Here is a 56,570-nt window from a genome sequence, read left to right on the forward strand (position 1 = left end):
TCCTGAGCCAGGATCAAACTCTCCGTGAATGTTTTCCCGTAATCGGGACAACACAACACGAGAGCGGAACGACCAGCCGGAATAAGACCGGTCGTCCACAGCGTCCTCGCTGTGTAATTTGCCTGCCGGATCAGAGATCCCGCAGGACTTTCAAAGGAACCTCCAACCTGCCGAAGCAGGCCGGGGTATCAACATATCTGGCGTTGACTTTTGGCACGCTGTTGAGTTCTCAAGGAACGGACGCTTCCTTTGTACTCACCCTCTCGGGCTTTCCTCCGGGCTTTTCCCTTCGGTCTTGCGTTTCCGACTCTATCAGACTCTTTCGTGTCCGATTCCCGGTCGAAGCGGGTCAATCATTTTCCGCCTTCCGGTTCCTCGCTTTCGCGATTTCCCTTTCGGCGGCTCCAACCTTACCAGATTCTTTCCGTCCCGTTTCCGGTCCGAATTTGAATTCTGATGGCCGCTGGAGTGGCCAAGTCTTTTCGACTGATTCGACTTTACCAGAAGCATTCAGTCGAACTGATCGACTGCGTGATTCGAAGGTTTAAGAGAATCAACGGCTCTGCGGAAATTATGTTTTCCGTTGAGAGCGAGCAAGATGCTAGCGGTTGGGATCGAACCTGTCCAGTTCGACTCAACCGTTAGAATCTACCTCCCCACGCCGACCGTGTCAACGGTCTTTGGGGCGAAGAGGAGACTAGCAGGTCAGCGGGGGTGCACGCACATCAGGCCGCGACCGGAGCCTCGGCGCTGCGTCCCTCGGGGTCGATGTCGCCCCGTTCCCCTGTTCGTGTTGCTCGCCCGCCCAGGACGTAGACGTACACGAGGAAGGCCAGCTCGGCCGCGAGGCCGATGGCAATGCGTCCCCAGGTCGGGAGACCGGAGGGCGTGACGAAGCCTTCGATGACACCCGATACGAACAGGACCAGGGCGAGACCGATGGCCATGCCGAGCGCGGCCCGGCCCTGTTGGGCGAGCGCTGCTCGACGGGTGCTCGGGCCCGGGTCGATGACCGTCCAGCCGAGGCGCAGGCCGGTGCCCGCTGCGATGAAGACGGCGGTGAGTTCGAGGAGACCGTGGGGCAGGACCAGCCCCAGGAAGGTGTCGAGCCGGCCGGCAGAGGACATCAGTCCGATTCCTACGCCGAGGTTGAGCACGTTGAGGAAGAGGATCCAGATCACCGGGATTCCGAGAAAGGCTCCCAGGACCAGGCACATCGCTGCGGCCTGGGCGTTGTTCGTCCACACCTGGGCAGCGAACGATGCCGCCGGGTGACTGGAGTAGTACGTCTCGTACTCCCCGCCCGGGCTGGTCAGTCGGCGGAGGTCGTCCGGGGCCCCGATGGCCGACTGGACTTCCGGATGCGTACCGATCCACCAGCCGATGACAGCGGCCAGGAGCGTGGAGAGGACGGCCGTGGGTATCCACCAGTACCGGGAACGGTAGACCGCTGCGGGAAATCCGGCGGCCAGGAAGCGGGTCGCGTCGCGCCAGGAGGCTCGGCGGGTGCCGGTGACCGTGGAGCGGGCACGGGCCACGAGCTGGGTGATACGCGCGGTGAGCATCGGGTCCGGGGCGCTGGACTGGAGAAGCGAGAGGTGGGTGGCGGTGCGCTGGTACAGGTCGACGAGTTCGTCGGCCTCCGGGCCGGTCAGTTTGCGCCCACGGTGCACGAGGTGGTCCAGGCGGTCCCACTCATTGCGGTGAAGGCTCACGAAGACGTCGAGATCCACGGTCGGCTGCTGCTCCTGGCATGGGTGCGTACGGGTTCGTACTACGGCGGCGCGCTGCGGGGTCAGCTTGGCAGACTTGGGTGCCGAGAGGGTGGGGAAGAGCGGCGAAGGATGGGGCGGCGATGAGTGAGCTCGTGACCGGGGACGCGGTCGTACTGGGACTTCGGCCGGCGAAACTGCCGAGCCGGGCGCTGGCGCTGGCCATTGATCTGGCCGTGGTGGGGGCGGCGTTGGTTCTGCTGTCGATCGGGCTGGCCATCGCAACTGCGTCGCTGGACGAAGCGGCGCTGGCGGCGATATCCGTCGCGACCTTCCTGCTGGTGCTGGTGGGCGGGCCCGTCGCGGTGGAGACACTCAGCCGGGGACGGTCCCTGGGAAAGCTGGCGTGCGGGCTGCGGGTGGTCCGGGACGACGGGGGGCCGATCCGCTTCCGGCATGCGCTGGTGCGTGGAGCCCTGGGGGTCGTCGAGATTCTGATGACGCTCGGAGTGGTCGCCCTCATCGCCTCGCTGGTGTCGGCTCGGGGACGGCGGCTCGGGGACGTGTTCGCGGGGACGCTCGTCGTACGGGAACGGGTACCGGCCGGACGAGCGGTTGCGGTGCCGCCTCCGCCGCCCTGGCTGGTCGGACGGTTCGCGCGGCTGGACCTGTCGGCGGTGCCGGACGGTCTGTGGCTGGCGATACGGCAGTACCTGACACGCATGCATCAGCTCGACGTCGAGGTCAGTCGGTCGATGGCGGTTCGGTTGGCCGGTGAACTGGCGACGCGGACCGGGGTTCCGGTGCCCGAGGGGGTGCCGGCCGGGGCGTATCTGGCGGCGGTGGTCAACGAGCGGCAGGCGCGGGATGCGAGCCGGGTGTTCGTCGCTGCTCGGAGTGGCGCGGTGCAGGCGGGTGGGGTCGTCGCCTCCGTGCCGGTGGGGCTCGCGGCGTCCGTGGCGGGTGCGGGAGCGGACGTTGCTCAGGTCCCTGCGGCGCATGTGCCCGTGGTCCCACCGGTGGAGGAGGGCGGGGCGGCGTCTGCGACGGGATTCGTGCCGCCCGCCTGACCAATCAGGGTGTTGCCTCCCGGCAGGCCCTCAGCGCGGCGAGGGCGGGGACTCCAGGTCCTCGAGCTCGATCCCGGGCGCCGAGAGGACCACGTCCCCGGCGATGTGAAGGGTGTGCTGCTCCCCGGTGTCCAGGGCTCTGACCTGGTACTCGTCCACGATCAGGGGGCCGTTGTCAGTGGCGTGCGCTTCACTGTTCACCAGGGCCCAGGACTGGTCGACGGTGCGGGGGGCCAGGACCGGGTCCGTGAAGGCGACCAGGCGGACGCGGGTCTCGGGGGAATCGGGGGTGAGGCCCAGCAGTCGTGTGGTCGCGACGAGGAATGCGGGGGACGTGCCGGTGAAGGCGTGGGCGCGCACATTGCCTTCGGTGGCCTGCATGCCGGTCGGGTCCGTGCGGACCCAGGTGACGCCTTCGAGGGCGGCGCCGCGGACCTGCCAACCGGCGGCGTGGAGTTCGAGGCGTATGGGGCGGCCCGGTTCGTCGAGGGTGAGGTCGACGGAGCCGAGATGGTCTCCGGAAGGGGCGGTGATCGTGGAGACGTAGCGCCAGCCGGAGGGGCCCGGGGCGCACTGGAAGTGTTCTTCGCCGAGGAGGGTGTGATCGTGAAGGTCATGGAGCGAATAACGGCCGCGGGGCATGGGGTCCTTCGAGGTTCCTCGGGCTGAGCGGGTGCGGTGCGGCGCAGGCCCCCGACACGGGGGTGCGGGGGCCTGCGTTCGTCGCTGCTGCTGAACCGGTCCGTCCGTCAGCGGCCGGTCGTCACTGACCGGTGGTGGCGTACGCGGTCGCCGACGGGTGGGATCAGTAGCGGTAGTGGTCGGACTTGTACGGGCCCTCGACCTCGACACCGATGTAGGCCGCCTGCTCGGGGCGGAGGGTCGTCAGCTTGACGCCGAGTGCGTCGAGGTGGAGGCGGGCGACCTTCTCGTCCAGGTGCTTGGGCAGCACGTAGACGTCGGTCGGGTACTCCTCGGGCTTGGTGTACAGCTCGATTTGGGCCAGGGTCTGGTCCGCGAACGAGTTGGACATCACGAACGAGGGGTGGCCGGTGGCGTTGCCCAGGTTCAGCAGACGGCCCTCGGACAGCACGATGAGGACCTTGCCGTCGGGGAACGTCCAGGTGTGGACCTGCGGCTTGACCTCGTCCTTGACGATGCCGTCGATCTTCGCCAGGCCGGCCATGTCGATCTCGTTGTCGAAGTGGCCGATGTTCCCGACGATCGCCTGGTGCTTCATCCTGGCCATGTCCGAGGCCATGATGATGTCCTTGTTGCCCGTGGTGGTGACGAAGATGTCGGCCTTGTCGACGACCTCGTCGAGCGTGGTCACCTGGTAGCCGTCCATCGCCGCCTGCAGGGCGCAGATCGGGTCGATCTCGGTGATGATCACGCGGGCACCCTGGCCCCGCAGCGACTCCGCGCAGCCCTTGCCGACGTCACCGTAGCCGCAGACGACCGCGGTCTTGCCGCCGATGAGGGTGTCGGTGGCGCGGTTGATGCCGTCGATCAGGGAGTGGCGGCAGCCGTACTTGTTGTCGAACTTGGACTTGGTGACGGCGTCATTGACGTTGATCGCCGGGAAGAGGAGGGTGCCGTCGCGGTGCATCTCGTACAGCCGGTGCACACCGGTCGTGGTCTCTTCCGTGACACCACGGATCTCGGACGCCAGCTGGGTCCACTTCTGCGGGGACTCGCTGAGTGTGCGGTTCAGCAGGGTGAGGATGTGGCCGTACTCCTCGCTGTCCGCGGTCGACGGGTCCGGGGCCGCGCCGGCCTTCTCGAACTCGACGCCCTTGTGGACGAGGAGGGTCGCGTCACCGCCGTCGTCGAGGATCATGTTCGGGCCACCCGTGGGGGTGTTCGGCCAGGTCAGAGCCTGCTCCGTGCACCACCAGTACTCTTCGAGCGTCTCGCCCTTCCAGGCGAAGACCGGGACGCCGGCCGGGGCGTCCGGGGTGCCGTTCGGACCGACGGCGATGGCCGCGGCGGCGTGGTCCTGGGTGGAGAAGATGTTGCAGGAGGCCCAGCGGACCTCGGCTCCGAGTGCGACCAGGGTCTCGATCAGCACCGCCGTCTGCACCGTCATGTGCAGCGAACCGGTGATGCGAGCGCCGGCCAGCGGCTGCGCGGCGGCGTACTCCTTGCGGATCGACATCAGGCCGGGCATCTCGTGCTCGGCGAGGGTGATCTCCTTGCGGCCGAACGCCGCGAGGGAGAGGTCGGCGACCTTGAAGTCCTGTCGATTGGCGACCGTTGTCATAACGGGGCTCCTCGTGATGGGTGTCGAGGTGGGCACGGCTGGCTCTGCGGCGGCGGGCACACGAATGCCCGGGCGCTCGCAGCACAGTCCGTCGGAGGCCCTCTCTCCCTCGGCCGGTCCGCGTGGAGGGACCGATCGACCGCCATCAGCAGCGACGTCTGACACTGCCGTCGAATCTACACCGACCGGCCCAGCCGCTCCCAGTCCGCCGGGGATGGGGAGTGGCCGGAAGACCGGGGGCGGAGCGGACGGGGCGGTGGGGTGGCCAGAGGCGGTGGAGGGGCGCCCGGGGTGGGTCAGTGGTCCGGATCCGTCGGGTCGTCCAAGGCCTTGCCGGAGGTCGTGCCGGGGGTGGGGTTGCCGCCCGGGGCCTTGGCGGGGTTGGCGCCGGCCGCGGCGGCGGCCTCGCTGTAGATGTCCGGTTCCAGGTAGATGACCCGGGCGATCGGGACGGCTGCGCGGATGCGGGTCTCGGCGGCGTTGATGGCGTTGGCGACTTCGGTGGCCGTGTCGTCGTGCTGCACCGCGATCTTGGCGGCGACGAGCAGTTCTTCCGGGCCAAGGTGAAGGGTGCGCATGTGGATGATCCTGGTGACGGTGTCGCCGTCGACGACCGCGGCCTTGATCTTCTCCACCTGGTCGGCCCCGGCGGCCTCGCCGAGCAGCAGCGACTTCGTCTCTGCCGCGAGCACGATCGCGATGGCAATCAGCAGGACACCGATGCACAGGGTGCCGATTCCGTCCCAGACGCCGTTGCCGGTCCCGAGGGCCAGGCCGACACCGGCAAGGGCGAGGACCAGACCGATCAGTGCGCCGAAGTCCTCCAGGAGCACGACGGGAAGTTCGGGGGCCTTGGCCCGGCGGATGAACTCCTTCCAGGAGAGCGATCCGCGGGTCTCGTTGGACTCCTTGATGGCCGTACGGAAGGAGAAGCCCTCGGCGATGATCGCGAAGAGGAGCACCCCCACCGGCCAGTACCAGGCTTCGATCTCGTGCGGGTGCTTGATCTTCTCGTAGCCCTCGTACACGGCGAACATGCCACCGACCGAGAACAACACGATGGAAACGAGGAAGGCGTAGATGTAGCGCTCGCGACCGTAGCCGAACGGGTGCTGGGGGGTGGCCTGGCGCTGGGCCTTCTTGCCGCCGAGCAGCAGCAGGCCCTGGTTGCCCGAATCAGCGAGCGAGTGGACGCTCTCCGCGAGCATCGAGGACGAGCCACTGAACAGGAACGCCACGAATTTGGACACGGCGATCGCGAGGTTGGCGCCGAGCGCCGCCACGATCGCTTTGCTTCCGCCTGACGCACTCATGGGTGGCTGGTGTCCCTTCTCCGGTTCTGCGGCCCTGGCGCCGCGGTACGGCCGGATTGTCGCAGCTGTTGACATGGACGGTACGTCAGGTCACCGATGTGGCGCGGAACAGGGTGCCCGCACCGGATACTTCGACTTTCTCACCCGAGGGCACGAAGACCGAGGCGCCGGGTGTGAGGCCGAGGGTGCCCGCCTCCGGGGCGCCTGCGGTGCAGAGCAGGATCTGCGGGGTGTCCCGGGTCAGGTCCACGGGGTCGGCGCCGGGTGCCAGGACGAAGCGCGAGAGCCGGAATTCGTCCACGGGCGTCTCGTACAGCTCCTCGCCGGACCCGGCCGCCTCGGGGCGCAGGACCCCGGGGGCGGTCGCCTCGAACCGTACGACGCGCAGGAGTTCGGGTACGTCGATGTGCTTGGGCGTGAGGCCGCAGCGCAGGACGTTGTCCGAGCTGGCCATGACCTCGACGCCGAGGCCGTCGAGGTAGGCGTGCGGCACGCCCGCGCCGAGGAACACGGCTTCGCCGGGCTGGAGTTCCACATGGTTCAGCAGCATCGCCGCGATGACGCCCGGGTCGCCGGGGAAGTGGCGGGCGATCCGGGCGTAGGGGGCATGGGCACCGCCGAGACGTGCGCAGGCGGCTGCGGCCAGGTTCACCGTTTCGGCCATCGTGGAGGGGTCGGCACCGAGGATCGCGGTGAGGACCTCGCGGAGGGCCGCCTCCTCGGGGTGGGTGCCGAGGAGGTCGACGTAGGGCTTGAGCGCGTCGACGCCGAGTGCCGCCATCGCCTCGGCCGCCTCGCCGGGCCTGCGGAAGCCGCACAGGCCGGTGAAGGGGGTGAGTGCGCAGATCAGCTCGGGCTTGTGGTGGGCGTCCTTGTACATGCGGTGGGGTGCGTCGATCGGGACGGCGCGGCGCTCCTCGTCGGCGTAGCCCTGCTGCGCCTGTGCGAGGTCGGGGTGGACCTGGAGGGAGAGCGGGGCGCCTGCGGCGAGCAGCTTCAGGAGGAAGGGCAGGCGGGGGCCGAACTTCTCGACGGTGGCCCGGCCCAGTTCGCGCTCCGGGTCGGCGGCGATGACCTCGGTGAGGGTCCGTTCGCGGCCGGCTTCTCCGGTGCGGGTGGAGCCGGTGCGGGTGAGGCGGGAGGGGGCTCCGGGATGGGCTCCCATCCACATCTCGGCCTGGGGCTCGCCGGTGGGGACGGTGCCGAGGAGTGCGGGGATGGCGGTGGTGGATCCCCAGGCGTACGGGCGCACGGTGTTGGAGAGCCGGTCCATGGAATCGTCCTTGTGAGATACGTGGATCGGGGGTGTACCGCGCAGGGGCGGGCGGTGGTGCGGGTCGGCTCGGGTGGTCAGACGCGGGCTGCCGAGGCGAGCGCCAGATAGACGGCGGCGAAGTCGGTGACGGCGATGAGCTCGGCGAGCGATTCGAGTGCGGTGCCCTCGTCCGGTTCGAGTTCGCTGATGGCCGTGTCGTGGCCGAGGGCCAGTTCACGGGCGGCCGGTGCGGCGCTCAGGCCTCCCGTGGGGCTGTCGCGGAGCAGTACGACGCGGGCGTGCAGGGGCTCGGGCTCGGCGACCCGGTCGCGGAAGAAGTCGTCGGGGTCGGCCCCGGCGGCGAAGGTGCCGGCGAGCAGTGCACCGTGAGCGGGCAGCGCCTCGGGTAGCTCGGCGGCGAGGGCCGGCAGGCCGGACAGTTCGGCCAGGACCGCGGCGAACCTCCGGCCCACCGGGGCGGCGACGTCGCCCTCCGTCCAGATGAGGGGCAGGCTGTCGGCGAGTTCGGCAGCGAGGGTCTTGGCCGGGTTGCTGTACGTGGCGATGGCCGGACCGCAGCGTTCCGCAGTGCGGTCCAGGCGGTCGGCGACCCCCTGCAGCACCTCGGGGGGTGCGGTGACCAGGCCCACCCGGTCGAGCAGGGCGAGCAGCGGGGTGAGCAGGGCCCAGAGCGTGCCGGGTCCGGCGGCCGAGGTCTCGGCGTCGTACTCGCCGTGCGGGGCGGAGGCCATCGGTACGACGAGTCCGCGTGCCGCGTCGATCGCCTCGCGCAGGGGTGACCGGTGGGGGGCGACGGCGACGACGTTGCAGCCGCGCCGGTAGGCCTGTTCGGCGAGGAGGGAGAGACCCGGCTCGGAGCCGTCGGCCGTGACGACGAGCAGCAGGTCCAGCGAGCCGGCCCAGCCGGGCAGCGCCCAGCGCATCGCGCCTGCGGCGGGGGCGACCCCGGTGGGGTGGATGTGGGTGACCGGGGTGAAGGCGCCTGCCAGGGCGGCGATCAGGTCGGCGACGCCGGACGCGGCGGTGCCGGAGCCCGCGACGAGTACGGCGCGGGGGCGGCCTTCCGGGTTCAGTGCGGCGATCCCGGCCTCCGCCGCGTGCCGGGCGGCGGTCCGGACCCGGGCCCCGGCCTCGGCGGCACCACGGAGCAGGCCGCGGCGGTCGGCTCGGGCCAGCGCGTCCGGGGCGTCGAGCAGCTGCTCGTCGAGCATGGGAACGGTCCTCCGATCACGTGCTGGTCACCGCGCGGGGTGCGGCACGGATGCCGTCACGCCGGGTGGCGGGCCTCGTCGACGAGAAGAACGGGGATCCCGTCCCGTACCGGGTAGGCCAGGCCGCAGTCCTTGCCGGTGCAGACCAGCTCGGGGCTGTCGGCCGCCGACCTGTCGTCGAGCGGGGAGTGACAGGCCGGGCAGGCGAGGATCTCCAGAAGGCCGGCTTCGAGCGGCATGGGTGAGTCCCTTCGAGGGGTTCGGGGTCGCACGGATCGGGCGACGTCAGCCTACCGCCGGGGTCCAGGGTCCGGGGGACGCGGCCCGGGCCGGGGTGGGCGGAACGCGGGGCGGGCTCCGGGCCGAGTGGGGGTGGCTGCGGGGTCGCCCGCCCTCGGTGCTCCGCCCCGGACGCGACGGCCCTCGGGCACGGGGCCGGTCCGGGACGGTGGGGGCAGGGGCCGGCCGCCGCGGCACGCCCCGGACCAGGCGGGTCCGGCCCAGGGCGTGTTTCGAAAGTGGCGTCGTCTGCCCGAAGGGCAGCCTCGGCGGCGTCTGGTGCGTGCGATCGCAAGGCGGAGGGTCGCCCCGATACCGGGTGTATCGGGGCGAGCCCGACAACGCAGCGCGCGAGCGTGCCAGGCGTCGCCGAGCAGTCGGGACTTTCGAAAAATGCCCTAGGAGGCCCGGACCAGGGACAGCACCTCGTCCCTCAGCACGGTCATCGTCTGCGCGTCACGGGCCTCGACGTTCAGACGCAGCAGCGGTTCCGTGTTGGAGGCCCGGAGGTTGAACCACCAGTCCGGGCCGGTGACCGTCAGGCCGTCCAGGTCGTCGGTGGTGACGCCGTCGCGGAGGGCGAAGGACTCCCGTACCGCTGCCGTGCGGCCCGGCTGGTCGGCGACGGTGGAGTTGATCTCGCCGGATCCGGTGTAGCGGTCGTACTGGGCGACCAGTTCCGACAGGGGGCCCGTCCCGCTGCCCAGCGCGGCCAGGACGTGGAGCGCGGCGAGCATGCCCGTGTCGGCGTTCCAGAAGTCGCGGAAGTAGTAGTGCGCGGAGTGTTCTCCGCCGAAGATCGCACCGTGCTCGGCCATCTCCGCCTTGATGAAGGAGTGGCCCACGCGGGTACGGACCGGGATGCCGCCGTTCTCGCGGATGACCTCGGGGACCGAGAGGGACGTGATCAGGTTGTGGATGACCGTGCCCTTGCCGCCGTTGCGGGCGAGTTCCCGGGCCGCGACCAGGGCGGTGATCGCGGACGGCGAGACGCCCGCGCCCCGCTCGTCGACGACGAAGCAGCGGTCGGCGTCACCGTCGAAGGCGAGGCCCAGGTCGGCGCCCTCGGCCACGACGCGGGCCTGGAGGTCGACGAGGTTCTTCGGGTCGAGGGGGTTGGCCTCGTGGTGGGGGAACGTGCCGTCGAGCTCGAAGTACATCGGCACCAGGTCGACGGGGAGGCCGGCGAAGACGGTGGGGACGGTGTGGCCGCCCATGCCGTTGCCCGCGTCGACGACGACCTTCAGCGGGCGGATCGATCCCAGGTCGACCAGGGACAGCAGGTGCGCGGCGTAGTCGGGGAGCGTCTCGTGCCGGGTGACGGTGCCGGGGGTGGCGGCCGGTTCCGGGGTGCCGGTCCCGGCCCACTTCTCGACCAGGGCGCGGATCTCCCGGAGGCCGGTGTCCTGGCCCACGGGTGCGGCGCCCGCCCGGCAGAGCTTGATGCCGTTGTACTGCGCCGGGTTGTGCGAGGCGGTGAACATCGCGCCGGGGAGGCCGAGGCTGCCGGAGGCGAAGTACAGCTGGTCGGTCGAGCACAGGCCGATCAGAGTGACGTCCGCACCGCGCATCGTGGCACCGTGCGCGAAGGCTCCCGAGAGGCCGGGGGACGAGGGGCGCATGTCGTGGCCGACCACGATCGCGTCCGCGCCCGTCACTTCGACGAACGCCGCTCCGAACTGCTCGGCCAGTGTTTCGTCCCACTGATCGGGCACCACTCCGCGCACGTCGTACGCCTTGACGATCTGCGACAGATCAGCAGCCACGGGCCGGTCCTCCTGAGATTCCTGCGGACCGTCCAAACTACCCGGCGGCCGTACGGGCGGGCCGTGGGGCCTCCGCCTTGTGCGGATACCGGGTCGTGGCCGCCTCCGGGGAGCCGGCTGCCGCGGTCATGAGTCCGGTGAGCGCAGCACCCTCAGATGGCCTCGGCGCGCGACTTCCATCGGGTCCACGGCCTGCGGACCGCCTCCGGCCCGGCCGTCCGCACCACGCTCGTGCGGCCGCGCAGCCTCGCGTACCGCGTTGGCGAGCGCTTCGAGGTCGTCGCCGCTGGGGCGGGTGGGGGCGGAGGGATCCGAGAGCCTGACGACCTCCCAGCCACGCGGCGCGGTCAGCCGTTCGCTGTGCTCGGCGCACAGGTCGTAGCAGTGGGGTTCGGCATAGGTGGCGAGCGGGCCGAGGACCGCGGTCGAATCGGCATAGACGTACGTCAGTGTCGCGACGGCGGGGCGGCCGCACGCGGTGCGCGAACAGCGACGTACAGGGCTCACGATGTTGGACGGTACCGCACTCTTGAGCGGGCTGCGACGACTCTCCCTCAGGTCACCCCACCGTGTCGCCCTGCGGCCTCCGGTGCAACCGCCCTCCCGACCGCTCCCCTGACCTGCGGAGGAGCCCGGAACAGCAGGGCTTTCCGGTAACGATTTCTGTCACCACCTGGTGCGGAATCTGTCATTCGGCAAGAGATCGGCGATCGGGAGCCGGGCCCGAAACGGGCTCCTGTTCTGCCGGACTGTTCAGGCTTGGACATGCCGACGCCCGGTCAAGGAGCAGCGATCCACCCGGTCCGCGGAGAGTTACGCTGCGTCAGTGATGGACAGTCCCGAGCCTTCCCACCCGTCCGAGCCGCGCCCACGCCACCGTGACCGCCATGGCCGCGGCATGCGCGGGCCCGTCGCGCCGCCCCAGGTGCCACTCTCCGTCAGCAGGGCGGAGAGCTTCCGCGATCTCGTGCAGGACTCGGTGGAACGGCTGGAGCGTCGCTGGCCGCAACTGGCCGATGTCGACTTCATGGTGCTCGACGTGCCGGGGCCCCAGGAGCAGACCGTACCGCTGGGGCGCGCGGTCTCGGCGGAGAAGGGCCGGCCCGCACAGGTCGTCGTCTACCGGCGGCCCGTCGAGATCCGCGCCAAGAACCGCGACGAGCGCGCGCTGCTGGTGCACGAGGTCGTGGTGGAGCAGGTCGCGGACCTGCTCGGGCTGTCGCCGGAGTCGGTCGATCCGCGGTACGGGCAGGAGTAGGCCCTGCTGCGGGACGGCCCCCGCCCGTACCGACGACCGCTCAGTCGTCCAGGACCGACAGGTCCTGCTCGGCCGTGGGCACCTCGACCGTCCCGCCGTCGTACGGCAGCGTCTGCACGGTGAACATCTGGACGCCGTTCGTCGGCAGGGCGAGGGTACGTGCGGCGTGGACCGGGCCGCCCGACTCCGTCTCCACCGTCAGCGCGTAGGCGCCCTTGAGCCCGGACGGTACGGGCGGGGTGACCGCGAGCGTCGTACCGCCCTTGACGGTGTACGTCTTGACGGTCTGTTCACCGCCCTCGCTGCCCGCGGAGGCGGTGACCTTCACGGTGGCGGTGGCGTCCGGCGCGGTGAGCGAGAGGGTGGAGCCCTTGGCCCGGTTGTCGGCCACGGTCGCCTGTGCGCCCACCGGTCCGGTCGCCGGGATGTAGCCGACCTCCTGCCCGTCGCCCTCGCCGCGGACCACCTGCAGGGCGACCACCACCGGGGTGCCCGTGCCGCCGTCGGCCGGGGTGAGCAGCAGGGAGCCGGCCTCTCCCCTGGTGATGTCCTTGAGATCGACGCCCGTGGTCATCCGCGACTTGACGTGCAGGTCCTCGTGCCCGGCCGGCGAGATCGCACCGTTCTTGCCGAGCAGTTTCACCTTCAGATCGGCGTCGTCGTCACCGGGTGCGAAGGCGACCAACCGGACGGAGGTGGCATCCGCCGGGATGCCGGGGAGCACCACGGTGCCCGCCGGGCCGGCCGAGGCGGCCAGCCAGTCGGTGCCGGTCTCTTCGTCCGCGGTCCTGACGACCGCGCCGACGCGTCCGGTGCGGGTGGTGACATGGGCGGTCACGTCCTCCACCGCCTCGCTGGTCAGGGTGGAGATCAGCACACGGACGCCGGACCGGGCGGGCACGGTGATGCCTTCCCCCACATCGGACTTGAGGCTGCCGTCCGGACCGTACAGCTCGATGTCGGCGACGGCCGCGGTGTCGTCCGGGTTGGTGAGGTGGACGTAGTCCTGGCGGGACTTGGCGGTGCTCGTCGCCGGGAACCAGAAGTCCGTGTCGGGTGCGGTGCAGTTGACGCCGAGCAGACCACGGGCGCTGCCCGCCTCGACCGTGGTGGTCTGCTGGGTGGTCCAGCCCGGGGCCAGGCGGCCGGTCGCGGTGCCCACCAGCGCGGGGGCGTCACCGCCGGACACGTCGGCCGTGACCGGTTGGCCCGGCTCCTTGAGGGAGAGGACCGGCTTCGAGGAGCCTTCCTTCTTCTTGCTGTCCTTGTCCTTCTCGTCCTTGTCCTTCGTCTCGTCCTCGGCCGCGGCGTCGCCGGTGACCGTGTCCGTGGACTGCCTCAGTTCGGCCGTGCCGGCCTCGCCGCCGCTGCTGCTCGCCGGGGTGAAGGACGTGTAGGTCGTCTCCGCGATCTCCGAGAGACCGGGCGACGGGCAGAGCAGGCTGGACTGTTCCACCGGAAGCCGGGGGGCGGCCTTCGCTTCCGTGCCCGCGGCGCCGGGCTCGGTGAGCGCGGCGAATCCGGTGACGGCGACGAGGGCGACGGTGCCCGCGATGAGGGACAGGCTGGTGGACTTCACTCGGACTCGCCTCGCGATGCGTTACCGGTCGGCCACGGGTTCTGACCCGGGGCGGGGTTCTCGTCGGGGTTCTGCGCGTCATACCGGCCCTGCGGGTCCCCCTGCACGCCGTAGTGGGCCTGAGGGCCGTACGAGGCGTACTGGGTCTGCGGGTCGTACTGCTGCTGCGTGTAGCCGTACGGGTCGTAGGCGTTCTGCTGGTACGGGCCGGCGGTCGCCCCGGGCTCCTGCTGCGTCGCGTACGGGCCGTCCTGGAACTGGCCTTCCTGATACTGGCCTTCCTGATACTGCGGGTAGTCGGCGCCCTGGTACTGCTGCCCGTCCCAGTCGCCGTACTGCTGCTGCGGCACGTACGGACCGCTGCCGGACTGCGGGTCGAACACGTCCTGCTCATCGGTGGGATGCGGCTCGGCCGTCTGCTGGGCGGGGATGTACTCCCCCGCCGCCTCGTCGTCGCCCCCGGCCGGAACCGATTCGGCCTCCGCTTCCGCCTCCGCCTGGGCGGCCGCGCGGAGCCTGCGTGCCCGGCGCCCCTCGCCGGCCACCGGCTCCACGGGGACCGGCAGGTCCTCCTCGGGCAGGTCGTCGTCGATCTCCCGGCGACGGCCCGGCAGGGCGAGAACCACCAGGACCACGGCCAGCGCGCACTGGGTCCAGATCCAGACGGTGTGGGTGAGCGGGGCGCTGTACGTCAGGTCCAGCGTGCCGCCCTCGGCGGGGAGCTCGAAGCCCTGGGCCCAGCCGTCGACGGTCTTCGGGGTCAGGGCGTGCCCGTCGAGGGTGGCCTTCCAGCCCGGGTCGGCGGTATCGGCGATCCGCAGCACCCGGCCGGAATCGCCTTCCGGGATCTTGGTGTGCGCCTCGACGGGGAGCGATCCCACGGGCAGCGGTTCGCCGTCGGCGCCGGACGGGATGATCATGATGCGGGCGACCTGCCGGTCGACCCGCCACAGCGCGCTGCCGTCCAGCTGGCTCAGCCGGCTGAGCCCCGGGGTCGCGTCGAGGATCCGGCTCATCTCCTTCGGAGCGCCGTCCCGTACCAGTACGTAACGGATCGCGAATCCACTGAGCTGGCTGCCCTGGTCGGCTCCGGAACCCGCGACCAGATGGGCGACGACCTTGTCGAGGTGGCTGTTGGTGCCGCCGGCCTCGGTCAGTTCCGCGTCACCGAGCCGTCCGCCGGAGCCACGTACCAGGGCGTAGGAGACGGTGGCGGGCGAGGTGCCGCCGAGGATCAGGGTGCGCGGCTGGTCGCGGGTGCTGCTCTCCTCCGCGACGAACGCGGGCACCTGCACCGGGTCGCGGCGCTCCAGCGGGCCCGCGGCGCCGCCGGTCATCCATCCGGCGGCGGCCAGTACCGGGGCGAGGCCCGCGGCAAGGGCGATCAGCGCGGCGACCGGCTGGCGCCAGCCGAAGCTGAGCTCCGCGACGCGGATCCGGGCGCCGTCCGCGCCGACCAGCGCGGCGACGATCAGCGCCATGCCGTAGACGAGAGTGGCGGGGCCCGCCCAGCCCGAGCCATTGGCGAGGGCGGCGAAGAACAGCGCCACGAGCGCGACCGCCCACGCGGCGCGTACCGCGAACTGCCGCTCCCCGCGCAGCAGCGCCGCCAGCGCGGCGAGCACGATGCCGAGCAGGAGCACACCGCCCGCGGCCTTCGGGCCGCCGGGGCTGATGCCGAGCAGGTCGAGTGCGGAGGCCGTGCCCGATCCGTACTCCAGACCCGCTTCCCTCAGGAAGCCCGACGGGCCGGTGAGGAGCGACAGCGACCAGGGCGCGAGGACCAGCAGCGGCGTGCCGATCGCGACGAGGAACCGGAGTCCGTACGCCACGAGGTCGTTGCGGCGCAGTACCAGCACGCCGATGCCGAGGACCACGGCGAGCGGCCAGACGATGGGGGTGAAGGCCATCGCGAAGGTGAGGACCAGGGTGTACGCCCAGGTGGCGCGCCAACTGCCGCGGGTGTCGCCGCCGGCGCGCAGGCCGTGTGCGGCGACGGCCGCGCGGGCGATCAGCGGAAGGAGGACCGCCAGCACGGCGGTGCCGAGGCGGCCCGTCGCCAGCGCTCCGGTGGCGGCGGGCAGGAAGGCGTACGCGACGCTCGCCCAGGCCCGCAGGAGCCTTGATTCGAGCAACGGCCGGGAGACGAAGTACGCGGTGAGTCCGGCGAGCGGGATCGAGCAGACGAGCAGCACGGTGAGCGCGAGGCCGGTCGAGCCGAGGAACAGCGCGGACAGGGCCGCGATGACGGCCAGGTAGGGCGGTGCGCTCTGGGTGCCGCCGGTGCCGACCGCGTGCCAGCCGTCCGCGTACCTGCCCCACAGGTCGGCGACATCGGCAGGCGCTGGCAGCAGTGCGCCACCCGCCAGGGCTCCGCCGGCCAGCAGGCCGCGACAGGCGACGAGCGAGACGAGCAGCAGGACGGCGAAGAGCACCGGCCCCGGCTTGCGCCCGATCCGCTTGAGCCGCGCGAACTGCTCGATCTCCAGGAAGTCGGCGTCGTCGCCACCGGGCCCTGACTCCACGGCGCCGTGCCGTGAGCCGCCCGACTCGTCGGAGCCGCTGCCGAGGTTCCCCACGACCTGTTCCACGGTGGCCCGGACGGTGGCACCGGGCGGCGGGAAGAGACCGCGCAGCTCGGCCTGGTCGACGGCGCCCTTGCCGCGGCTGCGCCGGGCCGCGAAGATCCGTCCGGGGCGCAGCAGGGTACCGAAGAGTCCCGCGACCTCGTCGAGGGCCTGGCCGGGCACCTTGCCGACGAGATAGGCGAGGGTGCGCAGCAGGGTGCCGACGACGAGCCGGAGCATCACCCAGGGCAGGGCCTTGCCCCGTGTGTTGACCAGCATCGTGTAGACGGCGCCGGCCTTGTCGACGCGGTGCGGGGAGGCGACCGAGCGCCCCGCGCAGTCGACGGCGCGGCGCTCGCGGGCGGAGGCCTCGGCGTGCCTGAGCACGGCGCCGGGCGCGACGAGCACCCGGTGCCCGGCGACGTGCGCACGCCAGCACAGGTCGACGTCGTCGCGCATCAGCGGAAGCCTGCGGTCGAACCCGCCGAGCTCCTCCCAGACATCACGGCGGATCAGCATGCCCGCGGTGGAGACGGAGAGCACGGTACGGACCTGGTCGTGCTGGCCCTGGTCCTGCTCGCGCCGGTCCAGTCCGGTCCAACGGCGGCCGCTGTTGGCGATGGAGACGCCGGCTTCGAGCAACTGCCTGCGGTCGTACCAGCCGCGGAGCTTCGGGCCGACGATCGCGGCATGCGGGTCGGTGTCGACGACGCGCAGCAGCTCGGCGAGCGCGTCGGGTTCAGGTGCGCAGTCGTCGTGGAGCAGCCAGAGCCACTGCACGGGTTCGCCGTGCGGAAGTTCGGGCATCTCGTACGCGTCGTCGCGCCAGGTCCTGCTGACGGGGTCCCAGCCACTGGGGCGCTTCAGGTACGGCAGGTCGTCGGGAGTGAGAACGCCGGCCGTGCGGACCGCCTCGTCGACGGCGGTGCCGAAGCCCGTACGGCGCGCGAGGTGCAGGACATGATCGGCGCCGAGCGCCTCGGTGACCAGCCGTGCGGAGTCGTCGGCGCTGCCGGTGTCGGCGGCGACGATGTTCTGTACGGGGCGTTCCTGCCCGAGCAGTCCGGCGAGCGCGTCGGGCAGCCAGCGTGCGCCGTCGTGGGAGACGAGCACGGCGGTGACGACATGCCGCGGGAACTCTGGGGTGGTGGCGGCCGCGTACGGCGCCGTCGATTGGCTGTGCACGGACATCGAGGTACGGGCCCTCCGGCCGGGTCCGGGGGGCGTCCCCCCGGGGGCTGCATCGGTGTACACGCGCGCTCTGTCGGGGCGTTGGCGCGTCTCGGACGGAGCCCCACACTAACGGTACGGAGAACCACGATGCCGCCGAGCGCTGGAACGCGGGCGAAGGAACGAGGGCGGTGACGGGCTGCGGGCACAGCGATGACCCGTCTCCTGCGGGGCAGGTGACGGGTCACGGTCGAGCGTGCCCCGGTGGTCGGCCGGGGTGCGCTCGTACGCGGTGTGCCGGGGTCCCCAGCACGGGTGCGGTCAGACGGCGGCCTTCTTCAGGCGGCGCCGTTCACGTTCTGAGAGACCGCCCCAGATCCCGAACCGTTCGTCGTTGGAGAGCGCGTATTCAAGGCACTCGGACCGCACTTCACAGGCGAGACAGACCTTCTTGGCCTCGCGGGTGGACCCACCCTTCTCAGGGAAGAAGGACTCGGGATCGGTCTGGGCGCACAGTGCGCGCTCCTGCCAGCCGAGCTCCTCGTCCGCGTCCTCGACCAGCAGTTGCTGGAACAGCTCGGTCATGTGCGCCCCTCGTCTGTCTCTTGCGTCCCCGTGATGCAGCCGTTACTGATCGCGGCCGAACGACACGAGTGAAATTACAAATGTGTAGCTCCAGGCCAGTCAAGCGAAGATCTGCTATCGGCCCCTGTATTCACCCTGCGGAACCAAGGATATGCGGAAAGTGTGCAAATCAGCAAAAAACCTGACATATGTCACACATCTCACTGCGCCACCCTTCCCACCGGGTGGGACGAGCGAGCCCCTCGCCGTGTTTCGATTCGATCACCGAAGCGACCAAGATCACAGTCGGGTCACGGGACCTCAACAACGTTTACGAACACGGTTGATGCGCCACATCTCCGTCACGACGGCCGCATAAACCTCTCCCCACCCGGGGCAACCGGATGAGGTGAAACATTACCCCCAAATCGGGCATTGGGTTGACAGTGGACCCAGGGAGCCGGTCTCCTTGACTGCATGCCAGCGACCGCAGCGACGTACACCACCCACATCCGTGGGTTCCGTACGGCTGTCCAGGCCCGCTGTTGCTGTTCCAGCTGTCACAGCTGTTGATGCCATAAGGCTCCGGCTGCCGGCTACGCCCCGGCTTCTTCTTGCAGAGCTCCTCGCAGAGCGCCTCCGCGGCGTTTCCTCTCTGCGCTTCCACGGCTCTCCGGTCTCCGAGACACCCCGCACAAGCCCCCCACGCCGAGGAACAACCGCTTCCATGAACAGCGACAGCGACCTCCAGATCGCCGGCGATCTCCTTGAGGTCCAGCACCTCCTCCAGCCCGCCCGCGAGCACCCCTCCACCGTGGCCGAGTTCGCCGGACTCGCCCGCAGGATCGCCACCGACCGTGCGCAGTGGGCGCCGCTCGTCCGGTACGACGCCACCACCCGCTGGTACCACCGGCTGCGCACAGGCCCCGGTTACGAGGTCTGGCTGCTCAGCTGGGTGCCCGGCCAGGGCACGGGTCGCCACGACCACGGCCTGTCCTCCGGCGTACTGACCGTCCTGGACGGCCGGTTGACCGAGCGCACCGAGCGTGCCACGAGGGCGCTGGACTCCGGCGCGCAGCGCGTCTTCGCACCCGGTTATGCGCACGAAGTGGTCAACGACTCCCTCGAACCCGCCGTGAGTCTGCACATCTACTACCCGGGCCTGACCGAGATGCCGATGCACGCGGCGCAGTGCGCCCCGGCGGCCGTGGATGCCGTACGCACCTGAGCCCACCCGTCGCCCACCACCACCCCACCAACGATCAGGCTTCGCCTGACAGCCCACCCGTCGCCCACCACCACCCCACCAACGATCAGGCTTCGCCCGACAGCCCACCCGTCGCCCACCACCACCCCACCAACGATCAGGCTTCGCCTGACAGACTGTTGGGCATGCGCATTGTGGTTCTGGCCGGCGGCATCGGCGGTGCTCGTTTCCTGCGTGGCCTCAAGCAGGCCGCTCCCGAGGCGGACATCACGGTGATCGGCAACACCGGTGACGACATCCATCTCTTCGGCCTGAAGGTCTGCCCCGACCTCGACACCGTGATGTACACCCTCGGAGGTGGCATCGACGAGAAACAGGGCTGGGGGCGTACGGACGAGAGCTTCCAGGTCAAGGAGGAGTTCGCCGCGTACGGAGTGGGGCCCGACTGGTTCGGGCTCGGTGACCGCGACGTCGCGACGCACATCGTCCGGACCCAGATGCTGGGCGCGGGCTATCCACTGAGCGCCGTCACCGAGGCGCTCTGTGCGCGCTGGAAGCCGGGAGTCCGGCTGCTGCCGATGTCCGACGACCGGGTCGAGACGCATGTCGCGGTCGACGTGGACGGCGAGCGCAAGGCGATCCACTTCCAGGAGTACTGGGTGAAGCTGCGCGCCTCCGTCGAGGCGCAGGCGGTCGTGCCGGTCGGCGCCGAACAGGCCACGCCGGCACCCGGCGTGCTGGAGGCCATCGCCGAGGCCGACGTCATCCTCTTCCCGCCGTCCAACCCCGTCGTGTCGGTGGGGACGATCCTCGCCGTACCCGGGATCCGGGAGGCTATCGCCGAGGCCGGGGTGCCGGTCGTCGGCCTCTCCCCCATCGTCGGGGGCGCGCCGGTGCGCGGCATGGCGGACAAGGTGCTCGCCGCGGTGGGCGTGGAGCCGACGGCTTCGGCCGTGGCCACGCACTACGGCTCCGGGCTGCTCGACGGATGGCTCGTCGACACGGTGGACGCGGGGGCGGTCGACGAGGTGGAGGGGGCCGGCATCCGCTGCCGTGCCGTGCCGCTGATGATGACGGATGTCGACGCGACGGCGGAGATGGCGCGGCAGGCGCTGAGGCTGGCCGAGGAGGTACGGGCGTGAACGCCATGTCACCGGAGGCCTCCGCTTCCTCCCCGCTGCCGTCCTACCGGGTCTGGGCCCTGCCCGGGATGCCCGAGGTGCAGGCCGGGGACGACCTGGCGAAGCTGATCGCCGCCGCCGAGCCGGGGCTGGTCGACGGTGACGTCCTGCTCGTCACCTCGAAGATCGTCTCCAAGGCGGAGGGCCGGATCGTCGAGGCCACCGACCGGGAAGCCGCGATCGACGCCGAGACGGTACGGGTGGTGGCGCGACGCGGCACGCTGCGGATCGTCGAGAACCGGCAGGGTCTCGTCATGGCCGCGGCCGGGGTCGATGCCTCGAACACCCCCGCCGGGACGGTGCTGCTGCTGCCCGAGGACCCGGACACCTCGGCGCGTGCCATCCGGGACGGGCTGCGCGACACCCTCGGCGTCGAGGTCGGCGTCGTCGTCACGGACACCTTCGGACGGCCGTGGCGCAACGGGCTGACCGATGTCGCGATCGGGGCGGCCGGGGTCCTGGTCCTGGACGACCTGCGCGGCGGGACGGACGCGTACGGCAATCCGCTGAGCGCGACGGTGGTCGCCACAGCCGACGAACTGGCCTCGGCCGGGGATCTGGTCAAGGGCAAGGCTTCGGGGCTGCCGGTCGCGGTGGTGCGGGGGCTCGGCCATCTCGTGGACCCGGCGGATTCCGCGGGCGGGGCCAGGGCGATGGTGCGGGTCGCGGCCGACGACATGTTCCGCCTCGGCACTTCGGAGGCGGTACGGGAGGCGGTGACCCAACGGCGCACGGTGCGCGAGTTCACCGACGACCCGGTGGACCCCGGTGCGGTACGGCGGGCCGTGGCCGCGGCGGTGACGGCGCCGGCACCGCACCACACGACGCCGTGGCGGTTCGTCCTGCTGGAGTCCGAGGAGTCGCGGACCCGGCTGCTCGATGCGATGCGGGAGGCCTGGATCGCGGATCTGCGCCGGGACGGCCGGAGCGAGGAGTCGATCGCGAAGCGGGTGCGGCGGGGCGATGTACTGCGCCGGGCGCCGTATCTGGTGGTGCCGTGCCTGGTGATGGACGGTTCCCACACCTATGGGGACGAGCGACGCGACACCGCGGAGCGGGAGATGTTCGTGGTCGCCGCGGGGGCGGGCATCCAGAACTTCCTGGTGGCGCTGGCGGGAGAACGGCTCGGCTCGGCGTGGGTGTCCTCGACGATGTTCTGCCGTGATGTGGTGCGTGAGGTTCTGGACCTGCCGCAGACCTGGGATCCGCTGGGGGCGGTCGCGGTGGGGCGGCCGGCTGCCCTGCCCGCGGCACGCACGGGGCGGGACGCCGAGGAGTTCGTCACGGTGCGGTGAGGTGAGGACAGGGGACGCGCCGGTCCTTCGGCCCGGGACGGGGGCGCCCGCCTCGTCACAGGCGGGCGATGTCGCCGCGGTACATCCGAGGGGCCCTGCGGGGCGGGGTGCGGCCCGACAGCAGGATGAGGCGGGTCGCCCGGTGGCGCTGGCCCTCGTAGGGGGCGAGAAGAGCCAGCATCTCCTCGTCGTCGGCGTTCCTGTTGCCGGCCAGGGCGTGGCCGACGATGCCCGGGAGGTGGAGATCGCCGACCGTGACCGCGTCCGCGGCGCCGTTCGACCGCTGCAGGGTCTCGGCCGAGGTCCAGGGGCCGATGCCGGGGACCAGTTCCAGGCGGGCCATGGCCTCGGGGAGTTCCATGGCGGCCGCTTCCTCCAGCCGGCGGGCCACGCGTACCGCGCGCAGGATCGTGGCCGAGCGCTTGGCGTCGACGCCCGCCCGGTGCCATTCCCAGGAGGGGATCAGCGACCAGGTGCGGGCGTCCGGCATGACGTGCAGGCCGAGGGCGGTGAACGCGGCGTGGTCCGCGGGACCGGGCGCCGGGGTGCCGTGCCCGCGGACCAGGTGGCGCCAGGCGCGGTAGGCCTCGTCCGTGGTGACCTTCTGTTCCAGGACCGACGGGATCAGGGACTCCATGACCAGGCCGGTGCGCAGCAGGCGCAGGCCGGGGCGGCTGTGCCGGGTCAGGGCGAGCAGCCGGTGGCGCGGGCGGAAGGCGTCCGGATCGTCCGTCGCACCGAGCATCGTCGGAAGCTGGTCGAGCAGCCAGCAGGCACCCGGTCCCCAGGCCGTCGCCTCGATCCGGCCGCCTCGGGCCGTGACGTGGAGGGTGCCGGGGCCGGCGGGGGTGCGGCAGGCCCGCCAGAACGCGCCGTCCGGGGTCATCCGGAAGGTCGGGTCGGCGGGGCCCCGGCGCAGCGGGCCGAGGACCAGGCGCAGGTCGAGGGGGCCGGGCGGAGTCCAGTGGCGGGTCTGCGCGTCCGTCGCCGGGGCCGCCTGGTGCGGGACGGCCGCGCCAGGGGCGCTGCGGGGGGCGAATCGTCCTGCCACGGTGAGGTCCTCGGTCGTCGGGGGTGCCTGTCGAGGGTAAGCGCGCCGGCGGGCGTCCGGTCACTCGTCGGACGAGAAGCGCACGGCCCCGTCCGGCAGGACCGCCCCGCACCAGACGCGGATGCCGTCGCGCAGTTCGTTGTCGGCTCCGACCTGTGCCCCGTCCCCGATGACGGCGCCGGTCAGCACCGTGCGGCTGCCTATCCGGGCACCGGCTCCGACCAGCGAGTCCGTGATCACGGCGCCCGGCTCGACGACCGCACCGGCCAGCACCACGGAGCCGTGGACCCGGGCCCCGTCACCGATGCGGGCACCCTCACCCACGACCGTACCGCCGGAGAGCTTCGCGTCGGGTGAGACCGAGGCCGTCGGCAGGACGAGCCGGTCGCCGATGCGGCCGGGGACGGCCGGGGACGGGGCGCGGCCCAGGACGAGGTCGGCGGAGCCGCGTACGAATGCCTGCGGGGTGCCGAGGTCCAGCCAGTAGGTGGAGTCCACCATGCCCTGGAGGTGTGCGCCGGAGGCGAGGAGTCCGGGGAAGGTCTCGCGCTCGACGGAGACCGGCCGGCCGGCCGGGATGGTGTCGATGACCGATCTGCGGAAGATGTATGCCCCCGCGTTGATCTGGTCGGTGACGATCTCCTCGGGCGTCTGGGGCTTCTCCAGGAACGCGGTGACCCTGCCGGTCTCGTCCGTCGGCACGAGGCCGAAGGCGCGCGGGTCCTCGACCCGGGTGAGATGGAGGGAGACGTCCGCGCCGGACGTGGTGTGCGAGGAGACGAGTCCCCGGATGTCGAGCCCGGTGAGGATGTCGCCGTTGAAGATGAGCACCGGTTCGTCGGGGCCGGCAGTGAGCCGGGACGCGACGTTGCGTATCGCTCCGCCGGTGCCGAGCGGTTCGCGTTCGGTGACGTACTCGATGTGGAGACCGAGCGACGAACCGTCCCCGAAGTACGGTTCGAAGACCTCTGCCAGATACGACGTGGCGAGGACGATGTGCTCGACGCCCGCGGCCCTGGCACGCGCCAGCTGGTGCGTGAGGAAGGGAACGCCCGCTGCCGGGACCATGGGCTTGGGCGTGTGCACCGTGAGGGGGCGGAGTCTCGTTCCCTTGCCCCCGACCAGGAGGATCGCTTCTCTTGCCTCTGTCACAGCGCTGACTCTGCTTCCTGGTGGGCCTGGCCTGGGTTCGACTGGCCAGTGTATGCAGAGCGTTCGGGTGTTCCCGGCCGACCGCCCCCGGCGGCCGCGGCAGCCTTCGCGGTGTGCTGTTCAGCGGCCCTGGAGACGGGCCGAGCTGGTCCGGGCCGACCCGAGCTTCTCGTAGAGACGCGCTCCGGGGCATTCCGTCATAAAGCCGTCCCGATGGCCTGAAATGACGTTGAGGGTGACTTTCTTGCCCTTCTTGTACTTGTTTCCGCCGGCCGAGACGAGCGTGGTCCGGCCGCTGGGGTCGACCCCGAACAGGCCGAGTTTCCAGGCGGTGAGCTTCGCGACGGCGTTCACCGCCGCGGCGGGCGGGTTCGACCGGCTGAAGGTTCCGATCACCGCGATGCCCATGCTGTTGCTGTTGAAGCCGCGCGTGTGCGCTCCCAGGACGGCCTTCGTCACGCCTCCGGCGCGTCCTTCGTAGATGTTTCCGCACTTGTCGACGGCGAAGTTGTACCCGAGGTCCCGCCAGCCGTTGCTCTTGACGTGGTAGCGGTAGATGCCGCGCAGGACCGACGCCGCCTGGGAGCAGGTGTAGCTGTTGCCCGTGGCGCTGTGGTGGATGAACGCGGCCTTGACGGTCTTGGTGTAGGCGAAGGCGCGTTCCCTGAGCTTCTCGTCGGCGCCCCAGCCCTTGCGGGTGATGATGCGCGGGCGGGGCCCGATGAACGGCTGGGCGCCTGGCACGAGTCCGGCCTCCTTCTCGCCGCGCGCTTCGCTCTCCGCCCTGCCCAGGGCGTCGAGCACCCGCACGTCGGGCGGTGCGGTGCGGGCGTCCCCGCCTGACTCGGTGTCCGCTGCGGGGAACTGCTGCGGGTCCTCGCCGGGGTCGACGAGTTCCAGGCGCAGACCGGTGGGCAGCGGCTCGACGGGTGCGGTCCGGTCCTGCGGGCCGGTGGTGTCCGGGCGTACCCGGGCCGCGACGCCGTCCGATGCGCCGACCCAGAGCGGGGCGGTGGAGCCGCGCACGGTGCCGGCCTCCCGCTCGTCGGTCCCCGGGTCGGCGCCGTGTTCGGCGTCGTGCGTCTCCAGGTCCTGCCAGTCCGACCACCTGGTGGTGCCGATGGTGCGGGTGCGGACCTGGACGGTGCCGTGGAGTTCGACGTCCACGTCGTCCCAGACGACGCCGACCAGGGAGAAGGGGTGGACCTCACGTTCTGTCAGCCCCTGTTCGCCGGTCCGGGTGGCTTCGCCGCCGTCCCGGTCGGACGGCGTGGGCAGCGGCGACATCGGCAGGGACTGGGTCGAGCCCGCGATGCCGGCAGGCTCGGCGGCGACGGCCGGTACGGCCGGCGGCAGGGCGAGAACGGCCGCGCAGGCGACGCCGATCGAGGAGGCGAGGAAGGCACGCATACGCATGATCCTGGGCACAGTCCGGCTGCTCCGGCTACCGCGATGATTCCGCGCCCGTGACGGACCGTCTGCCGAACCGGTGTACCGGGCATCCGCGACTCCCGCCCGCCCCGGCGTCGGCGCGTACCCTTGCGCGGATGAACGCCAGCGACCGTACCCCTGCCGACCTGCTGCGTTCCGCGCTCGCCGCGGACCCGGCCCGCCCCTTGGTCACTTTCTACGACGACGCCACCGGAGAACGCGTGGAACTGTCGGTGGCCACCTTCGCCAATTGGGTGGCCAAGACAGCCAACCTCCTGCAGGGCGACCTCGCCGCGGAACCCGGCGACCGGCTCGCCCTTCTGCTGCCCGCGCACTGGCAGTCCGCGGTCTGGCTGCTGGCCTGCTCCTCGGTGGGTGTGATCGCCGATGTGCAGGGCGACCCGGCCGGCGCCGACCTGGTCGTCACCGGCCCGGACACGCTGGAGGCGGCGCGTGCCTGCCGTGGCGAGCGGGTCGCCCTGGCCCTGCGCCCGCTGGGCGGCAGGTTCCCGCAGACACCCGACGGCTTCCTGGACTACGCGGTCGAGGTGCCGGGCCAGGGCGACCGATTCGCCCCGTTCGCGGCCGTGGACCCGGACGCCCCCGCACTGGCGGTGGGCGGCGTCGAGCTGACGGCGACGCAGCTGGTGGCGCGGGCCCGCGAGGATGCGGCCGGTCTCGGCCTGACCGCGGGAGCGCGGCTGCTGACCGGCCGCACGTACGGCACCTGGGAAGGCCTGAGTGCGGGGCTGTTCGCCCCGCTGGCCGCCGGGGCGTCCGTGGTGCTGTGCCGGCACCTGGGGCAGCTGGGCGAGGACGGGCTGGCGGCACGTGTCACGAGCGAACGGGTCACCAGCACCGCGGTATGACAAGCGCCCTGAACATCGCTCTTCCAGCCCAGACCGGTCGAGTCCTCAGGACTGTGCGTCAACTCCGGTACATGATCGGCGGTACGGACCACTCGGAACACAACCAAGCGTGAGGCTGAGCCGTCTACTTCTGCGACCGGCGACCCGACACGCCGTGAGACGTGAAGGATGGACGCGACGTGAGCGAAAGGGCCGGCTCGTCGGACGGATCCGACGACTCCGCTGCGGGCGAGGGCGCGTCGCGGCCGGGGGACGGTTCCGGCGACGCCGCCGGGCCTCCTCCCGGCCCGAGGCGCCACTGGTTGCGCTGGACGGCGCTCGGCGTCTCGCTCGTGGTCCTGGCCTCCGCGGGCCTCGGCTGGTGGCTGTACAGGAAGCTCGACGGGAACATCAGGGCCGACACCTCGGCGGCCGCCGAACTCAGGGCCTACGAGCGGGAGCGACCCGCATCCGTGGTGCGCCGGGCGCAGAACATCCTGCTCATCGGTTCGGACAGCCGGGCCGGTGACAACCGCGAGTACGGCCGGGACGACGGTGGCAGCCAGCGCTCGGACACCACGATCCTGCTGCACCTCGCCGCGGACCGCAAAAGCGTCACCGCGATCTCCCTGCCGCGGGATCTGATGGTGGAGATCCCGGTCTGCCACCGGGCGGACGGCACCACCACGAAGAAGCAGTTCGCCCAGTTCAACTGGGCCTTCAGCTTCGGTGGCACCGCCTGCACGACCCGTACGGTCGAGAAGCTGACCGGCATTCGGATCGACCACCAGATGGTCATCGACTTCAACGGTTTCAAGGACATGGTCGACGCGGTGCACGGCGTGGAGGTCTGCCTCAAGGAGCCGGTCGACGACGCCGACGCCCATCTGAAGCTCCCCGCCGGGCGCCACAAGCTCAACGGGGAGCAGGCCCTGGGGTTCGTACGGGCTCGCAAGTCCATCGGCGACGGCAGCGACACCGAGCGGATGGACCGCCAGCAGCAGTTCCTGGGTGCTCTGGTGAACAAGGTGCAGAGCAACGGGGTCCTGCTCAATCCGACCCGCCTCTACCCGGTCCTGGACGCGGCTACCAAGGCGCTGACCACGGACCCGGGCCTGGCCAGCCTCAGAGACCTGTACCGGCTGGTGCGCGAACTGCGCGAGGTACCGACCGACCAGGTGCAGTTCCTGACTGTGCCACGTCAACCGTATGCTGCCGACCCGAACCGGGACGAACTCCTCCAGCCCGATGCGGAACGTCTCTTCAAGAGATTGCGCGAGGATGCCCCGGTCGCCGTGGTCCCGGCGGACCGGCTCAAGGACGACGGAAAGAACAAGGGGAAAAACAATGCCGCGACCGATACCCCGGACGCTTCGGGACCGAGTCCCACGCCTACCTATTCGGGCAACAACGCAGCAGCCGACCTGTGCAAGCAGTAAAGCAATTCCCAAGCAGAAGCCGACAATCGGCACGTAATGAGCAGAATGACCAGTTGTAAGGACCGTGGAATTTGTCACGCTCGTCGCCCCATCCCGAACTGGGCCGATAGTGTGACGCGATCCGGTGTTCCCGGCCGCCAGGCCGCGCACTTCTGGAGCGAAAGATCGAGCGCCTGACCGGGGAAGGCGCCTCACGTGGCACCGACGGAGGACTCAAGCAACCGTGGATGCGCAAAGCCGTGGGCGGGCGGATGAAATCGACCCCGCAGACCAGTGGGTACTCAACCCGCAAACCGGTGATTACGAACTGCGACTGAATCATTCCGGAGCGGAATCGGCCAATGTTCCCCAGTCGCCGTCCGGCCCGCGCGTCCCCCGTCGCAGGACACCGGACCGCGACGACGACGCGCGCGGGGACACGGCCCGTCACGGCAGCGGCGAACGCCGCGGGCCGGAGCGTGACAGGCAGGCGTCCGCCCCGCGCCGCGAGGTGCCGGGACAGCGCGGCCGTCGCCCGGAGAACGGGCCGCGCAGCCAGGAGAAGTCCGGCCACGCCCAGAACGCGGGCCGCCGCAGCCGCAAGGCCCCCAAGGCGCGCCGCAAGAAGGCACTGCTGTGGACGGGCGGCGCGATGGCCTTCGTGCTGGTCGGCCTGTCCGTCGGCGGATACGCCCTCTACCGGCACTTCAACGGCAACCTGAGCACCGTCGACGTCGGCAACGCCGGCAACAAGAACGTCGTCACCGCCAACGCCCCGATCAACATATTGATCATCGGTACCGACAAGCGCACCGGTAAGGGCAACGAGGGCTACGGCGACAAGGGCAGCGTCGGCCACGCCGACACCAACATCCTCTTCCACGTCTCCGAGGACCGCACCAACGCGACAGCGCTCAGCATCCCGCGCGACATGATCACCGACATCCCGGACTGCACCGTCAAGGAGTCGGACGGCACGGAGAAGGTCATCCCGGGGACGCAGAACGTCCGATTCAACGTCAGCCTCGGCCAGGACGGCCGCAACCCGGGCTGCACCATGAACACGGTCAAGGAGATCACCGGCCTGCAGGTCGACCACTTCATGATGGTCGACTTCAACGCGGTGAAGGAACTGTCCACCGCGGTCGGCGGCGTCAAGGTCTGTCTGGCCAAGGCGGTCAAGGACAAGGACTCGCACCTGGACCTGTCGGCGGGCGAGCACCGGATCCAGGGCGAGGAGGCGCTGGCGTTCGTACGGACCCGGCACAGCTTCGGCAATCAGAGCGACCTGGACCGGATCAAGGTGCAGCAGCAGTTCATCGGCTCGATGATCCGGCAGATGAAGTCGGACGACACGCTGACCAGTCCGACCAAGCTGTACAAGCTGGCGGACGCCGCGACCAAGGCCCTCACGGTCGACAAGGCCATCGGCACGGGGACCAAGCTGGTGTCGCTCGCCAAGGAGCTCAGCAAGGTCGACACCAAGAACATCACCTTCGTGACGGTGCCGGTGCTGGACAACCCGGCGGAGAAGGTCCATGCCACCGTGGTGGTGAACCCGGCCAAGGCCGACCCGCTGTTCGCCATGATGCGTGAGGACACCTCGCTGACCGAGGTCGCGGCACAGAAGAAGGCCAAGAAGAGCAAGCAGGACGCGCTCCTCAAGGGCACCAAGGCCGCCGCTGCCGACGTACGCGTCGATGTGTACAACGGCGGCGATATCCCCGGGGCCGCTCAGGCGACGGTCACCTGGCTGCAGAACGAACAGGGTGTGCCCAAGTCCACGAACAAGGCCAACGCCCCGGCGAAGGCCGACAAGACGACGCTGGAGTACGCACCGAACCAGGCGGACCAGGCCCGCGCGCTGGCCGCCATGATGGGCCTGCCCGGCTCGGCCATGAAGCAGGGCACCACGGATGCCGAGGATCTCCAGCCGATGGTGCTGACCCTGGGGGCCGACTTCAAGGCGGCGGGCACTTCCATCACGGCACCGGCAAAGGCGCCGGACGGTATTCAGCAGGCAAACGCCGACAAGGCAGAGTGCGCCAAGTGACGTCCGGTCACTGCGCCACACCACAAGTCTGAGCAGCAGGGGGGTCCTGGTGGGACGGAGCGGTACGCCCGGAGAGGAGACGCGACCACGCGTCCGGCATGCCGGTCAACTCGGCTGGGACGACGGGCTCTACGAGGATGCGCCGGGGAAGTCCCCGGACTCCGCCGACGACGGCAGGCAGCCTGCCGCGGCGGACGACGGTCACCGGCGCGGCGGGCAGAAGCGGAACGGCAGGAAGCGCGGGCGCCGGGTGCTGCGGTGGATCGCCGCCGTTCTCGCGCTGTTCATAGTTGGCGGCGCGGGCGCCGGATATCTCTACTACAGACACCTCAACGGCAACATCAAGAAGGCGGACCTGACGCTCGGCGACAAGAAGATGGCCGATCACAAGGCCAACTCCGCCGGTCAGACCCCGCTGAACATCCTGCTCATCGGCTCGGACGCACGGGACTCCGAGGAGAACCAGAAGCTCGGCGGGGCCAAGAGCACCTTCGGCGGGGCGCCGCTGGCCGATGTACAGATGCTGCTCCACGTCTCCGCGGACCGCAGCAACATGTCGGTGGTCAGCATGCCGCGCGACACCCTGCTGAACATCCCGAAGTGCACCGATCCCGAGACCGGTCACGTCTACCCCGCGACCACCGGTCTGGCGATGACCAACACGACGCTCGGCCGCGGCGGTCCCGGGTGCTCCGTGGCCACCTGGTACGAGCTGACCGGCATCACCATCGACCACTTCATGATGATCGACTTCGCCGGTGTGGTCTCGATGGCCGATGCGATCGGCGGCGTCCCCGTCTGCGTCAAGGGCAACGTCTACTCCCACACGAGCACGGGCAAGGGCTCCGGGCTGAAGCTGGAGAAAGGCACCACCAAGGTCAAGGGCGAGCAGGCCCTGCAGTGGCTGCGGACCCGCTACGGCTTCGAGGACGGTTCCGACCTCGGCCGCACCCACGCCCAGCACATGTACATGAACTCGATGGTCCGTGAGCTGCGCAAGGGCACCAAGCTCACCGACCCGGGCAAGCTGATGAGCCTGGCCGAGGCGGCGACCAATGCCCTGACAGTCGATCAGGACCTCGACACGGTCAAGAAGTTGTACGACCTCGCGGGCGAGCTCAAGAAGGTGCCCACCGAGCGGATCACCATGACGACGATGCCGAACGTCTACGGAACGGGCGTGAACAGCGGCCGGGTGCTGCCCAAGCCCGGCGAAGCCGATCAGCTGTTCCAGATGGTCCGCGACGACATCCCGCTCGACGGCAAGGCCTCCAAGCGCACGACCACGACCGCCAAGGAGCCGACGTCGCCCGTCGCCGAGATCCCGGTCAGCGTCCGCAACGGAACCCGCACCGCCACCGAGTATCCGGTCAAGGGACGCGCCTCGGCGGTCAAGGAGCTGCTGGTCGGGAAGGGCTTCGCGCAGGCCACGGTCGACGCGCAGAACACCGAGGCGGCGACGCGGACGGGAGTGCTCTTCCCCAGCGTGGACATGGAGGGCAACGCCCAGGCCGTCGCCAAGGCACTCGGTGTCCCGCTGACGGCGGTGAAGAAGTCGACCGAGGTCTCGGGGATCACCCTGACCGTGGGGGCCGACTGGCGCGAGAGCGGGGACTACACCGCGTCGGACTCGGCGGAAACGACCCCGGAGAGCGCCCGCGCACTGAACGGCGACGACGAGACGGCGTGCATGGACATCCAGCCGGGCTTCGGCTGGTAGCCCGGGAGCGAGCACCACGCACGGTGGGGGCCTTCCGGAACATCGGAAGGCCCCCACCGTGCGTCGGCTGCTGGTGCCTGTTGCGGCACTAGACCGTGACGACCGGGCGCCGGCTGGCGATGACCTTCCTGGCCAGCGAGCGCGGGCTGGTCAGGAAGCCGTACCCCCAGGACATGTGCATGGTCGCGAGGGCCACCGGGATCTGGGCCCGCGCCTTCAGCGACAGGCCCTTGCCCGCCGGGACGGACCCGGCGACGATCGCCGCCACGTACCCGGCGGGGACGACGAACGCCCACGGGGTGACGGCCGCGCCGACCACGATGCCGGCCGCGATCGCGCAGACGGCGGTGGGCGGCGCCAGGTAGCGCAGGTTGATCGAGCCGGAGTGGTAGCGGGCGACGACGTGCCGCCAGCGGCCGTAGTCCTTGTACTGCTTGGCCAGCGCCTTGATGGAGGGCCGCGGCCGGTACTGCACCTTCAGCTCGGGCGAGAACCAGATCAGGCCGCCCGCCTCGCGGATGCGGAAGTTCAGCTCCCAGTCCTGGGCGCGGATGAACTCCACGTTGTAGCCGTCCGCCTTCTCCAGGGCCTCGCGGCGGAACACGCCGAGATACACGGTCTCCGCCGGACCCGCCTGGCCGCCGGTGTGGAAGGCCGCGTTGCCGACGCCGATCCTCGACGTCATGGCCGCGGCGACGGCGTCCTCCCAGGCGTTCTCGCCCTCAGCGTGCATGATGCCGCCGACGTTCTGCGCACCCGTCTCCTCCAGGAGACGGACAGCCGTCGCGATGTAGTTCGGCGAGAGCATGCCGTGACCGTCGACCCGGACGACGATGGGGTGCCGGGATGCCTTGATCGCGGCGTTGAGGGCGGCGGGGGTGCGGCCGGTCGGGTTGGGGACGGTGTGGACCCGCGGGTCCTCGCGTACCAGCTCAGCGGCGATCTCGTCGGTGCGGTCCGTGGACGGGCCCAGCGCGATCACCACCTCCATCTCTCCCGCGTACTCCTGCTCCAGGATGTGCCGGACGGAGTTCCTGAGATGGCGTTCCTCATTGAGCACCGGCATGATCACGGAGACGGCGGGGTGCTGCGCGGCAGACATGGTGGTCCTCGGGTGGTCCTCGGGGTGCGCCGGCGGTTCGCTCCCCACCGGGCGGGGTTGCTCGGCCGACACGTTACCGCGAACGAGGGACAGCGGCGCGTGGCACCGGGTCGCTTCGCGGTGCGCTGATCATACGGACCTACTGTGCGAACGGTCCCCCCTGCATCGCGGAGGTTCCCCCGTGCCCACACCGCACCCCTCCCCCCGTCCGCCGCGCTCCCGCCCGGTTCCGCCGCGGCGCAGGCCCAGAAAGCGGAACGGACGGCCCCGCTGGGCGATGCGGATGGTGACCGGTGTCTCCGTGGCCGTGCTCGGTGCGGGCGGCATCGGCCATGCGATGGTGACCGGCCTGGAGACCGGGATCGACCGGATCGACCCGTTCAAGGACATGAAGAACCGGCCTCCGGCCGGCCACGGCACGAATCTGCTCCTCGTGGGCACCGACGGCCGCGACAGGATCACCCCGAAGCAGAAGCAGGCCTACCGGCTGGGCGGTGCGCCGTGCAACTGCACCGACACGATCATGCTGGTGCATCTGTCGGCGGACCGGAAGCATGTGAGTGTCGTCTCGCTGCCGCGCGACACCTACACGGAGATCCCCGAGCACAAGGACCCGGCCACCGGCCGGACGCACTCCGCCCACTCGACGAAGCTCAACGCCGCCTACACCGAGGGCGGACCCGGCCTGACCGTACGGACCGTCGAACGCCTGACGGGAATCAAGATCGACCACTATCTGGAGGTCGACTTCACCAGCTTCATGAAGACGGTGGACACCCTCGGCGGCGTCCGGATCTGCACGGCACGACCGCTGAGGGACTCGTACACCGGCCTCGATCTCGCCGCCGGCACGCACGACCTGGACGGCGGCCAGGCGCTCCAGTACGTGCGCTCGCGGCATGTCGACGGGGCGGCCGACCTGGGCCGGATGCAGCGCCAGCAGAAGTTCCTCGCCTCACTGATCAGGCAGGCGACCCGCAGCGGCGTACTGCTGAACCCGGTGAGGTTCCGGGAGGTCGCCTCCACGGTGCTGAACTCGGTCCGGGCCGACAAGGGCTTCGGTACGGAGCAGATGCTGGAGCTCGGCCAGGCGATGCGTGGCTTCTCCCCCGCCTCGTCCGAGTTCGCCTCGGTGCCGCTGGTCAACACATCCAAGCCGGTCAACGGCATCGGCTCCACCGTCAGCTGGGACCGGGCGAAGTCGAAGAAGCTCTTCCGGGCACTGCGCGAGGACCGGCCGCTCACCTCAGGACGACCCGAGAAGTCGAACGCCGTGAAGGTCGGTGTCGCCCCTCAGCAGATCCGGGTCCAGGTGTACAACGGGACCCCCAAGGACGGGCTCGGCAGGACGGTCGACGCCGCCCTGCGCGCCACCGGCTTCGACACCACGCAGACTCCGCTGAACGGTGGGCCGCACGGCCTGAAGCACACCTTGATCAGCTACGACCCCCGCTGGGACGAGTCCGCGAAGTCCCTGGCCGGTGCGCTGCCCGGGGCCGAACTGCGGGCGGTGCCGGGCCAGGGGGCCACGTTGAGGGTGACGGCGGGCACGGACTTCGAGAAGGTGCGGCGGGTGCGGGCCGAGGAGCGGAAGGGCGAGTTCGGCACGGCCACGGGCGACCAGATGACCTGCCCGTGACCACACAGGGGCCGGAGCTCAGTCCGCGAAGCCCTCCGCCGTCCGCTTCTCACGGAGTTCCTTGATCGCACGGCGCCGGGCGAGGCGGTGGGTGCGCCGGATCTGCGCCTCCTGGTAGCGCCGCTTGTCGCGCTCCGTCTCCGGGATCACCTGCGGTACCGGGCGCGGCCGGCCGTCCGCGTCGACCGCGGTGAACACCAGATACGCGCTGCCGACCTGCTGGGCGGGGGTGGATTCGTTCCACCGCTCGGCCATGACCCGGACGCCGACCTCCATCGAGGAGCGGCCGGTCCAGTTCACCTGCGCCCGGACGTGAACTAGGTCACCCACACGGACCGGCTCCAGGAAGACCATCTCGTCCATCGAGGCCGTCACCGCGGGGCCGCCGGAGTGCCGGCCGGCCACCGCACCCGCCGCGTCGTCCACCAGTTTCATGATCACACCGCCGTGCACCGTGCCCAGCAGATTGGTGTCGCTGCCGGTCATGATGTGGCTGAGAGTGGTCCGGGAAGCGGCGGTCGGCTTGCCCGGGATGCCACCCTCCGGGCGTGAGGCCTGATCTGTCATACGGTCCACCTTATGCGGGGACTTCAGCCCCTCGGCAATGCATCAGCTTCGCAACAGCCCTGATGCGATTTTCCGCACACCCTGTAAGAGCGGTACGCCCGGCCTGCACACTGGGTCACATGAACGATTGGCCCGAGGGCTGGACCGACGACAACCGCAGCGGCAACCGCTACGGGCAGGGCAGCGGCAGCGACCGGCCCGAGGACGCCCGGGTGATGCGGCATGTGCAGCGCCGTCCCGCACCGCAGCAGCAGCGCTCCGTACCGCCCCGGCCGCAACGGCCGGCGCCGCCGCAGTACTCCCCCGCCCAGGACGCCGGCGCCGGGTACGACAGCGGTTACAACACGGGCCAGGTCTACGGCAACGGCGGCGGGGGCCACGGCGGCGGTCACGGTGACGGCGGTCACAGCGGCTATGGCCACGGTGACCGCGGCCACGTCCAGGGGAAGCCGGCGCCCGACTGGCGCCGCCGAATAAAGATCGGCGCGCTGTCCCTGGTCGTCGTCGTGCTCGCGGTCTCCATCGGCACGTACTTCTGGGCCGACTCCAAGCTCAAGCGCGAGGTGGACCTCTCCAAGGTCATCGAGCGCCCCAAGGCCGGCGACGGCACCAACTACCTGATCGTCGGTTCCGACAGCCGGGAAGGCATGTCGGCCGATGACAAGAAGCGGCTCCACACCGGTTCCGCCGAGGGCAAGCGGACCGACTCGATGATGATCCTGCACGACGGATCGAACGGCCCGACGCTGATCTCGCTGCCGCGTGACTCGAACGTCGAGATCCCCTCGTACCGAGGCTCCGAGTCCGGCAAGCTCTACCCGGCCCAGGGACGATTCCGGAAACTGAACGCCGCGTACGCCGAGGACGGACCCGAACTCCTCGTCCGTACCGTCGAGTTCAACACCGGGCTGCACATCGACCACTACGTCGAGATCGGCTTCGGCGGCTTCGCCAAGATCGTGGACGCGATCGGCGGGGTGGAGCTGGACATCCCCAAGGCGTTCAAGGACAAGAAGTCCGGTGCCGACTTCAAGGCCGGCAAGCAGACCCTGAACGGCGAGCAGTCGCTGGCCTTCGTCCGCACCCGGTACGCCTTCGCCGAGTCGGACCTGGCCCGGACGAAGAACCAGCAGAAGTTCCTCGCGGCGCTGGCGAGCCAGACGGCGACGCCGTCCACGATCCTCAACCCGTTCAAGCTGTACCCGACGTTGGGCGCCGGCCTGGACACCCTGATCGTGGACAAGGACATGTCGCTCTGGTCCCTGGGGAAGATGTTCTTCGCCATGAAGGGCGTCACCGGCGGCGACGGCACCTCGATGAACATGCCGATCTCGGGCTCCACCGGCGGCAACCTGGTCTGGGACAAGGCCAAGGTCAAGCAGCTCGTGGAGCAGCTCAACAACGACGAGAAGGTCACCGTCTCCGACAACTGACCGCAGACCTGGAACAGGGCCCGGACGGTTCGCCGTCCGGGCCCTGCTTCCTGTGCGGCGCCCCCGGGAGGCCCGGTCCGATCCGGACGAAAGGCCTCAGGAGCTGTAGGAGACGTTGCCCCACTCGTCCATGCTGGGATGGATCTGCATGGGCTCCTGGATGTCGATGTCCGAACGCCGTGGACCTTCCGGGCCCGTGGGACCGACGCGCATCATCCGTTCGATCCGGGCGATCTCGAAGCAACGTCCACGCACCTCCAGCTCGTTGGGCCGCACCCGCCGCGTGAACGCCTCCGCAGCCCGCGCATACACCGCGGCCTCCTGCTCGTCGACCTCCCCGGTCAGCGGCAGGACGGTCTTCAGATACTGGGCCAGTGAGCGCCGTGCGTCCTGCGGGGTGGGGTGCTGGATCGACGCCATCGACCAGGACTGCTCCTTGCGCTCCATCACCCGGAAGGCGACCGGCAACAGCACCAGGCCCGGATGGGTCCGCAACGCCCGTTGCGAATCCGCCAGCACATCGGCGGGGAAGCGCTCCGAGGTGTACACCAGCGGCAACAGGTCCATCCGGTCCAGCCCCTCCGTCAGCCCCACCGCCGCCGCGTGGTCGATGACGAAGCCCTTGGTGGTCGAGGGCGTCCGCACCCCGGGGTCCCAGCCTTCCGAGTCGACGTCCGTGGGCCTGGGGGGCTCAAGGCGTCCCTCACCGGTCCGGGCGAACTCGTCGGCACGCACGACGCGGTAGCGCGTATCACCGACGGTCAGTTCATTCAGCGGCTCGGTCTCCAGCCGGGCCACCGCGTCCAACAGGATGCGCCGCTGACGGGGGTCGTCCGTTTCGTCCTTGGCCTTGAACCAGAGATAGGAGTTCAGCTCGTCGCGGGCATCCTGCGGATAGCCGGTGTCCATGTCGGTCAGCAGCCGCCACCGCGGCCGCTCGCCGCGACGCTGCTCGGCAATGCCGAAGAGCGGCCCCCGGACCACGATCTTCCCGTACGTCAGGGACGCGGCGAACGCATCCGCCTCGGTGACCAGGGACACCGGGTCGTCCCGGCGCTGCACATTGATGACGAGGTGATCCAGCGGTACCTCGTGGTGATCGGTCATGCACCCAGTGTGCCGATCCCGAGGACGGGAGGTGGGGGGAATGCGGGAACGCGGCTCCGGTGCGTACGCAGCCGACGGATCCTCACGGGGCCGACGGTTTCCGGCCGAGCGAGGTCAGCGCCCGGCGGCGTAGGAGACAAAGCCCGACCAGGCGTTGGGCCCGAAGACAAGGCGAGGGCCCTGGGCGTTCTTGGAGTCTCGAACGTGAACCGTGCCGGGGGCAGCGGCGACCTCGACGCACTCGCTGCCGTTACTGCTGTCGCTGTGGCTGCTCTTGACCCACTCCAACGCGGAACCGTCCCTGGCAGACAGCTTGCGAATCATGTCTCTCCCAACACTTTCTCGATGAAAGCCATCGACTCCCTGGGGCTGAGAGCCTGGGCCCGGATCATGCCATACCGCAGCTCAAGGATTCGGAGTTGCTTCGGATCGGAGACAGGGCGACCACCGAACGCCCCGTCGGAGCGTCCCACAGCCGTACCGTCCTTGAACTTAAGCACCTGAATCCCTCCGTCGATTCCCGCATGCTCCTCGCGGTCGGTCGGCATCACCTGAACCGTGACGTTCCGCAACTCGCCGATCTGCAGGAGGTGTTCAAGTTGGCGGCGCAACACCATCTTGCCTCCAAGCGGGCGCCGGAGCACGACTTCTTCCTGGACGAATCCGAGCGTCGGAGCGGGTGACCGCTCGAAGATGGACTGTCGAGCCACACGCGCCGCCACGCCTCGTTCGACTTCATCCTGCGGATACGCGGGCTGCCGCATCGCAAACAACGCGCGCGCGTACTCGGCCGTCTGCAACAGGCCATGGAAACTACTGTTGCCGTAGGCCGACAGCTCCACTGCTCGGGCCTCCAGCTTGGCCAGCTCCCGGATCTTCTTCGGGTACCGGACCTCCGCCACGTCCCCCTTCATCGTCGCGAGCTTCCCGCCCGCACCCAGCACCGCGTCCGCCCGGTCCAGGAACTCCGGTCGAGGGATGCGACGGCCGCCTTCCACCTTGTAGACCAGGTCCTCCCCGTACCCGATCGCCGCCCCGAACTCACCGGCCCGCAGCCCCACCGACTCCCGCCAGGCCCTGATCTGGCGGCCCACCGCCGCGACCACGGCCGCCCCCGACTCGTCATCGGGATCGACGTCCCAGCCCGGCTCGTCCGCCCCGGCGTCGCCGCGTTCCATGCCGGTCTCGTCCACGCTCATCCGTGCCCCACTTCCGGTGTGCATGCTGTTTCGGGCCCAACCGCTGACGCCCTCAGCACGTCACCCCGGACAGCCGGGACAACACTGGACAAGAACCGGACAATCACCGTACATATGGGGCTCGTTGCTCTTCACGGTACGCAGGTACGGCCACGCTGGGTGACGTGAAGCAGTACGCCACCCGAACCGAACATTCCGCTCCAGCCAGGAAGTTCACCGTGGGCGACCCGAGGAGACGTAAAGCCTCGAAACCCGGAGCGCCTCTCCTGTCGAGGATCACCGGGGGGGGTTAGGGTCGGCCAACTCGCATGGACCAGAACGGAATACGGAGGATAAATGATCAAGGGACTCGACCGACTTGAGGTCATCACGCTCTTCGTCGAGGACGTCATCGAGGCGAAGCGGTTCTACCAGGACGTCTTCGGCCTCGAAGTGGTCTACGAGAACGAGGACTCCGCAGTGGTCAAGCTCAACAACACGATGATCAACCTGCTGGTGACCGAGAACGCACCGACCCTGGTCGAGCCGCGTCCGGTTGCCGCCCCGGATGCCGGCGCGCGGCTGCTGTTCACCATCGAGGTCGAGGACGCCGACGCCGTGTGCGCCGAGCTCGTGGAGCACGGCGTGGCCCTTCTCAACGGTCCGACCGACCGCCCCTGGGGCCGCCGCACTGCCGCCTTCGCCGATCCCTCCGGCAACGTCTGGGAGATCGCCCAGCTCATCTCCGGCGAGGCTTCCGATCAGCCCCACAGCACCGTGGTGCGGTAGATCAGTCGCTGACTGGTGTGGCGGTTGCAGAGCGTACGGGTGTGCATGGTCGCCTCGTTGTCCCACATCGCCACATCGTCAGGATCCCCTGCGGGAACGCCGCCCGGGCCAACGCCGCGGTGTGCGCCGGAATCTCTGGCAGCCTCTTCTGCCGCATCGACATCCACGTCACCCCCACTGCCGCACGACAGGACAGCGGCCGCACGGACGATCACCCGCGCACCGTCACCCCGCACGGAATTGCGCAGCAGGGTCCTGGAGGGAAAACGCCCTCCTCCGATACCCGCCCCTTCACTCGCGCGGGTGAAGCAGGGCAACTCGGCTGGCTTTCATGCAGGTTGGCGTGCCTATGCTCGCCGCGACAGCGTCAGACATACACGCCTTCCCCGGAGGCGCCACGCCATCATCCGGGGTCCTCGGCATCGACGTCCGGCACTCCGCAGGCAGCCGCTTCCTGCCCGAGCCGAGACCGGCATCAGGCGCCTGCACCGCTCCCCCACCCCGGCCGCTGTGGCGACTGCCGGTCAGGGCGCCGCGCAGCCGCCGGACGAAACAGCCACTCACCCCGAACGGACGTACATGGTCAGCTCGCCCCACGAGGCAATGCACCGCATCTTCCAGGAGTATCCCGGCCTCTTCTCCCGCGTCTCCGAAGTGCTCGGGGTCGACATCCCACCGCCAATCTCGGCGACCGCCCTGCCCACCGACCTCACCGAAACGCGGCCTCTCGAACGCCGGGTGGACACCCTTCTGCGCATCGATACGGAGCACGACGGCCCCTTCGTCCTCGCCGTCGAAGCCCAGGGCAAGAAGGACCCTTCCAAGACCACCAGCTGGCCGTACTACGTCTCGTATCTCCACAACAAATACGCGCTGCCCGTCCTCCTGCTGGTCGTCTGCCAGGACCGGGCCACCGCCGAATGGGCGGCACGCCCCGTTTCCATCGGCCTCCGCCAATGGCAGACGCTCTCACTGAACCCCCTCGTCGCGGGCCCGCACAACATGCCTGTGATCAAGGATGTGGCCGAGGCCCGCAAGGACCTGGCACTGGCCACGCTGGCGACGATCACACACGCCGACAATCCGGACGTCGATGCCATACTGAAAACCCTGTCCGCCGCACTGCGGGACACACCGGAAAGCATCGCCGACCCCATCGTCGAACTCACCGCACAGGGCCTGGGCAACCGCCCGGCCGCACAACAGTGGAGGAACCTGGTGGCCGTGGACCTTTCTTTCTACAAGTCGCCCCTCTCGGAAGAACTCCGAGAAGAAGGCCGAGCCAAAGGCCTGGACGAAGGCCGAGCAGAAGGCCGAGCAGAGGGCCGAGCAGAAGGCCTGAACGAGGGCCGGGCAGAGGCCCGAGCCGAAGGGCTCCTCCTCATGCTCGGCGTTCGCGGTATCACCGTCACCGACGAGATCCGCCAGAAAATCACCAACTGCGACGACCCCCAACTCCTACGCCAGTGGCTCCACCGCGCCACCACCGCCACCACCGCCGAAGAAGTCTTCGCCACCCAGTGACCTGACCCCGGCCGCCTTCCGGGCGCTGCTCAGACCAAACGGACAAGCCCCGGCCTTGCGACCGGGGCTTGTCCGTTGCTTCGACTACGCGGCCGGCTGGGCGCCGGCCCTGCAAAAACCCTGCTAGGGAAGGTTCCTTGCCATCACGATCCGCTGGACCTGGTTCGTGCCCTCGTAAATCTGCGTGATCTTCGCGTCGCGCATCATCCGCTCCACCGGGTAGTCCCGCGTGTAGCCGTAACCGCCCAGCAGCTGGACCGCGTCCGTGGTGATCTCCATCGCGACGTCGGAGGCGAAGCACTTGGCCGCGGCGCCGAAGAAGGTGAGGTCGCCGTCGACGCGCTCGGACTTGGCGGCGGCCGAGTAGGTGAGCTGGCGGGCCGCCTCCAGCTTCATGGCCATGTCGGCGAGCATGAACTGGACGCCCTGGAAGTCGCCGATCGGCTTGCCGAACTGCTTGCGCTCCTGGACGTAGCCCTTGGCGTAGTCGAGGGCGCCCTGGGCGATACCGAGGGCCTGGGCCGCGATCGTGATGCGGGTGTGGTCGAGGGTCTTCATCGCGGTGGCGAAGCCGGTGCCCTCCTCGCCGATCATGCGGTCGGCGGGGATGCGGACGTTGTCGAAGTAGACCTCGCGGGTCGGTGAGCCCTTGATGCCGAGCTTCTTCTCCGGGGCGCCGAAGGAGACGCCCTCGTCCGACTTCTCGACGACGAAGGCGGAGATGCCCTTGGAGCGCTTGGTCGGGTCGGTGACGGCCATGACCGTGTAGTACTCGGAGACGCCCGCGTTGGTGATCCAGCGCTTCACGCCGTTGAGCACCCAGAAGTCGCCGTCGCGCACGGCCCTGGTCTTCATGCCGGCGGCGTCGGAACCCGCGTCGGGCTCGGAGAGGCAGTACGAGAACATCGCGTCGCCCTTGGCGAGCGGGCCCAGGTACTTCTTCTTCAGGTCCTCGGAGCCGGACAGGATCACCGGAAGCGAGCCGAGCTTGTTCACCGCGGGGATGAGGGAGGAGGAGGCGCAGGCACGGGCCACCTCCTCGATCACGATGACCGTGGCGAGGGCGTCGGCACCCGCGCCGCCGTACTCCTCGGGTACATGCACCGCGTGCAGGTCCGCCGCGGTCAGGGCGTCCCGTGCCTCCTGCGGGAAGCGCGCCTCCTCGTCGACCGCCGCCGCGTACGGGGCGATCTTCGCCTCGGCGAGCGCGCGCACCGTCTCGCGGAGCATCTCGTGCTCCTCGGCCGGACGGTACAGGTCGAAATCGGTCGAACCCGCCAAGACGCTCACTCCCCATAAATGCTAACTACCGTTAAGTAACTCAATTTTAGAGCGCCGCTCCTGCGATGGCCTATGCACCGCCCGCGTGAGCTTCATGACAGGGGTTCCGGAAGCTGTGCACACGGCCGGAAGCCGGGCCTCCGAAGGCACGACTATGCTCGTTGACCGCATGTCTGTCCGCATCTCCCAGGAGCGTTCCATGGCCCTCAGGATCACTGTGATCGGCACCGGCTACCTCGGTGCCACCCACGCCGCGGCCATGGCGGAACTGGGCTTCGAAGTGCTCGGCCTCGATGTTGTGCCCGAGAAGATCGCAATGCTGGGCGCGGGCAAGGTCCCGATGTACGAGCCGGGTCTCGAAGAGTTGCTCCGCAAGCACGTGGAGGGCATCGAGGGAGCCACCGGACGGCTGCGGTTCACCACCTCGTGGGAAGAGGTGGCGGCCTTCGGCGATGTGCACTTCGTCTGCGTGAACACCCCGCAGAAGCACGGCGAGTACGCCTGCGACATGAGCTACGTCGACAACGCCTTCGAGTCGCTGGCACCGCATCTGACCCGACCGACCCTGGTCGTCGGGAAGTCGACCGTGCCGGTGGGTTCGGCGGCCCGGCTCGCGGCGCGGCTGGCCGAGCTGGCGCCGGCAGGTGCGGAGGCGGAGCTGGCCTGGAATCCGGAGTTCCTGCGCGAGGGCTTCGCGGTGAAGGACACCCTGCACCCCGACCGTATCGTCGTGGGTGTGGCGAGCGAGCGGTCAGAGAAGCTGCTGCGCCAGGTGTACGCGGTGCCGATCGCCGAGGGGTCGCCGTTCGTGGTGACGGACTACCCGACCGCCGAGCTGGTGAAGACCGCGGCCAATTCGTTCCTGGCCACGAAGATCTCGTTCATCAACGCCATGGCCGAAGTCTGCGAGGCCGCCGACGGCGATGTGAAGAAGCTGGCCGAGGCCATAGGGCACGACGAGCGCATCGGATCCAAGTTCCTGCGGGCCGGGATCGGCTTCGGCGGCGGCTGCCTGCCGAAGGACATCCGCGCGTTCATGGCGCGCGCCGGTGAGCTGGGTGCGGACCAGGCGCTGACCTTCCTGCGCGAGGTCGACTCGATCAACATGCGGCGCCGCGGTCACATGGTGGAGCTGGCCAGGGAGGCGGTGGGCGGCGACTCCTTCCTCGGCAAGCGGGTGGCGGTCCTGGGCGCGACGTTCAAGCCGGACTCGGACGACGTGCGGGACTCGCCGGCGCTGAACGTGGCCGGGCAGATCCACCTGCAGGGCGGTCAGGTCACGGTCTTCGACCCGAAGGGCATGGACAACGCCCGGCGCGTCTTCCCCACCCTCCAGTACGCCGAATCGCCGCTGGACGCGGTGCGCGGCGCGGATGTGGTGCTGCATCTGACGGAGTGGCGCGAGTTCCGCGACCTGGACCCGGCGGAGCTCGGCGCGGTCGTATCGCGCCGGATCATGCTGGACGGCCGCAACGCGCTCGACAGCGAGCTGTGGCGCGGGGCCGGCTGGACGTTCCGGGCGATGGGGCGGCCGAAGGCCTGACGCATCGGCCCGGATCAGAGCCGCATCGGCCCGGATCAGAGCCGCTTCGGCTCGGATCAGCCCCCTCCGACCCGGTACCGGCCCGGGGCTCGGCCTGACCCCGTGCCCGGGTCTCTCAGTTGTGTTTCGCGCGGTAGGTGCGCATTTTGGCCCGGGCGCCGCACACCGACATGGAGCACCAGCGGCGGCGTCCCGCCGGGCTGCGGTCGTAGTAGGCCCACTGGCAGTCCTCGGCCTCGCACGCCTTGAGCCGGGCCCAGGTGCCGTCGGCCGCCGAGGCGGCGATGGCCGCCGCGACGCGGGCGGTCAGGTCGGCCGGTTCCACGACGGGGCTCAGCGAGGCGGCGCCCGCCCCGTCCACGCTGACGCGCAGGGGCGCCGCGGCAAGGAGCCTGTCGAGCGGGGGCGCTGCGGCGCCGGCCGGGGGGCGGTGGCCGGCGTGGGCGAGGCAGGCGGTACGGAGCGCCTCGCGCAGGACGCGGGCGCCCGGCACTTCGGACTCGGTGAGGCGGAAGGCAGTGCGCCCGTCCGCCGTGTCGAGCGCATCCGCGCCGGTCTCGATGTCCAGCGTGTTGACCAGGGCCTCGATCAGCGCGAGTCCGCCGGGCGCGGACTCCTTCTCATTCATGGTTGCGACGTTACCCCCGATGCGGGAGCATGCAGTAACGGTTACCAGTTGGACCGTTCTATCGGTAACCAGCCTTGCTCGAAGACTGTTCCCGACCGAAGGAGGAAGTGTCATGGCTGTGGCCACACTGGGCGCTGTCGTGCTGGACTGCCCCGATCCCGAGGCGCTCGCCGGTTTCTACGCCGAACTGCTGGGTGGCACGGTCGCCCCCGGCGGTGAGGACTGGGTGGAACTGACCGGCCTCGCGGGCACCCTGCTCGCGTTCCAGGCCGCTCCCGGTTTCGTACCGCCGCGGTGGCCGAGCGAGGACGGCTCGCAGCAGTTCCATCTGGATCTGACCGTGCCCGATCTGGACACGGCGGAGCGGGAGGTGCTCGCGCGGGGCGCGACCGCGCTGGACGCGAAGGACCGGGAGCGGAGCTTCCGGGTGTACGCGGATCCTGCGGGGCACCCGTTCTGTCTGTGCACCGGCTGACGACCGCGCACCGGTCAGGAACGGGGCATCGTGCCGGCGTCGTCCCCCGTGGCACACTCCTCCCTTGAGTACCGCGGGGGCGCACGCCCCCGCGACGTGGGGGGTAGGACTGTGCGCAGGACGAAGTGGGCCGCCGTGGCGGCAGCAACCATCGTGCTCGGAGCCGCGGGCTGCGGCACGAGCGATGCCGATGCCGGGGTGGCGGCCACCTCCGCACCGGCGCCACCCCGCCCCAAGGGCACCGGTCCGCTCGCCAAGGAGGTCGTGCGCACGGACATCGACACCTCGGCCGCGGATGCAGGTGTTCCGGCGAACGCACCGGATTACGGCCGCACGTACGAGGACGCTTCGGACGGCTCGCCGCAATCGTGCAGCGTCGGCTTCAAGGGCTTCTCCACCAAGACCACCACGGTCGACATCGCCCGCTACAAAGCGGTGCTGGGCGAGCTGCGCGAGCGAGACTGGCAACAGCCCCAGGAACAGAAGGAGCACAAGGAGGTGCGCGACGGGGTGGTCCACGTAGCCCGTGTGCCCCTCAAGCAGCGCGGCTGGACCATGGTCGTGGAGTACCGAGCCTCTCCGGTGGACAACGTGATCACCTTGGCGGCCTTCGAGGACGCATGCATGAAGAAGATCGACGCCGAAGCGTGGCCGGTCGACTGACCGGCCATCCCTCGCGCGGGGAGACGACTGACGTGCTCACTCCACCAGTCGTTCTCCACACCCAACCGCCCTTCCCGTCGGGGACGGACAAGGATCCGGAGCGGGAGGGGATCAGAATACGTTCGTGTACTGCGCGCGGGTGCAGACCCAGGAGCACCCAGACACCGGAATGCGGCTCGTCCCCCTGATCGTGATCGCGCCGTTCGCGGCGGGCCCGGAGGAGCCCCTGCAGGACCGGATCCATACCGCCGCGCATCCTTCCCGCCGGAGCATGGCACGCCACCTCCAGAGCCGCTGATCTGCCGCGGCGAAGGTTGAGCCGCCTCACCGAAGAGCGAGCCCTGCCAACGAAGATCGAGAACAGGACAGCCGCCAGGGGCGCATGAGCCGGGCCGCGATCAAGTAGTCGATCAAGGTCCGCCTCGCACCGCGCAGGTACCACGCCAGATCAGACAAACAACAGGTGCGCCCGATCGGCACACGACGCCGACCCCGCTCGCAACGCACCCGCACCACCAAGGACATGACTGTCCGCATTTGCCCTATTACGCATAGCTACAACCCCTCTAGGGTCAAAGCGCCATCAATGTCGCATACCTGGAGGATTCATGGCACACTTCCGTACCCGTCTGACCCTGCTGGGATCAGCCGCAGCTCTCACCGCGGGCGCCCTTGCGCCCGCGCAGTTCGTCGGGGCGCACCCGGCTGTCGCGGCGGCGGCTCATCAGTGGGTCGCGCTGGGCGACTCCTACACCGCTGGGGTCATCCCGGCCGCGGGCGACACCTTCGAAGTGCCCCGTGACGGCTGCGAGCGCACCGACCAGTCCTATCCGCAGGTCATCGACCGCGACCTCGGCTCGCTCTTCGACCTGACCAACGTCAGCTGCGGCGCCGCCACCATCGAGAACATCACCTTCAGGGCACAGGAGCCGATCGGCCGTCACCTGCCACCCATCTCCGAGGACCCCGACTACCCCTTCCCTCCGGTGCCTCCCCAGTCCGCGGCGGTGGGTCCCGGTACCGACGTCATCAGTGTCGGCGCGGGCGGCAACACCCTCGGCTTCGCCGACATCCTCTTCCAGTGCCTCCAGCTGGGGGGCGGCAGCGGTGGCGTGGGCACCCCGTGCCGGGACGACCTGGCCGACGACATCCCCAGTCGACTGAACAAGGTGAGCAGAGACTACGACGAGATGCTCACCGTGCTCCACGAGCGAGCCCCGCACGCGAAGATCCTGGCCGTGGGCTATCCCACGGTCATCCCCGAGGACACCTCCAAGTGCCGGTACAACGACCTGGAGCAGTTCGGCTCGATCACCCAGGGCGATCTGGACTGGCTGCGCACCGACGTCCTGGAACCCCTCAACAAGGTCATCGAGAAATCGGTCGGCACACACGACGCCGCCACCTTCGTCGACCTCTACGACTCGTCTCGGAACCACAGCGTCTGCGACGCCGGCAAGTGGGTGGAAGGCATCTTCACCCGCGTCCCTGACCAGCCGGCCTTCGTACACGCCAACGCCCGCGGCCACCGCAACGCCGCCGACCACGTCGCAGCAGCCATGCTGGAAGCCATCGGCGTGAGCTGAACCGCACCCGACAGCCACCGAAGTGAACCGTCGTCGGCGCAGCCGGATGCGGTTCCGGGCTCCCGGCGGGCCCGCTGTCCCGTGCTGTCCGCCGCACACGACGAACGCCCCGCCACGCCCCGGTTCAAAGGGTGTGGCGGGGCGCAGGTCACTCCGCGGGGCCGTGCGACAGGCAGTCGCTCAGGCGGGCCGGGCGTCCAGCTGCTCGATCGTGGCGTGGGACGGCGACCGGTGGGCGCCCAGGTCGCGCGCGACGGCCTCGGCGTCGCGCAGCACCCGTACCGCGTTCTGCCAGGTGAGCTTGGCGAGGTCGGCACCGGACCAGCCGCGGCCGAGCAGCTCCGCGATCAGGTTCGGGTAGCCGGCGACGTCCTGGAGCCCGTCCGGGAGGAACGCCGTGCCGTCGTAGTCGCCGCCGATGCCGATGTGGTCGATCCCGGCGACCTCGCGCATGTGGTCGAGGTGGTCGGCGATGGTCGCCACGGTGGCCGTCGGGCGCGGGTTGGCCGCCTCGAAGGCCGCGTGGATCTGCATGGCCTGCGGGGTGGTGTCGAGCGGGTGCAGGCCATGGGCCTGCAGGTTCTCGCCCGCGGCCCGGGTCCAGGCGACGGCCGCCGGGAGGACGAACTTCGGTACGAAGGTCGCCATGGCGATGCCGCCGTTGGCCGGGAGCCGGCCGAGGACGTCGTCGGGGACGTTACGCGGGTGGTCGCAGATCGCCCGCGAGGAGGAGTGCGAGAACATCACCGGTGCGGTGGAGGTGTCGAGCGCGTCGCGCATCGTGGTGGCCGCCACGTGGGAGAGGTCGACCAGCATGCCGGTGCGGTTCATCTCCCGTACGACCTCGTGGCCGAAGGGCGAGAGTCCGCCGACGCCCGGCTCGTCGGTCGCCGAGTCCGCCCATGCGATGTTGTCGTTGTGGGTGAGCGTCATGTAGCGCACGCCCAGGGCGTGCAGGGCCCGCAGGGTGCCCAGGGAGTTGTTGATGGAGTGGCCGCCCTCGGCACCCATCAGGGAGGCGATACGGCCCTCGGCGCGGGCGGCCTCCATGTCGTCGGCCGTCAGGGCGCGCCGCAGGTCGGCGGGGTGGCGAGCGATCAGCTCGGCGACCACGTCGATCTGTTCGAGGGTGGCGCTGACGGCTTCGTCGCCCGCCATGTCGGAGCGTACGTAGACGGACCAGAACTGCGCGCCGACGCCGCCCGCGCGCAGTCGCGGGATGTCGGTGTGCAGATGGGCGGACTGGTCGGTGGCGATGTCCCGGGCGTCCAGGTCGTAGCCGACCTGCTCGCGCAGCGCCCACGGCAGGTCGTTGTGACCGTCGACGACGGGGTACTCGGCGAGGAGTTCCGCGGCCCGCTTCAGCTGGTCCATGAGTGCCTACTTCCTACTTTCCGAAGCCGAAGGAGTCGGCGCCCTCGACCCTGGCGCGCAGCCGCTTGCCCTTCTCCGTCGCCTGGTCGTTCAGCTCCTGCTGGAACTCCCGCATACGCGTCAGCAGCTCGGCGTCGTGGGCGGCGAGGATGCGGGCGGCGAGCAGACCCGCGTTGCGCGCGCCGCCGACGGAGACGGTCGCGACGGGGACACCGGCCGGCATCTGCACGATGGAGAGCAGGCTGTCCATGCCGTCCAGGTACTTCAGCGGGACCGGGACGCCGATGACCGGCAGGGGGGTCACGGAGGCGAGCATGCCGGGCAGGTGGGCGGCGCCGCCCGCGCCCGCGATGATCGCCTTGAGGCCGCGGTCGGCCGCGTTCTCCCCGTACGCGATCATCTCGCGCGGCATGCGGTGGGCGGAGACGACGTCGACCTCGTAGGGGATCTCGAACTCGTCGAGGGCCTTGGCGGCCGCTTCCATGACGGGCCAGTCGGAGTCCGAGCCCATGACGATACCGACGAGGGGCGCGGCGGCGGGGGAAGTCATTCGGTGATCGTTCCTCGCAGGTAGTCGGCCGCGTGCCGGGCGCGCTCGCGCACGTCCGTCAGGTCGTCGCCGTAGGTGTTGACGTGTCCGACCTTGCGGCCGGGCTTCACGTCCTTGCCGTACATGTGGATCTTGAGCTGGGGGTCGCGGGCCATGCAGTGCAGGTATCCCTGGTACATGTCCGGGTAGTCGCCGCCGAGCACGTTGGACATGACCGTCCAGGTGACGCGCGGACGGGGGTCGCCGAGCGGCAGGTCGAGGACGGCCCGGACGTGGTTGGCGAACTGCGAGGTGACCGCGCCGTCCTGGGTCCAGTGCCCGGAGTTGTGCGGGCGCATGGCCAGCTCGTTGACCAGGATGCCGGGCTTCCCGTCGGGGCCGCGGGTCTCGAAGAGTTCGACGGCGAGGTGGCCGACGACACCGAGTTCGGAGGCTATGCGGAGGGCGAGCTGCTGGGCCTCGCCGGCGAGGTGCTCGTCCAGCTCCGGGGCCGGGGCGATGACCGTGTCGCAGACCCCGTCGACCTGGATCGACTCGACGACCGGGTAGGCGACGGCCTGGCCGTGCGGCGAGCGGACGACATTGGCCGCCAGCTCCCGTACGAAGTCGACCTTCTCCTCGGCGAGGACCGCGACACCGGCCCGGAAGGGCTCGGCCGCCTCCGCCTCGGAGCGGACCACCCAGACGCCCTTGCCGTCGTAGCCGCCGCGGACCGTCTTCAGAATGACGGGGAAGCCGCCGGCCTCGTCCGCGAAGGCCGCGACGTCGGCCGGGTCCTTCACGATGCGGTGGCGGGGGCAGGGCGCGCCGATCTCGCTGAGCTTCGCCCGCATCACCCCCTTGTCCTGGGCGTGCACCAGTGCGTCCGGGCCGGGGCGCACGGGGATGCCGTCCGCCTCCAGGGCCCGGAGGTGCTCGGTCGGTACGTGCTCGTGATCGAAGGTGATCACGTCGCAGCCGCGTGCGAAGGCCCGCAGCGTGTCCAGGTCGCGATAGTCGCCGACGACGACTTCGTTCACCACCTGGGCTGCCGAGTCCTGGGGGGTGTCACTGAGGAGCTTGAACCTGATGCCGAGGGGGATGCCCGCCTCGTGGGTCATGCGGGCGAGCTGACCGCCGCCGACCATGCCGACTACCGGAAACGTCACTCCTCCAGGGTATCCGCGCCCCGGAAGGCGTCCGACCAGCACCCTCCGGACGGCCCCCGCGTCACAGCACGGCCACAGCCGTCCGCACAACCACAGGCAGCACATGGGCGGGCTGGTTAGCATGGCTGGGTTGACGACATCGACAGACGGGCTGAGCGATCACTATGAGCGAACGGGGCGCATGGCGGACCCGGCTGGATCTGCTGGCCCGCGAGGTCGCCAAGTTCGGCACGGTCGGCGCACTCGGCCTGGTGGTCAACATCGGCGTGTCCAACCTGCTCTGGCGCACCACGGATCTCCAGGTGGTGCGGGCGGGTCTGCTGGCGACGTTCGTGGCCATCCTCTTCAATTACGTGGGCTTCCGTTACTGGACGTACCGGGACCGGGACAAGAGCGGCCGGACCCGGGAGCTGATGCTGTTCCTGCTGTTCAGCGCGGTGGGTGCGGTCATCGAGACCGGTGTGCTGTACGCGGCGACGTACGGGTTCGGCTGGAACACCCCGGTCCAGAGCAATGTCTTCAAGGTCCTCGGGATCGGAATCGCGACCCTGTTCCGCTTCTGGTCCTACCGGACGTGGGTGTTCAGGGCGCTGCCCGCGAAGGAGGCCGTACTGAGTGCGGAGGGGTTCCTGCGGCAGGGCCGTACGGAGCAGGTGCCGCGGGTCGATGCGGAGCCTGTGCGGCGGTAGGGCCGCCCGGCAGCCCGTGCCCCGTGCGGCGGTAGTGCCCCGACCGGCACCGGCTTTCCGTACGGTCAGCGCACCGGGCGTTCCGGTTCCTGTCTGTGCCGCGTCACTCGGCTGAGGAACAGGGCGAAGACCGGCGGCTGCTGCTGGAGCAGTTCGAGCCGGCCGCCGTCCGCCTCCGCGAGGTCCCTGGCCACCGCGAGTCCGATGCCGGTGGAGTTACGGCCGCTGATCGTCCGTTCGAAGATCCTGGCGCCGAGGTCGGCGGGTACACCCGGGCCCTCGTCCGTGACCTCGATCACCACCTGGTTGCCGGTGACCCGGGTGCGCAGCGCGACCGTACCGCCGCCGTGCATCAGCGAGTTCTCGATGAGTGCGGCCAGCACCTGGGCGACCGCACCGGGTGTGCCGACGGCCTGCAGTCCCTGCTTCCCGGAGCGGACGATGGCCCGGCCCTCGCCCCGGTAGGCCGGGCGCCACTCCTCGATCTGCTGCTTGACGACCTCGTCGAGGTCGAAGACGACGGCGGAGCCGGTGCGCGGATCGCGGGCGTTGGTCAGCAGCCGCTCCACCACGTCGGTGAGACGCTCGACCTGAGTGAGGGCGATGTTCGCCTCCTCCTTCACTGTGTCCGGGTCGTCGGTGACGGAGATCTCCTCGATCCGCATGGAGAGCGCGGTCAGGGGTGTCCGGAGCTGGTGCGAGGCGTCGGCGGCCAGTCGCCGTTCCGCGGTCAGCATGCGGGCGATCCGCTCGGCGGAGGCGTCCAGGACATCGGCGACCCGGTCCAGTTCCGGTACCCCGTACCGTTTGTGGCGCGGGCGCGGGTCGCCGGAGCCGAGGCGTTCGGCGGTCTCGGCGAGGTCGGTCAGCGGTGAGGCCAGTTTGTTGGCCTGGCGCACGGCGAGGAGTACGGCCGAGACGATGGCCAGCAGGGCCACCGCACCGATGATCAGCAGGGTGCGGCCGACCTCCCGGGTGACGGCGGAGCTGGATTCCTCGACGGTGACGTGTTCGCCGTGCTCCCCTTCGACGGTGCTGCTGATCACGCTGCCGGCGGGACGGGTGCCGACTTCGATGGGGGCGCGTCCGGGGATCTTGACCAGCGCGTAACGCTTGCCGGAGATCTGCTGGGACAGCAGCGAGGCGTTGATCCGCTCGTCCCCCAGGAGCCTGCTCTCGACGACACTGATCAGCCGCAGTGCCTCGGAGTCGACGCTCTCCTGGGCACTGTTGCTGATGGTGCGGCTCTCGACGATGACGAGGGAGACGCCGAAGACGGCGATCACCACGAGCACCACGGCGAGGGTGGAGTTGATCAGTCTTCGGCGCATGAGTGTTTCTGTACGTCAGCTCTTCTCGAAGCGGAAGCCGACGCCCCGGACGGTCGCGATGTAGCGGGGATTGGCCGCGTCGTCACCGAGCTTCTTGCGGAGCCAGGAGATGTGCATGTCGAGGGTCTTGGTCGACGACCACCAGGTGGTGTCCCAGACCTCGCGCATCAGCTGGTCGCGGGTGACGACCCGGCCGGCGTCGCGGACCAGGACCCGCAGCAGGTCGAACTCCTTGGCGGTGAGCTGGAGTTCCTCGTCGCCCATCCAGGCCCGATGCGACTCGACGTCGATCCTGACGCCATGAGTGGCGGGCTGCGGCGCGGGCTCGGTGGCGCCACGGCGCAGCAGGGCCCGGACGCGGGCGAGCAGTTCGGCCAGGCGGAAGGGTTTGGTGACGTAGTCGTCGGCGCCGGCGTCCAGGCCGACCACGGTGTCCACCTCGTCGGCGCGGGCGGTCAGCACCAGGATCGGCACGGTGTGGCCTTCGGCACGGAGCCTGCGGGCGACTTCGAGGCCGTCCATCCCGGGCAACCCCAGGTCGAGCACGACCAGGTCGATCCCGCCCTGGAGGCCGGCGTCGAGAGCGGTCGGACCGTCCTCGCGGACCTCGACCTCGTAACCCTCCCGACGCAGGGCGCGGGCCAGCGGCTCCGAGATGGATGCGTCGTCCTCGGCGAGCAGTACACGGGTCATGGAGTGATGGTAGTCCGCGCGAGAGGCATGCCGTGAGGTGATCGAAAAGCCCTGCGGATTCACATGGACGTCAGGGGGGCGCCTTCGAATATGCGAATGCGATGACACCCACACCTGTGAGTCATCTCTCAATTCCATTCAAATCAGACATACTCGTGCCGTATGGTTATTCGACGCCTGTTAAATGACTCAAGGACCTTTGAGCATCTTCAGCATCGAAGGTCCCTTTTGTTCTGCCGGTTGGTACCCGCCAGCCGTGAAATCAGTGAATGACCTGTGGCCGGGCCCGGGGCGCAAAGGTGCGAACCGGGCGTGGATCCCGGTGCGGTCGGTCCCCCGTTCCCTTCAGTCGGCTCCTGGACGAGTCCGGCGACAGGGACGAATCCTCGGTGAGGCGTCGGGGTGGGGAACGCCGTACCGGTGCCGGCCTCCCCCCACCGGGCGCGTCACGCTCACGAGGCGCCGCGTCCCGAGCACCCAAGGATCGACCATGGCGTCCAGCCTGACAAAGGACCCGGCCAGTACATCTGGATCAGCGAAGACCTTCTTCGGCCACCCCCGCGGCCTGGCCACGCTCTTCATGACCGAGATGTGGGAGCGCTTCAGCTACTACGGCATGAGGGCCCTGCTCCCCCTCTACCTGATCGCCCCCAACGGGCTTCACATGAACCCGGCCACGGCCACGGCGATCTACTCCGTCTACGTGTCGATGGTGTACCTGCTCGCCATGCCCGGCGGCTGGTTCGGCGACCGCGTCTGGGGTCCCCGAAAGACCGTCACCGTCGCCGGTGGGGTCATCATGCTCGGTCACCTCGCGCTGGCCCTGCCCGCCCAGGGCACCTTCTTCGCGGGCCTGGGACTGGTGGCCATCGGCTCCGGTCTGCTGAAGTCCAACATCTCGACGATGGTCGGTCACCTCTACGACGGACCGGACGACGCACGCCGTGACGGCGGCTTCACGATCTTCTACATAGGCATCAACCTGGGTGCCTTCATCGCACCGCTGGTCATCGGCACCATCGGTGAGAACGTGAACTGGCACCTGGGCTTCGCGCTCGCCGCCGTCGGCATGGGCATCGGCCTCGTCCAGTTCCTGATGGGCACGCGCCACCTGAACGAGCGCAGCCTCGTCGTCCCGAAGCCGCTCTCCGCCGCCGAGCGCGCGAGCACGCTGCGCAAGGCCATGATCTGGCTGGTCATCGCGGCCGTCTTCTACATCGTCACGGTCGTCACCGGCGTCTACACGCTCAACTGGATCCTGGTCCCGATCACCATCGCGGGTCTGATCATTCCGATCGTCGTCCTGGCGCGCATCAAGCGCGACAAGGAGCTCAGCGCCGACGAGCAGTCGAAGATGTCCGGCTACATCTGGTTCTTCGTCGCCGCCGCCGTCTTCTGGATGATCTACGACCAGGGCGGTTCGACGCTCGCCATCTTCGCCGACTCCTCGGCCAAGAACACCATCCTGGGCTGGGACTTCCCGGTCTCCTGGTACCAGTCGGTCAACGCGGTCCTGATCATGGCGCTGGCCCCGGTCTTCGCCGCCTTCTGGATGGCGCTGAACCGCCGCGGCAAGGAGCCCAGCACCATCGTGAAGTTCAGCTCCGGTCTGGTGCTGATCGGTGCGTCGTTCTTCCTCTTCCTGATGCCGCTGACGATCGCCGGCGACGGCCACAAGGCCGCCGCGATGTGGCTGGTGGCGATCTACTTCGTCCAGACGGTCGCCGAGCTGACGCTGTCCCCGGTGGGTCTCTCCGTCACCACGAAGATGGCTCCGGCGAAGTACGCCAGCCAGATGATGGGTGTCTGGTTCCTGGCGGTCACCGCCGGTGACTGCACCACCGGTCTGCTCTCCATCGCGGGCGTGGATCTCAACGGCACCGGGGTGGTCACCCTGCAGGCCGCCCTCGCCGTGGTCGCGGGTGTCGCGATCTTCATGTACCGAGGCAAGGTCAAGCGGCTCATGGGCGACGTGCGCTGACACGCCGTACCGGCCGTACGAAGGGGCCGCCGCACCGATCCGTCGGTGCGGCGGCCCCTTCACGTGCGGCCGTACGTGGCTCAGCTCACCGGGTGCCGCGCAGCCTGCGCCACGGGGTGAAGGTGAACACGGCGCCGCCCAGCAGGATCGCCGACCCCGCGACCAGGCCGAGCGCGCGCAGGGTGCCGTGGTCCTCGGCCCCGGTGGCGGCCAGTCCGCCGCCGGAGTCCGTTCCTCCGTCGGTGGAGGAGGTGGATCCCGTGGTCGAACCGCCGGTGGCGCCGCCCTCCTGGGCGGTGGTGTCGAGTTCCAGCGACGGGCTCACCGAGCCCTTGACCTTGCACGGGATGCTGATCTTCGTGGAGCCCAGGGTGACGTCGATCGTCAGGGTGCCGGGGCTGAGCGTGGACTTCCCGGTCGCCCCCGGCTTGTAGGTGCCGGTCATGTCGGCCAGGTTGACCGGCGTGCCCTGGTCCAGCGCATCGGCGTTGGCCGGGCCCGTGACCTTCACCGAGCCCTTGTCGGCACCGCCCAGAACGATGTCCATGGACGGTTTGAGCGCTCCGGCGGGCAACGCCGCGGGGCTGTCCATCACACCCTTGGCCGTCTTGACCGTGAGCGCGTAACTCCCCCCGCTCTTCTTGGCATTGATCGTCACCTTGGAACCGATGTCGGACGGGCCCGGGGACTCACAGGCGAACTGGACCGAGACCTCCTTGCCGGGGAAGTCGGTCTGGCCGCTGTCGCCGCCGGAACCCGAGGTGGTGGAGCCCGTGGTCGTCGTGGAGCCGGAGTCCGTGCCCCCGTCGGTGGTCGTGCCCGAGGTGGTGCCGCCCGCGGTCGTGGTGCCGCCCGCGGTGGTGGTGCCGCCCGTGGTGGTGGACCCGGTGGTGGAGCCCGTGGTCGTCCCGCCCGTCGTGGTTCCGCCGTCGTCCGTGACCTTGATGGTCGCGCCCGGCTGCACCGTCTCCGTCGGGGTGCACTTGGTGTCCGTGGAGATCGGCTTGGAGACGTTGAGGCTGTACGCGTCCGGCGTCAGCGTGATCTCACCGGCCTTCTCCAGCTTCAGCTTGCCCGTCATGTCGGACACCACCATGGGGCTCTTCTTCGGGATCGCCGGGTTCTCCCGCGGCCCCTCCATCGCGAGGGTGCCACTCGCCGCACCCCCCACCTTGATCGTGCCGGTCGGCTTGATGGTGTCCTTCTCCAGGTCGAGGAGGTCGGGGTTGTCGGAAGCGCCGTGCACCGTCTTCCACACCACCTCGACGGTGTCCCCGACCTTCGCCTCGGCCGGCGCGGACAGCTGCACCACGGTGGTGCCCTCCACGGCCGGCAGTCCGGAGATGGCCGGCGGAATGCACTCCGTCTTGTACGAGACTTCTGCGGCCTGGGCCGGGCTCGCGGCCAGCAGCATGCCCGCGCCGCCGAGCATCATCGCGATTCCCGCCGCGACCGTCCTGCGTTGCCTGCTCACGGATGTCCCTTCGTCGTCGGTCTGTTCTCTGGCGGTGCGGAATCAGGTGTGAACCACGGCAGTACGGCCGTCGTCGTGGGCGCGGCCGCGGGGCTCCGGCCGGTGCCCGGCGTACGGCGCAGCTCGGGGAGTTTCGCGGTCACCCCGGTCAGGTGCGGGGGGCGGTGCCGCCGCCCGGCGCGGGCCGGGGCGCGCGAGGAGCCGGGCCGCACCTTGTCGACGATCGCCATACCGATCCGGAACACGGCGGCCGGGACGACGATCCACAGCAGGATCCAGAAGAGCGTGACGCCCCAGGGACGCCCGACCCCCCAGGGCTGTTCGGCCAGCACCTTGCCGCCGTACTTCAGCGAGACCTGGTAGTCGCCGTGGGCGCCCGCCGCCAGTTCGACCGGCAGCCGGATCTGCGCCTTGTGGCCGGACTCGATGGT

General features: G+C 69.9%; 48 protein-coding genes (1 of these 48 running past the window's edge). 19 read left to right on the forward strand and 29 right to left on the reverse strand.

What is annotated here, in order from left to right; genetic code table 11:
- Positions 1-725: 725 nt before the first annotated feature.
- Positions 726-1,733, reverse strand: coding sequence for a stage II sporulation protein M (locus tag AB0L71_RS13835; protein WP_365242086.1), 1,008 nt, complete (start codon positions 1,731-1,733; stop codon positions 726-728).
- A gap of 122 nt (positions 1,734-1,855) precedes the next feature.
- Between AB0L71_RS13835 and AB0L71_RS13840 the strand changes: the two genes are divergently transcribed.
- Complete coding sequence (locus AB0L71_RS13840; protein WP_365242088.1) at positions 1,856-2,782, forward strand: RDD family protein; 927 nt, start codon at positions 1,856-1,858, stop codon at positions 2,780-2,782.
- A gap of 30 nt (positions 2,783-2,812) precedes the next feature.
- On the opposite strand, the gene AB0L71_RS13845 is transcribed toward AB0L71_RS13840, so the two are convergent.
- The 8 genes from AB0L71_RS13845 to AB0L71_RS13880 form a co-directional block, all read right to left on the reverse strand.
- The gene (locus AB0L71_RS13845) at positions 2,813-3,424 is read right to left on the reverse strand and encodes a hypothetical protein (protein WP_365242090.1); all 612 of its coding nucleotides are present in this window, start codon (positions 3,422-3,424) and stop codon (positions 2,813-2,815) included.
- Between the two features lie 163 nt (positions 3,425-3,587).
- Complete coding sequence (gene ahcY / locus AB0L71_RS13850) at positions 3,588-5,045, reverse strand: adenosylhomocysteinase (RefSeq protein WP_365242091.1); 1,458 nt, start codon at positions 5,043-5,045, stop codon at positions 3,588-3,590.
- Between the two features lie 296 nt (positions 5,046-5,341).
- Entirely contained in the window at positions 5,342-6,358 is a 1,017-nt protein-coding gene (locus tag AB0L71_RS13855; protein WP_365242093.1) for a cation diffusion facilitator family transporter, read from the reverse strand.
- Positions 6,359-6,443: 85 nt separating this feature from the next.
- Entirely contained in the window at positions 6,444-7,631 is a 1,188-nt protein-coding gene (gene manA / locus AB0L71_RS13860; protein ID WP_365242095.1) for a mannose-6-phosphate isomerase, class I, read from the reverse strand.
- 77 nt (positions 7,632-7,708) lie between these two features.
- Positions 7,709-8,845 (reverse strand): SIS domain-containing protein, encoded by a 1,137-nt coding sequence (locus AB0L71_RS13865; protein WP_365242097.1) that lies wholly within the window; start codon positions 8,843-8,845, stop codon positions 7,709-7,711.
- Positions 8,846-8,901: 56 nt separating this feature from the next.
- Positions 8,902-9,084: a Trm112 family protein gene (locus AB0L71_RS13870; protein WP_365242100.1), complete on the reverse strand. Its 183-nt coding sequence runs from the start codon at positions 9,082-9,084 to the stop codon at positions 8,902-8,904.
- Positions 9,085-9,522: 438 nt separating this feature from the next.
- The gene (locus AB0L71_RS13875; RefSeq protein ID WP_365242102.1) at positions 9,523-10,890 is read right to left on the reverse strand and encodes a phosphomannomutase/phosphoglucomutase; all 1,368 of its coding nucleotides are present in this window, start codon (positions 10,888-10,890) and stop codon (positions 9,523-9,525) included.
- A 126-nt stretch (positions 10,891-11,016) separates the two neighbouring features.
- Positions 11,017-11,397 (reverse strand): DUF3499 domain-containing protein, encoded by a 381-nt coding sequence (locus tag AB0L71_RS13880; protein WP_365242104.1) that lies wholly within the window; start codon positions 11,395-11,397, stop codon positions 11,017-11,019.
- Positions 11,398-11,719: 322 nt separating this feature from the next.
- Between AB0L71_RS13880 and AB0L71_RS13885 the strand changes: the two genes are divergently transcribed.
- A complete protein-coding gene (locus AB0L71_RS13885) occupies positions 11,720-12,148 on the forward strand; it encodes a metallopeptidase family protein (protein ID WP_365242106.1) in 429 nt (142 codons plus the stop codon).
- Between the two features lie 40 nt (positions 12,149-12,188).
- Here AB0L71_RS13885 and AB0L71_RS13890 read toward each other — a convergent pair whose 3' ends face one another.
- From AB0L71_RS13890 to AB0L71_RS13900, 3 genes are all read right to left on the reverse strand, one after another.
- Positions 12,189-13,727: a DUF5719 family protein gene (locus AB0L71_RS13890; RefSeq protein WP_365242107.1), complete on the reverse strand. Its 1,539-nt coding sequence runs from the start codon at positions 13,725-13,727 to the stop codon at positions 12,189-12,191.
- Positions 13,724-17,485, reverse strand: coding sequence for a glycosyltransferase (locus AB0L71_RS13895; RefSeq protein WP_365242109.1), 3,762 nt, complete (start codon positions 17,483-17,485; stop codon positions 13,724-13,726). The genes AB0L71_RS13890 and AB0L71_RS13895 overlap by 4 nt, the downstream gene beginning before the upstream one ends.
- A 300-nt stretch (positions 17,486-17,785) precedes the next feature.
- A complete protein-coding gene (locus AB0L71_RS13900; RefSeq protein WP_030927001.1) occupies positions 17,786-18,049 on the reverse strand; it encodes a WhiB family transcriptional regulator in 264 nt (87 codons plus the stop codon).
- 706 nt (positions 18,050-18,755) lie between these two features.
- On the opposite strand from AB0L71_RS13900, the gene AB0L71_RS13905 reads away from it, so the two are divergent.
- The 3 genes from AB0L71_RS13905 to AB0L71_RS13915 all read left to right on the forward strand — a co-directional run bounded on the left by AB0L71_RS13905 (position 18,756) and on the right by AB0L71_RS13915 (position 21,711).
- Entirely contained in the window at positions 18,756-19,256 is a 501-nt protein-coding gene (locus tag AB0L71_RS13905; RefSeq protein ID WP_365242111.1) for a cysteine dioxygenase family protein, read from the forward strand.
- Positions 19,257-19,420: 164 nt separating this feature from the next.
- Positions 19,421-20,377 carry a 2-phospho-L-lactate transferase gene (gene cofD / locus AB0L71_RS13910; protein WP_365242112.1) on the forward strand — a complete coding sequence of 319 codons (957 nt, stop codon included), beginning with the start codon at positions 19,421-19,423 and terminating at the stop codon, positions 20,375-20,377.
- Positions 20,378-20,382: 5 nt separating this feature from the next.
- A complete protein-coding gene (locus AB0L71_RS13915) occupies positions 20,383-21,711 on the forward strand; it encodes a coenzyme F420-0:L-glutamate ligase (RefSeq protein ID WP_365242473.1) in 1,329 nt (442 codons plus the stop codon).
- Positions 21,712-21,766: 55 nt separating this feature from the next.
- Here AB0L71_RS13915 and AB0L71_RS13920 read toward each other — a convergent pair whose 3' ends face one another.
- From AB0L71_RS13920 to AB0L71_RS13930, 3 genes are all read right to left on the reverse strand, one after another.
- Entirely contained in the window at positions 21,767-22,762 is a 996-nt protein-coding gene (locus AB0L71_RS13920) for a DNA-3-methyladenine glycosylase 2 family protein (protein ID WP_365242114.1), read from the reverse strand.
- A gap of 60 nt (positions 22,763-22,822) precedes the next feature.
- A complete protein-coding gene (locus AB0L71_RS13925) occupies positions 22,823-23,914 on the reverse strand; it encodes an NDP-sugar synthase (protein ID WP_365242115.1) in 1,092 nt (363 codons plus the stop codon).
- Positions 23,915-24,034: 120 nt separating this feature from the next.
- The gene (locus tag AB0L71_RS13930; protein ID WP_365242475.1) at positions 24,035-25,324 is read right to left on the reverse strand and encodes a peptidoglycan recognition protein; all 1,290 of its coding nucleotides are present in this window, start codon (positions 25,322-25,324) and stop codon (positions 24,035-24,037) included.
- A gap of 137 nt (positions 25,325-25,461) precedes the next feature.
- On the opposite strand from AB0L71_RS13930, the gene AB0L71_RS13935 reads away from it, so the two are divergent.
- The 4 genes from AB0L71_RS13935 (at position 25,462) to AB0L71_RS13950 (ending at position 31,384) form a co-directional block, all read left to right on the forward strand.
- On the forward strand, positions 25,462-26,214 hold the full coding sequence (locus AB0L71_RS13935; protein WP_365242117.1) for a TIGR03089 family protein: 753 nt from the start codon (positions 25,462-25,464) through the stop codon (positions 26,212-26,214).
- A 179-nt stretch (positions 26,215-26,393) separates the two neighbouring features.
- Positions 26,394-27,632 (forward strand): LCP family protein, encoded by a 1,239-nt coding sequence (locus tag AB0L71_RS13940; RefSeq protein WP_365242119.1) that lies wholly within the window; start codon positions 26,394-26,396, stop codon positions 27,630-27,632.
- A 223-nt stretch (positions 27,633-27,855) separates the two neighbouring features.
- Positions 27,856-29,664: an LCP family protein gene (locus AB0L71_RS13945; protein ID WP_365242121.1), complete on the forward strand. Its 1,809-nt coding sequence runs from the start codon at positions 27,856-27,858 to the stop codon at positions 29,662-29,664.
- 49 nt (positions 29,665-29,713) lie between these two features.
- Positions 29,714-31,384 (forward strand): LCP family protein, encoded by a 1,671-nt coding sequence (locus tag AB0L71_RS13950; protein WP_365242123.1) that lies wholly within the window; start codon positions 29,714-29,716, stop codon positions 31,382-31,384.
- Between the two features lie 88 nt (positions 31,385-31,472).
- On the opposite strand, the gene AB0L71_RS13955 is transcribed toward AB0L71_RS13950, so the two are convergent.
- Positions 31,473-32,486, reverse strand: a complete 1,014-nt coding sequence (locus tag AB0L71_RS13955; RefSeq protein ID WP_365242125.1) for a glycosyltransferase family 2 protein — start codon at positions 32,484-32,486, stop codon at positions 31,473-31,475.
- A gap of 277 nt (positions 32,487-32,763) precedes the next feature.
- On the opposite strand from AB0L71_RS13955, the gene AB0L71_RS13960 reads away from it, so the two are divergent.
- On the forward strand, positions 32,764-34,125 hold the full coding sequence (locus AB0L71_RS13960; RefSeq protein WP_365242127.1) for an LCP family protein: 1,362 nt from the start codon (positions 32,764-32,766) through the stop codon (positions 34,123-34,125).
- 18 nt (positions 34,126-34,143) lie between these two features.
- Here AB0L71_RS13960 and AB0L71_RS13965 read toward each other — a convergent pair whose 3' ends face one another.
- Positions 34,144-34,692: an acyl-CoA thioesterase gene (locus AB0L71_RS13965; protein ID WP_365242129.1), complete on the reverse strand. Its 549-nt coding sequence runs from the start codon at positions 34,690-34,692 to the stop codon at positions 34,144-34,146.
- Between the two features lie 119 nt (positions 34,693-34,811).
- Here AB0L71_RS13965 and AB0L71_RS13970 point away from each other — a divergent pair, with 119 nt between their 5' ends.
- On the forward strand, positions 34,812-36,125 hold the full coding sequence (locus AB0L71_RS13970) for an LCP family protein (RefSeq protein ID WP_365242131.1): 1,314 nt from the start codon (positions 34,812-34,814) through the stop codon (positions 36,123-36,125).
- 96 nt (positions 36,126-36,221) lie between these two features.
- Here AB0L71_RS13970 and AB0L71_RS13975 read toward each other — a convergent pair whose 3' ends face one another.
- The 3 genes from AB0L71_RS13975 to AB0L71_RS13985 form a co-directional block, all read right to left on the reverse strand.
- On the reverse strand, positions 36,222-37,232 hold the full coding sequence (locus tag AB0L71_RS13975; protein ID WP_365242133.1) for a DUF5954 family protein: 1,011 nt from the start codon (positions 37,230-37,232) through the stop codon (positions 36,222-36,224).
- 114 nt (positions 37,233-37,346) lie between these two features.
- Positions 37,347-37,556 (reverse strand): DUF397 domain-containing protein, encoded by a 210-nt coding sequence (locus AB0L71_RS13980; RefSeq protein ID WP_365242135.1) that lies wholly within the window; start codon positions 37,554-37,556, stop codon positions 37,347-37,349.
- Positions 37,553-38,431, reverse strand: a complete 879-nt coding sequence (locus AB0L71_RS13985) for a helix-turn-helix transcriptional regulator (protein ID WP_365242136.1) — start codon at positions 38,429-38,431, stop codon at positions 37,553-37,555. The genes AB0L71_RS13980 and AB0L71_RS13985 overlap by 4 nt, the downstream gene beginning before the upstream one ends.
- Positions 38,432-38,767: 336 nt before the next feature.
- Between AB0L71_RS13985 and AB0L71_RS13990 the strand changes: the two genes are divergently transcribed.
- Together AB0L71_RS13990 and AB0L71_RS13995 are read left to right on the forward strand one after the other, a co-directional pair.
- Positions 38,768-39,199 carry a VOC family protein gene (locus tag AB0L71_RS13990; RefSeq protein WP_365242138.1) on the forward strand — a complete coding sequence of 144 codons (432 nt, stop codon included), beginning with the start codon at positions 38,768-38,770 and terminating at the stop codon, positions 39,197-39,199.
- A gap of 579 nt (positions 39,200-39,778) precedes the next feature.
- Complete coding sequence (locus AB0L71_RS13995) at positions 39,779-40,723, forward strand: hypothetical protein (RefSeq protein WP_365242476.1); 945 nt, start codon at positions 39,779-39,781, stop codon at positions 40,721-40,723.
- Between the two features lie 123 nt (positions 40,724-40,846).
- Here the strand turns inward: AB0L71_RS13995 and AB0L71_RS14000 are convergent, their stop codons facing one another.
- A complete protein-coding gene (locus tag AB0L71_RS14000) occupies positions 40,847-42,004 on the reverse strand; it encodes an acyl-CoA dehydrogenase family protein (RefSeq protein ID WP_365242478.1) in 1,158 nt (385 codons plus the stop codon).
- 199 nt (positions 42,005-42,203) lie between these two features.
- Here AB0L71_RS14000 and AB0L71_RS14005 point away from each other — a divergent pair, with 199 nt between their 5' ends.
- A complete protein-coding gene (locus AB0L71_RS14005) occupies positions 42,204-43,547 on the forward strand; it encodes a UDP-glucose/GDP-mannose dehydrogenase family protein (RefSeq protein WP_365242480.1) in 1,344 nt (447 codons plus the stop codon).
- A 115-nt stretch (positions 43,548-43,662) separates the two neighbouring features.
- Here the strand turns inward: AB0L71_RS14005 and AB0L71_RS14010 are convergent, their stop codons facing one another.
- A complete protein-coding gene (locus AB0L71_RS14010; RefSeq protein WP_365242140.1) occupies positions 43,663-44,175 on the reverse strand; it encodes a CGNR zinc finger domain-containing protein in 513 nt (170 codons plus the stop codon).
- 112 nt (positions 44,176-44,287) lie between these two features.
- Between AB0L71_RS14010 and AB0L71_RS14015 the strand changes: the two genes are divergently transcribed.
- From AB0L71_RS14015 to AB0L71_RS14025, 3 genes are all read left to right on the forward strand, one after another.
- Positions 44,288-44,650 (forward strand): VOC family protein, encoded by a 363-nt coding sequence (locus tag AB0L71_RS14015; protein WP_365242142.1) that lies wholly within the window; start codon positions 44,288-44,290, stop codon positions 44,648-44,650.
- A 135-nt stretch (positions 44,651-44,785) separates the two neighbouring features.
- A complete protein-coding gene (locus tag AB0L71_RS14020; protein ID WP_365242144.1) occupies positions 44,786-45,313 on the forward strand; it encodes a hypothetical protein in 528 nt (175 codons plus the stop codon).
- Positions 45,314-45,921: 608 nt separating this feature from the next.
- Positions 45,922-46,899: an SGNH/GDSL hydrolase family protein gene (locus AB0L71_RS14025; RefSeq protein ID WP_365242145.1), complete on the forward strand. Its 978-nt coding sequence runs from the start codon at positions 45,922-45,924 to the stop codon at positions 46,897-46,899.
- 180 nt (positions 46,900-47,079) lie between these two features.
- Here the strand turns inward: AB0L71_RS14025 and AB0L71_RS14030 are convergent, their stop codons facing one another.
- The 3 genes from AB0L71_RS14030 to AB0L71_RS14040 are packed head-to-tail and all read right to left on the reverse strand — an operon-like array spanning position 47,080 to position 50,094.
- Complete coding sequence (locus tag AB0L71_RS14030; protein WP_365242147.1) at positions 47,080-48,273, reverse strand: dipeptidase; 1,194 nt, start codon at positions 48,271-48,273, stop codon at positions 47,080-47,082.
- A 13-nt stretch (positions 48,274-48,286) separates the two neighbouring features.
- A complete protein-coding gene (purE, locus tag AB0L71_RS14035; protein ID WP_365242149.1) occupies positions 48,287-48,823 on the reverse strand; it encodes a 5-(carboxyamino)imidazole ribonucleotide mutase in 537 nt (178 codons plus the stop codon).
- A complete protein-coding gene (locus AB0L71_RS14040; protein ID WP_365242151.1) occupies positions 48,820-50,094 on the reverse strand; it encodes a 5-(carboxyamino)imidazole ribonucleotide synthase in 1,275 nt (424 codons plus the stop codon). The genes purE and AB0L71_RS14040 overlap by 4 nt, the downstream gene beginning before the upstream one ends.
- 41 nt (positions 50,095-50,135) lie before the next feature.
- Between AB0L71_RS14040 and AB0L71_RS14045 the strand changes: the two genes are divergently transcribed.
- Positions 50,136-50,660, forward strand: a complete 525-nt coding sequence (locus AB0L71_RS14045; RefSeq protein ID WP_365242152.1) for a GtrA family protein — start codon at positions 50,136-50,138, stop codon at positions 50,658-50,660.
- 65 nt (positions 50,661-50,725) lie between these two features.
- Here AB0L71_RS14045 and AB0L71_RS14050 read toward each other — a convergent pair whose 3' ends face one another.
- Together AB0L71_RS14050 and AB0L71_RS14055 are read right to left on the reverse strand one after the other, a co-directional pair.
- Positions 50,726-51,991, reverse strand: a complete 1,266-nt coding sequence (locus AB0L71_RS14050; RefSeq protein ID WP_365242154.1) for an ATP-binding protein — start codon at positions 51,989-51,991, stop codon at positions 50,726-50,728.
- Between the two features lie 15 nt (positions 51,992-52,006).
- On the reverse strand, positions 52,007-52,684 hold the full coding sequence (locus AB0L71_RS14055; protein ID WP_327367803.1) for a response regulator transcription factor: 678 nt from the start codon (positions 52,682-52,684) through the stop codon (positions 52,007-52,009).
- Positions 52,685-53,174: 490 nt separating this feature from the next.
- Here AB0L71_RS14055 and AB0L71_RS14060 point away from each other — a divergent pair, with 490 nt between their 5' ends.
- Positions 53,175-54,665, forward strand: coding sequence for an oligopeptide:H+ symporter (locus AB0L71_RS14060; protein WP_365242156.1), 1,491 nt, complete (start codon positions 53,175-53,177; stop codon positions 54,663-54,665).
- A gap of 85 nt (positions 54,666-54,750) precedes the next feature.
- Here AB0L71_RS14060 and AB0L71_RS14065 read toward each other — a convergent pair whose 3' ends face one another.
- The gene (locus AB0L71_RS14065; RefSeq protein WP_365242482.1) at positions 54,751-56,100 is read right to left on the reverse strand and encodes a hypothetical protein; all 1,350 of its coding nucleotides are present in this window, start codon (positions 56,098-56,100) and stop codon (positions 54,751-54,753) included.
- A gap of 35 nt (positions 56,101-56,135) precedes the next feature.
- Positions 56,136-56,570, reverse strand: the 3' end of a protein-coding gene (locus tag AB0L71_RS14070; RefSeq protein WP_365242484.1) for a hypothetical protein. Its footprint extends 597 nt past the window's final position; the window shows 435 of its 1,032 coding nt (coding positions 598-1,032); its start codon lies off the right edge, out of view; the stop codon is at positions 56,136-56,138.

It is taken from the genome of Streptomyces sp. NPDC052052, assembly GCF_040680455.1.
Taxonomy (GTDB): Bacteria; Actinomycetota; Actinomycetes; order Streptomycetales; family Streptomycetaceae; genus Streptomyces.

What these genes read in the sequence shown, in the direction of transcription:
- manA (WP_365242095.1), bottom strand. Translation starts at nt 7,631, where the DNA reads ATGGACCGGCTCTCCAACACCGTGCGCCCGTACGCCTGGGGATCCACC.
- AB0L71_RS13970 (WP_365242131.1), top strand. Translation starts at nt 34,812, where the DNA reads ATGAACGATTGGCCCGAGGGCTGGACCGACGACAACCGCAGCGGCAAC.
- purE (WP_365242149.1), bottom strand. Translation starts at nt 48,823, where the DNA reads ATGACTTCCCCCGCCGCCGCGCCCCTCGTCGGTATCGTCATGGGCTCG.
- AB0L71_RS14045 (WP_365242152.1), top strand. Translation starts at nt 50,136, where the DNA reads ATGAGCGAACGGGGCGCATGGCGGACCCGGCTGGATCTGCTGGCCCGC.
- cofD (WP_365242112.1), top strand. Translation starts at nt 19,421, where the DNA reads ATGCGCATTGTGGTTCTGGCCGGCGGCATCGGCGGTGCTCGTTTCCTG.
- AB0L71_RS14060 (WP_365242156.1), top strand. Translation starts at nt 53,175, where the DNA reads ATGGCGTCCAGCCTGACAAAGGACCCGGCCAGTACATCTGGATCAGCG.
- AB0L71_RS13855 (WP_365242093.1), bottom strand. Translation starts at nt 6,358, where the DNA reads ATGAGTGCGTCAGGCGGAAGCAAAGCGATCGTGGCGGCGCTCGGCGCC.
- AB0L71_RS13905 (WP_365242111.1), top strand. Translation starts at nt 18,756, where the DNA reads ATGAACAGCGACAGCGACCTCCAGATCGCCGGCGATCTCCTTGAGGTC.
- AB0L71_RS14010 (WP_365242140.1), bottom strand. Translation starts at nt 44,175, where the DNA reads ATGAATGAGAAGGAGTCCGCGCCCGGCGGACTCGCGCTGATCGAGGCC.
- AB0L71_RS13895 (WP_365242109.1), bottom strand. Translation starts at nt 17,485, where the DNA reads ATGTCCGTGCACAGCCAATCGACGGCGCCGTACGCGGCCGCCACCACC.
- AB0L71_RS13885 (WP_365242106.1), top strand. Translation starts at nt 11,720, where the DNA reads ATGGACAGTCCCGAGCCTTCCCACCCGTCCGAGCCGCGCCCACGCCAC.
- AB0L71_RS13980 (WP_365242135.1), bottom strand. Translation starts at nt 37,556, where the DNA reads ATGATTCGCAAGCTGTCTGCCAGGGACGGTTCCGCGTTGGAGTGGGTC.
- AB0L71_RS14065 (WP_365242482.1), bottom strand. Translation starts at nt 56,100, where the DNA reads ATGATGCTCGGCGGCGCGGGCATGCTGCTGGCCGCGAGCCCGGCCCAG.
- AB0L71_RS13975 (WP_365242133.1), bottom strand. Translation starts at nt 37,232, where the DNA reads ATGACCGATCACCACGAGGTACCGCTGGATCACCTCGTCATCAATGTG.
- AB0L71_RS13900 (WP_030927001.1), bottom strand. Translation starts at nt 18,049, where the DNA reads ATGACCGAGCTGTTCCAGCAACTGCTGGTCGAGGACGCGGACGAGGAG.
- AB0L71_RS14025 (WP_365242145.1), top strand. Translation starts at nt 45,922, where the DNA reads ATGGCACACTTCCGTACCCGTCTGACCCTGCTGGGATCAGCCGCAGCT.
- AB0L71_RS14005 (WP_365242480.1), top strand. Translation starts at nt 42,204, where the DNA reads ATGGCCCTCAGGATCACTGTGATCGGCACCGGCTACCTCGGTGCCACC.
- AB0L71_RS14040 (WP_365242151.1), bottom strand. Translation starts at nt 50,094, where the DNA reads ATGCTAACCAGCCCGCCCATGTGCTGCCTGTGGTTGTGCGGACGGCTG.
- AB0L71_RS13930 (WP_365242475.1), bottom strand. Translation starts at nt 25,324, where the DNA reads ATGCGTGCCTTCCTCGCCTCCTCGATCGGCGTCGCCTGCGCGGCCGTT.
- ahcY (WP_365242091.1), bottom strand. Translation starts at nt 5,045, where the DNA reads ATGACAACGGTCGCCAATCGACAGGACTTCAAGGTCGCCGACCTCTCC.
- AB0L71_RS14055 (WP_327367803.1), bottom strand. Translation starts at nt 52,684, where the DNA reads ATGACCCGTGTACTGCTCGCCGAGGACGACGCATCCATCTCGGAGCCG.
- AB0L71_RS13840 (WP_365242088.1), top strand. Translation starts at nt 1,856, where the DNA reads ATGAGTGAGCTCGTGACCGGGGACGCGGTCGTACTGGGACTTCGGCCG.
- AB0L71_RS13995 (WP_365242476.1), top strand. Translation starts at nt 39,779, where the DNA reads ATGGTCAGCTCGCCCCACGAGGCAATGCACCGCATCTTCCAGGAGTAT.
- AB0L71_RS14030 (WP_365242147.1), bottom strand. Translation starts at nt 48,273, where the DNA reads ATGGACCAGCTGAAGCGGGCCGCGGAACTCCTCGCCGAGTACCCCGTC.
- AB0L71_RS13865 (WP_365242097.1), bottom strand. Translation starts at nt 8,845, where the DNA reads ATGCTCGACGAGCAGCTGCTCGACGCCCCGGACGCGCTGGCCCGAGCC.
- AB0L71_RS13985 (WP_365242136.1), bottom strand. Translation starts at nt 38,431, where the DNA reads ATGAGCGTGGACGAGACCGGCATGGAACGCGGCGACGCCGGGGCGGAC.
- AB0L71_RS13935 (WP_365242117.1), top strand. Translation starts at nt 25,462, where the DNA reads ATGAACGCCAGCGACCGTACCCCTGCCGACCTGCTGCGTTCCGCGCTC.
- AB0L71_RS13845 (WP_365242090.1), bottom strand. Translation starts at nt 3,424, where the DNA reads ATGCCCCGCGGCCGTTATTCGCTCCATGACCTTCACGATCACACCCTC.
- AB0L71_RS13990 (WP_365242138.1), top strand. Translation starts at nt 38,768, where the DNA reads ATGATCAAGGGACTCGACCGACTTGAGGTCATCACGCTCTTCGTCGAG.
- AB0L71_RS13960 (WP_365242127.1), top strand. Translation starts at nt 32,764, where the DNA reads ATGCGGATGGTGACCGGTGTCTCCGTGGCCGTGCTCGGTGCGGGCGGC.
- AB0L71_RS13965 (WP_365242129.1), bottom strand. Translation starts at nt 34,692, where the DNA reads ATGACAGATCAGGCCTCACGCCCGGAGGGTGGCATCCCGGGCAAGCCG.
- AB0L71_RS14015 (WP_365242142.1), top strand. Translation starts at nt 44,288, where the DNA reads ATGGCTGTGGCCACACTGGGCGCTGTCGTGCTGGACTGCCCCGATCCC.
- AB0L71_RS13870 (WP_365242100.1), bottom strand. Translation starts at nt 9,084, where the DNA reads ATGCCGCTCGAAGCCGGCCTTCTGGAGATCCTCGCCTGCCCGGCCTGT.
- AB0L71_RS14050 (WP_365242154.1), bottom strand. Translation starts at nt 51,991, where the DNA reads ATGCGCCGAAGACTGATCAACTCCACCCTCGCCGTGGTGCTCGTGGTG.
- AB0L71_RS13955 (WP_365242125.1), bottom strand. Translation starts at nt 32,486, where the DNA reads ATGTCTGCCGCGCAGCACCCCGCCGTCTCCGTGATCATGCCGGTGCTC.
- AB0L71_RS13915 (WP_365242473.1), top strand. Translation starts at nt 20,383, where the DNA reads ATGTCACCGGAGGCCTCCGCTTCCTCCCCGCTGCCGTCCTACCGGGTC.